This window comes from Huijunlia imazamoxiresistens, assembly GCF_037132455.1.
GTDB classification, from domain to species: Bacteria; Bacteroidota; Bacteroidia; order Chitinophagales; family Chitinophagaceae; genus Flavisolibacter; species Flavisolibacter imazamoxiresistens.
Genome location: NZ_JBBBEI010000002.1, coordinates 461,357 through 511,929 on the forward strand (window position 1 = coordinate 461,357; position 50,573 = coordinate 511,929).

37 protein-coding genes (1 of these 37 cut by a window edge) are annotated in these 50,573 nt (G+C 56.1%); 25 read left to right on the forward strand and 12 right to left on the reverse strand.

Going from position 1 to position 50,573, the window contains the following annotated elements; translation table 11 throughout:
* Positions 1 to 30 carry the end of an MBL fold metallo-hydrolase gene (locus V9K67_RS03775; protein ID WP_336720205.1) on the forward strand. 1,086 nt of this gene lie to the left of the window's left edge, so 30 of the gene's 1,116 nt are visible here — the last part of the coding sequence; the start codon falls outside the window, past its left edge; it ends in the stop codon at positions 28 to 30.
* Positions 31 to 37: 7 nt separating this feature from the next.
* On the forward strand, positions 38 to 577 hold the full coding sequence (locus V9K67_RS03780) for an NIF family HAD-type phosphatase (protein ID WP_336720207.1): 540 nt from the start codon (positions 38 to 40) through the stop codon (positions 575 to 577).
* A gap of 367 nt (positions 578 to 944) precedes the next feature.
* Here the strand turns inward: V9K67_RS03780 and V9K67_RS03785 are convergent, their stop codons facing one another.
* Complete coding sequence (locus tag V9K67_RS03785; RefSeq protein ID WP_336720208.1) at positions 945 to 1,673, reverse strand: phosphatase PAP2 family protein; 729 nt, start codon at positions 1,671 to 1,673, stop codon at positions 945 to 947.
* Positions 1,674 to 1,766: 93 nt separating this feature from the next.
* Here V9K67_RS03785 and V9K67_RS03790 point away from each other — a divergent pair, with 93 nt between their 5' ends.
* Positions 1,767 to 2,684, forward strand: a complete 918-nt coding sequence (locus tag V9K67_RS03790; protein ID WP_336720209.1) for an MBL fold metallo-hydrolase — start codon at positions 1,767 to 1,769, stop codon at positions 2,682 to 2,684.
* An 84-nt stretch (positions 2,685 to 2,768) separates the two neighbouring features.
* Here the strand turns inward: V9K67_RS03790 and V9K67_RS03795 are convergent, their stop codons facing one another.
* Positions 2,769 to 3,446: an arylesterase gene (locus tag V9K67_RS03795; RefSeq protein WP_336720211.1), complete on the reverse strand. Its 678-nt coding sequence runs from the start codon at positions 3,444 to 3,446 to the stop codon at positions 2,769 to 2,771.
* Between the two features lie 73 nt (positions 3,447 to 3,519).
* Between V9K67_RS03795 and V9K67_RS03800 the strand changes: the two genes are divergently transcribed.
* The 4 genes from V9K67_RS03800 to V9K67_RS03815 all read left to right on the forward strand — a co-directional run bounded on the left by V9K67_RS03800 (position 3,520) and on the right by V9K67_RS03815 (position 8,373).
* The gene (locus tag V9K67_RS03800) at positions 3,520 to 4,215 is read left to right on the forward strand and encodes an ABC transporter ATP-binding protein (RefSeq protein ID WP_336720213.1); all 696 of its coding nucleotides are present in this window, start codon (positions 3,520 to 3,522) and stop codon (positions 4,213 to 4,215) included.
* 142 nt (positions 4,216 to 4,357) lie between these two features.
* A complete protein-coding gene (locus V9K67_RS03805; RefSeq protein ID WP_336720214.1) occupies positions 4,358 to 6,901 on the forward strand; it encodes an ABC transporter permease in 2,544 nt (847 codons plus the stop codon).
* Between the two features lie 162 nt (positions 6,902 to 7,063).
* A complete protein-coding gene (locus tag V9K67_RS03810; RefSeq protein WP_336720215.1) occupies positions 7,064 to 8,164 on the forward strand; it encodes a zinc-binding metallopeptidase family protein in 1,101 nt (366 codons plus the stop codon).
* A complete protein-coding gene (locus V9K67_RS03815; RefSeq protein WP_336720216.1) occupies positions 8,161 to 8,373 on the forward strand; it encodes a hypothetical protein in 213 nt (70 codons plus the stop codon). Before V9K67_RS03810 ends, V9K67_RS03815 begins: the two co-directional genes overlap by 4 nt.
* A 45-nt stretch (positions 8,374 to 8,418) precedes the next feature.
* On the opposite strand, the gene V9K67_RS03820 is transcribed toward V9K67_RS03815, so the two are convergent.
* The 6 genes from V9K67_RS03820 to V9K67_RS03845 all read right to left on the reverse strand — a co-directional run bounded on the left by V9K67_RS03820 (position 8,419) and on the right by V9K67_RS03845 (position 14,455).
* Positions 8,419 to 10,158 (reverse strand): hypothetical protein, encoded by a 1,740-nt coding sequence (locus V9K67_RS03820; RefSeq protein WP_336720217.1) that lies wholly within the window; start codon positions 10,156 to 10,158, stop codon positions 8,419 to 8,421.
* An 85-nt stretch (positions 10,159 to 10,243) separates the two neighbouring features.
* A complete protein-coding gene (locus V9K67_RS03825; protein ID WP_336720218.1) occupies positions 10,244 to 11,185 on the reverse strand; it encodes an NADP-dependent oxidoreductase in 942 nt (313 codons plus the stop codon).
* A 94-nt stretch (positions 11,186 to 11,279) separates the two neighbouring features.
* Positions 11,280 to 11,480, reverse strand: a complete 201-nt coding sequence (locus V9K67_RS03830) for a hypothetical protein (protein WP_336720220.1) — start codon at positions 11,478 to 11,480, stop codon at positions 11,280 to 11,282.
* Positions 11,481 to 11,552: 72 nt separating this feature from the next.
* Positions 11,553 to 12,485, reverse strand: a complete 933-nt coding sequence (locus tag V9K67_RS03835; RefSeq protein WP_336720221.1) for an NAD(P)/FAD-dependent oxidoreductase — start codon at positions 12,483 to 12,485, stop codon at positions 11,553 to 11,555.
* 45 nt (positions 12,486 to 12,530) lie between these two features.
* The gene (locus V9K67_RS03840) at positions 12,531 to 13,961 is read right to left on the reverse strand and encodes an MBL fold metallo-hydrolase RNA specificity domain-containing protein (protein ID WP_336720222.1); all 1,431 of its coding nucleotides are present in this window, start codon (positions 13,959 to 13,961) and stop codon (positions 12,531 to 12,533) included.
* Between the two features lie 149 nt (positions 13,962 to 14,110).
* Complete coding sequence (locus tag V9K67_RS03845) at positions 14,111 to 14,455, reverse strand: c-type cytochrome (RefSeq protein WP_336720225.1); 345 nt, start codon at positions 14,453 to 14,455, stop codon at positions 14,111 to 14,113.
* A 190-nt stretch (positions 14,456 to 14,645) separates the two neighbouring features.
* Here V9K67_RS03845 and V9K67_RS03850 point away from each other — a divergent pair, with 190 nt between their 5' ends.
* A complete protein-coding gene (locus tag V9K67_RS03850; protein ID WP_336720227.1) occupies positions 14,646 to 15,326 on the forward strand; it encodes a DNA alkylation repair protein in 681 nt (226 codons plus the stop codon).
* Between the two features lie 21 nt (positions 15,327 to 15,347).
* On the opposite strand, the gene V9K67_RS03855 is transcribed toward V9K67_RS03850, so the two are convergent.
* Both V9K67_RS03855 and ahcY read right to left on the reverse strand, forming a co-directional pair.
* Positions 15,348 to 15,560 (reverse strand): hypothetical protein, encoded by a 213-nt coding sequence (locus V9K67_RS03855; RefSeq protein WP_336720229.1) that lies wholly within the window; start codon positions 15,558 to 15,560, stop codon positions 15,348 to 15,350.
* 156 nt (positions 15,561 to 15,716) lie between these two features.
* Positions 15,717 to 17,045: an adenosylhomocysteinase gene (gene ahcY / locus V9K67_RS03860; RefSeq protein WP_336720230.1), complete on the reverse strand. Its 1,329-nt coding sequence runs from the start codon at positions 17,043 to 17,045 to the stop codon at positions 15,717 to 15,719.
* A 214-nt stretch (positions 17,046 to 17,259) separates the two neighbouring features.
* Between ahcY and cysM the strand changes: the two genes are divergently transcribed.
* The gene (gene cysM, locus V9K67_RS03865; protein ID WP_336720231.1) at positions 17,260 to 18,141 is read left to right on the forward strand and encodes a cysteine synthase CysM; all 882 of its coding nucleotides are present in this window, start codon (positions 17,260 to 17,262) and stop codon (positions 18,139 to 18,141) included.
* 81 nt (positions 18,142 to 18,222) lie between these two features.
* The gene (locus V9K67_RS03870) at positions 18,223 to 18,735 is read left to right on the forward strand and encodes a GNAT family N-acetyltransferase (RefSeq protein ID WP_336720232.1); all 513 of its coding nucleotides are present in this window, start codon (positions 18,223 to 18,225) and stop codon (positions 18,733 to 18,735) included.
* Between the two features lie 66 nt (positions 18,736 to 18,801).
* Here the strand turns inward: V9K67_RS03870 and V9K67_RS03875 are convergent, their stop codons facing one another.
* Complete coding sequence (locus tag V9K67_RS03875) at positions 18,802 to 19,029, reverse strand: PLDc N-terminal domain-containing protein (RefSeq protein WP_336720233.1); 228 nt, start codon at positions 19,027 to 19,029, stop codon at positions 18,802 to 18,804.
* Positions 19,030 to 19,172: 143 nt separating this feature from the next.
* Between V9K67_RS03875 and V9K67_RS03880 the strand changes: the two genes are divergently transcribed.
* The gene (locus V9K67_RS03880; RefSeq protein WP_336720234.1) at positions 19,173 to 19,889 is read left to right on the forward strand and encodes a pyridoxine 5'-phosphate synthase; all 717 of its coding nucleotides are present in this window, start codon (positions 19,173 to 19,175) and stop codon (positions 19,887 to 19,889) included.
* Between the two features lie 81 nt (positions 19,890 to 19,970).
* On the opposite strand, the gene V9K67_RS03885 is transcribed toward V9K67_RS03880, so the two are convergent.
* Positions 19,971 to 21,035: an MBL fold metallo-hydrolase gene (locus V9K67_RS03885; RefSeq protein WP_336720236.1), complete on the reverse strand. Its 1,065-nt coding sequence runs from the start codon at positions 21,033 to 21,035 to the stop codon at positions 19,971 to 19,973.
* Between the two features lie 176 nt (positions 21,036 to 21,211).
* Between V9K67_RS03885 and V9K67_RS03890 the strand changes: the two genes are divergently transcribed.
* The 14 genes from V9K67_RS03890 (at position 21,212) to V9K67_RS03955 (ending at position 50,316) form a co-directional block, all read left to right on the forward strand.
* A complete protein-coding gene (locus tag V9K67_RS03890) occupies positions 21,212 to 21,637 on the forward strand; it encodes a DUF4258 domain-containing protein (RefSeq protein WP_336720238.1) in 426 nt (141 codons plus the stop codon).
* Positions 21,634 to 22,395 (forward strand): lysophospholipid acyltransferase family protein, encoded by a 762-nt coding sequence (locus V9K67_RS03895; protein WP_336720239.1) that lies wholly within the window; start codon positions 21,634 to 21,636, stop codon positions 22,393 to 22,395. Before V9K67_RS03890 ends, V9K67_RS03895 begins: the two co-directional genes overlap by 4 nt.
* Before the next feature lie 281 nt (positions 22,396 to 22,676).
* Positions 22,677 to 24,890, forward strand: coding sequence for a PAS domain-containing protein (locus tag V9K67_RS03900; RefSeq protein ID WP_336720240.1), 2,214 nt, complete (start codon positions 22,677 to 22,679; stop codon positions 24,888 to 24,890).
* Positions 24,891 to 25,158: 268 nt separating this feature from the next.
* Positions 25,159 to 26,568, forward strand: a complete 1,410-nt coding sequence (locus V9K67_RS03905; protein WP_336720242.1) for a hypothetical protein — start codon at positions 25,159 to 25,161, stop codon at positions 26,566 to 26,568.
* A 749-nt stretch (positions 26,569 to 27,317) separates the two neighbouring features.
* On the forward strand, positions 27,318 to 30,746 hold the full coding sequence (locus tag V9K67_RS03910) for a DUF5977 domain-containing protein (protein ID WP_336720244.1): 3,429 nt from the start codon (positions 27,318 to 27,320) through the stop codon (positions 30,744 to 30,746).
* Complete coding sequence (locus V9K67_RS03915; RefSeq protein WP_336720246.1) at positions 30,736 to 35,004, forward strand: DUF6443 domain-containing protein; 4,269 nt, start codon at positions 30,736 to 30,738, stop codon at positions 35,002 to 35,004. Before V9K67_RS03910 ends, V9K67_RS03915 begins: the two co-directional genes overlap by 11 nt.
* Positions 35,005 to 35,006: 2 nt before the next feature.
* Positions 35,007 to 35,306 (forward strand): hypothetical protein, encoded by a 300-nt coding sequence (locus tag V9K67_RS03920; RefSeq protein WP_336720247.1) that lies wholly within the window; start codon positions 35,007 to 35,009, stop codon positions 35,304 to 35,306.
* Positions 35,307 to 35,938: 632 nt separating this feature from the next.
* A complete protein-coding gene (locus tag V9K67_RS03925) occupies positions 35,939 to 36,409 on the forward strand; it encodes a hypothetical protein (protein ID WP_336720248.1) in 471 nt (156 codons plus the stop codon).
* 33 nt (positions 36,410 to 36,442) lie between these two features.
* On the forward strand, positions 36,443 to 36,760 hold the full coding sequence (locus tag V9K67_RS03930) for a hypothetical protein (protein WP_336720250.1): 318 nt from the start codon (positions 36,443 to 36,445) through the stop codon (positions 36,758 to 36,760).
* A 170-nt stretch (positions 36,761 to 36,930) separates the two neighbouring features.
* Entirely contained in the window at positions 36,931 to 39,372 is a 2,442-nt protein-coding gene (gene priA / locus V9K67_RS03935; protein WP_336720251.1) for a replication restart helicase PriA, read from the forward strand.
* Between the two features lie 238 nt (positions 39,373 to 39,610).
* Complete coding sequence (locus V9K67_RS03940; RefSeq protein WP_336720253.1) at positions 39,611 to 39,778, forward strand: hypothetical protein; 168 nt, start codon at positions 39,611 to 39,613, stop codon at positions 39,776 to 39,778.
* Positions 39,779 to 39,979: 201 nt separating this feature from the next.
* The gene (locus V9K67_RS03945; protein ID WP_336720255.1) at positions 39,980 to 40,669 is read left to right on the forward strand and encodes an SDR family NAD(P)-dependent oxidoreductase; all 690 of its coding nucleotides are present in this window, start codon (positions 39,980 to 39,982) and stop codon (positions 40,667 to 40,669) included.
* A 77-nt stretch (positions 40,670 to 40,746) separates the two neighbouring features.
* Entirely contained in the window at positions 40,747 to 40,992 is a 246-nt protein-coding gene (locus V9K67_RS03950; protein WP_336720256.1) for a hypothetical protein, read from the forward strand.
* A gap of 273 nt (positions 40,993 to 41,265) precedes the next feature.
* A complete protein-coding gene (locus V9K67_RS03955) occupies positions 41,266 to 50,316 on the forward strand; it encodes a DUF8696 domain-containing protein (RefSeq protein WP_336720257.1) in 9,051 nt (3,016 codons plus the stop codon).
* Positions 50,317 to 50,573: the final 257 nt, after the last annotated feature.

Consider the following 50,573-nt stretch of genomic DNA (forward strand, 5'->3'; position numbering starts at 1 on the left):
CCGGTGAACTGGTGGGAAAACGTAAAATAGAAAGTTTATGGAAGGAAAATCGGACAAGCTGATCGTTTTGGACCTCGACGAGACCCTGATTCATGCTACGGAGCATCAGTTGGGTGTTTCCTGTGACTTTTCCTTTGATAACTATTTCGTTTACAAACGGCCGTTATTGCAACAGTTTTTACTGGACCTGTCCCTGCATTTTACCATCGGTGTCTGGAGTTCGGCCGACGACGATTATGTAGCGGAAATCGTAAGGCACATCAAGCCGGATGCGTTGGACCTGTCCTTTGTATGGGGGCGCAGCAAATGCAGTTTAAAGCGTGATCTGGATTACGATACCTACTGCTTTGAAAAACGGTTGGACAAACTGAAGAAAAAAGGCTTCCGGCTGGAACAGATTTTAGTGGTGGACGATTCTCCCTCCAAGGCCAGGACCAATTTCGGAAATGCCATTTACATAAAGGAATTCACCGGTGATCCGCAGGGCCGTGAGCTGCATTTTCTCTATAACTACCTGTTGACCTTAAAGACAGCGGCCAATGTCCGCACCATTGAAAAGCGGGGTTGGCGGCAATAAATTATGAGCCTGAACGAACCTAATAAGGATTTTAAGGAGCAACAATTATAAGCCCGGTGACGACCTGTAGAGCTGTCGTTCCGAACGCAGATCCTGCCCCGCCTCAGCGGGGGAGGAATCCCCTCGGGGCACGAAAAGCCTATTGCAGAAACAGGAAATCCCTCCTTCGAATAGAAACATTCCTTCTTTCTGAGATTCCTCCCCCGCTGAGGCGGGGCAGGATCTGCGTTTATAATGACAGCTCTACAGGTTGTCACCAGGCTTATGATTGTTGCATTGACATAGGCCCTCAGCATGACAGTTTCACAGGCCGTAAATCTGCTTATTGTTGTTGCTCCGCAATAAGTTGCTTAAAAAGACTGATCGTCTACTTCTCTTTTTTTCTGTCACCCATCTTCCGCTCCATTTTGCGCAGGAGCCAAAAGGATAAGAATACCCATACATAACCCAGGCAAAAGCCGCAGATGACGTCAGAGGCGTAATGCACCTGTAAAATGATGCGGCTGATGCCGATCACCAGCGAGAACAGTATCAGGAAGATGGTCAGGGTCCATTTCCATCCGTCTTTCCAATGGTCCCTCCAAATCAACACAATCAGCAGCGAACAAAAGACAAACGACATCAGGGCGTGCCCGCTGGGAAAGCTGTAGCCCGGAAGGTGCTCAAAGATGGGCAGGTGCGGCCGGTCGCGGCGGAATACCTGCTTGAGCCCGAAGAGCAGGAGCGTGCTGCTGACGGCCGTGATGGCGATCTCCAGGGCAATGGCCTTTTTGCCCCGGGCCAGGTACAGCCCGATCAGCGTCATGTAGGCGGGCACCAGGAAGTGGGGCTTGCCGAAAAACGTAAAAAAACGCATCAGGTTAAAGGTGCCGTCTGAAAACCGGTCTTTCAGCCAGCGCAGCACATGGACGTCCAGCTCGTCTTCTTTTTCCAGGAAAACTTCGTGGGCGAAGGCCGCAAAAATATACAGGGCCGCCAGCAGGGAGGCCACCGACACCAGCAGCTTAAAAGTAGCCAGCGGCACCTCCTTTTTCCATCCGTCTTCTTCTTTCTTCAAACTTCCTGTTGGCGTCCTGTTCATTTCCAGTCGTTCCATTTGTTGGAGTGTTCCTGCATACCGCATGCCTTTTTACCCGGGCGGGGAACGAAAATTGCGGGTATCGAAATTCCTGAACCCAAAATGTCTCCTATGTCGCGGTACTTTTTTATTGCTTTTCTGCTGGTGGTGTTCGCCGGCTGCACCAATGAAACCGAAACACCTTCGGCCCCGGAATACAATACCGAGCTGCTGCAGCGCATCCGGGCGGCCGCCTCCATCATTCCCGGCCCTTTCCCTACCGGTATCGGCTACCTGAAGTTTTCCGAAAGCATCCGCAAATGGAGCGAGGTGATCGAGGGTGGGAGCGAAGACCCCTGCAAAATGGCCCGCACCGCCTTCCAAATACATTATCCCGACGGCTGGGTGATGGTGGATGCCGGCATGGACCGGCAGGTGCATAAATTCTTTGAAAAGGAAAAGCCGCAGCCCTTCGACGACGCCAAAGCCGACCGGGTACGGCAGGCCGTAGAGGGCGCCCGCCTGGTGCTCATCACCCACGAACACGGCGACCATGTGGCCGGCGTCATCCGCACCGCCAATACCGGCGGTGTGCCCCATAAAACGCTCCTGACCCGCGAGCAGGCCGATGCCCTGATGACCCGCCCGCAGATGCCCGAAATTAAGCTGGGCGTGCCCGAAAGCCGGCAATACCTCATCGCCTCCTTTGAATCCCTGTTGCCCGTGGCGCCGGGCCTGGTGCTCATAAAAGCGCCCGGGCATACGCCGGGCGAGCTCATGATCTATGCACGGCTGCAAAACGGAAAAGAATACCTGTTCACCGGCGATGTCAGCTGGAGCTACCAGGGCATTGCCGAGAAAAAGGGAAAACCGGAAAATGACCAGAAGCGGATCGGCGAAAACGCCAGCCTGGTCAACAGCCAGCTGGCCTGGCTCAACCAACTCCTGACCAAGGAAAAAGTGACCCTGCTGGTCAGCCACGACGACATCATGCTCCCCCAATACGCCGCGCAGGGGCTTATTGCAGACACTATCAGCGTAGGGAGATAGTTTACGAGTTTACGGGTTTACAAGTTTACGGGTTCCTGACGGGCGCCAGCAACTCGTAAACTCGTAAACCCGTAAACTTATTCCTCACAACTCCTTCTCCAACACTTTCCAAACATTCCTGGCCAGGATGGCGTGGCCTTCGGCGGTGGGGTGGATGCCGTCGGCCTGGTTGAGGCGCGATTCGCCGCCGACGCCTTCGAGCAGGAAGGGTACGAGCGTTATGTTGTTGGTGGCGGCCAGGTCCCGGAACATCGAGCGGAAGTCGCCCGCATACTTGTTGCCCATGTTGGGCGGCACCTGCATGCCGGCCAGCACCAGCCTGCAGTCGGGGTATTTTGCCCGTACCTTGTCGAGGATGTCCTGCAGGTTCTTGCGGGTTTCGGTGACGGGTATGCCCCGCAGGCCGTCGTTGGCGCCCAGTTCCAGCACAAATACGTCGATCTTTTGCTGCAGCAGCCAGTCGATCCGGGATTTGCCGCCGGCCGAGGTTTCGCCGCTCAGCCCGCCGTTGATGACCTTATAGGGCAGTCCCAGGGCCTTGAGGGTATCCTGCACCAAGGCCGGGAAGGCCTGGTCGGGGCTATCGAGACCATAGCCGGCCGTGAGGCTGTTGCCGAAAAAAAGAATGGTTTTTGCCGCTTCCGGCTCAGCCGGTGTTTTTGCTGTTTCCTTTTCGGTTACCTTGGGTTGCTCGTCGTTGCCGCCGCAGCCAGCCAGCAACAGCACCAGGCAAGAGGCAAAAAATGCTTTAGTGGAAAACATCGCCAAAAATATTTAGTTCTAAAAGTGAAAATTAACAAGATACCGGAACATCGGCCGGTAAAAACGCGAACCAATGGAAACAATCCTGATCAGTAAGAACCTTACCCGGTACTACGGCGCCCCCGAGCGGAAGCTGACGGTGCTGGACAACATTTCCTTTTCCATAACGGCGGGTTCCACGGTTTCCATCGTGGGCCCTTCGGGCAGCGGCAAAACCACCCTGCTGGGACTTTGCGCCGGCCTCGACCGCGCCAGCAGCGGCACCGTGGAGTTGAACAATATCGTGCTCGACCAGCTAGATGAAGACGAGCGGGCGAATGTGCGTAACCGTTATATCGGCTTTGTGTTCCAGAACTTCCAGCTGCTGCACACCCTTACGGCGCTGGAGAACGTGATGGTGCCCCTGGAGCTGCGGGGCGAAAAGAACGTGCGCTCCCGCGCCCTCGACCTGCTGGACAAGGTGGGCCTGTCGGCCCGCACCGATCATTACCCCTCCCAGCTTTCCGGCGGCGAGCAGCAGCGGGTGTCCATCGCCCGGGCTTTCTCCAACGATCCCAAAATACTGTTTGCGGACGAACCCACCGGTAACCTCGACGCCGAAACCAGCGATAAGATCATCCGCCTGCTGTTCGACCTGAACCGGGAAAAAGGGACCACCCTCGTCCTGGTGACCCACGACCTCGACCTGGCCGCGCAAACGGGCCGCGTGATCCGCCTGAAAGGCGGAAGGATCGTGTCGGACGAACAGGCAATAAGAAACAAGCAATAAGGAATTGGTTCATTGGTTCATTGGCAATTGGGCGGGAACAGCCTGCAAGATGGACCATTGGGGAATTGCCCGCCTCTCCTCACCCAATACCCCCAATGAACCAATGAACCAATTCCCCAATTAAGAGTAATTCCATTTACCAATGAACGCTTCAAATTTTCGGTGGCTCCTCAAGATGGCCTGGCGCGACAGCCGCCGCAACCGGTCAAGGTTGCTGCTGTTCGTTTCTTCCATCGTGCTGGGCATCGCGGCCCTGGTGGCCATTTATTCCTTCGAACAGAACCTGCGCGACGACATCCACAACCAGGCAAAGGAACTGCTGGGCGCCGACCTGGAGATCTCGGGCAACAAGGCCCCGGGCCCGCCCATCCTGCCGCTGCTCGATTCGCTGGGCGACGAGCGCTCGCAGGAGTGGCGCTTCGCCTCTATGGTCTATTTCCCAAAGGGCGGCGGCACCCGCCTGGTGCAGGTGCGGGCACTGGAAGGCGGCTACCCTTATTACGGGGCGATTGAAACCACGCCGGCAGGGGCCGGCACGTCTTTCCGCCAGGGCCGGCAGGCGGTGGTGGACAAGACCCTGCTGCTGCAGTTCGGGGCGCAGGTGGGCGACTCTGTCAAGCTGGGCGAGGTGACCTTCGCCATCCGCGGCGCCCTGGAAAAAGCTCCCGGGCAGACCGGCATTTCCTCTACCGTGGCGCCGGTGGTGTACATCCCGCTGCGCTACCTCGAAGCCACCGGCCTGTCGCAGAAGGGCAGCCGTATCCGCTATGCGTATTACTACAAATGGAACCGGCCGGCCAATATCGAACGGCTGGTGACCAGCCTGGAGCCGCGCCTGCAGCCCGAGGCCCTGTACACCGAAACCGTGGAGTCGCAAAAGCGCGAGACCGGCCGTTCTTTTGCCGACCTGACACGCTTTTTGTCGCTGGTGGGCTTTATCGCCCTGCTGTTGGGCTGTGTGGGTGTGGCCAGCGCCATCCATGTGTACATCCGCGAAAAGCTTTCCTCCATAGCCGTACTGCGCTGCCTGGGCGTGCGGTCGGGACAAGCGTTCCTGATTTACCTGTTCCAGATCGTCTGCATCGGGCTGGTGGGCTCGCTGGCCGGCGCCCTGCTCGGCGTGGGGCTTCAGCAATTGCTGCCCCTGCTGCTCCGCGACCTGCTGCCCCTGGATATTTCGGTGCGCCTTTCCTGGACGGCGGTGGGCCAGGGCATCGGCCTGGGCCTGGTGGTGTCGGTGCTCTTCGCCCTGCTGCCGCTGCTGTCGGTGCGCAATATCTCGCCCCTCAATACCCTGCGCCTCTCGTACGAGCCGCCCAAGGTGTCCCGCGATCCCCTGCGCTGGGGCGTATACCTGCTGCTGGTGCTGTTCGTGTTTGGCTTTGCCGTGATGCATATGCGCAACTGGAAAGAAGCCCTTTGGTTTACCGCCGGCCTGCTGGCCGCCCTGGGCGTGCTGTCGGGCATTGCCCTGCTGGTGGTGAAAGGCGTGCGCCGCTTCCTGCCTTCCTCCTGGAACTACCTGTGGCGCCAAGGCTTTGCCAACCTGTTCCGCCCCAACAACCAGACCCTGGTGCTGGTGGTCACCGTAGGCCTGGGCACGGCCTTTATCTGCACCCTGTACTTTATCCAGGCGCTGCTGGTGCAGCGGGTCACCCTGTCGTCGCAGGGCAGCCAGCCCAATATGGTGCTGTTCGATATCCAGCCGGCGCAGCAGGAAGCAGTGGCCGGCCTCACGCGCCGCTACCGCCTTCCGGTAATCCAGCAGGTGCCGGTGGTGACCATGCGGCTGGAGGCTATCAATGGCAAGGACCTGTCCGCAACCCTGGCCAGCGAGGATACGACGGCGGAACGCAAGCCGGGCCGGGCCTTTATGAGCGAGTACCGCGTTACCTACCGCGATTCGCTGATCGACTCCGAAAAGCTCACCGCCGGCAAATGGGTGGGCGCTGCGGCTCCCGGCGATACGGTGCCGGTGTCGGTAGACGAGAACTTCGCCCGCCGCCTGCACGTGGGCCTGGGCGACCAGCTGCTGTTCAACGTGCAGGGCGTCCTCATTCCCACCGTCGTGGGCAGCCTGCGGCAGGTGGAGTGGAACCGGGTGCAGACAAATTTCCGCGTTGTATTTCCCCGGGGCGTGCTGGAGCAGGCGCCCCAGTTTCACGTGCTGATGACCCGGGTACCGGCGGGCAGCGCCTCGGCCCGCTTCCAGCAGGCGGTGGTGCGCCAGTTTCCCAATGTGTCGCTGATCGACCTGAACCTGATCCTGAAGGTACTGGACGCGATCCTGGACAAGATCGGCTTCGTCATCCGCTTCATGGCGGGCTTCAGCATGGCCACGGGCCTGCTGGTGCTGGTGGCCTCGGTACTCACAAGCAAGTTCCAGCGCATCCAGGAAAGCGTGCTGCTGCGTACCCTGGGCGCCAGCCGCCGCCAGATCCGCACCATCACGGCCCTGGAATACCTGTTCCTGGGCGTGTTGGCGGCGGTCACCGGCATCCTGCTGTCCCTGGCCGCCAGCTGGGCGCTGGCCCGCTACACTTTTGAAACGGCCTTCCGGCCCCAGGTGCTGCCGGCCCTGCTGCTGACTGCCTTCATTCCCGTGCTGACCATGGTCATCGGCCTCCTCAACAGCCGCGACATCCTCCGCCAGCCGCCGTTGGAGGTACTCCGGAAGGAGGGCTAACTTTAGTGTTCCTAAGTTCCTGAGTTCTTAGGCTGAGGGGTGGCGTTGTGGGGTTAAAGGCACAGTTTTCGTATTTCTGTTTGCCAGTTTTTTCATCCGGAGTTACGATAACTCAGGAACCCAGAAACTCAGGAACTCAGGAACTTTTTAAAATCGTCAACCTTGAAGTTATTTCGCTGTTCCCACTGCGGTCAGTTTATTTATTTTGAAAATAACCGCTGCGTCCAGTGTGGCTATGCCCTGGGCTTTGAAACGGAGTTGTTGGAGTTGCTGCCCCTGGTGCCGGAGGGAGAGGGGGCATATGTGTTGTTCGGAGCGGGAGGGGGTGTACGGTACCGCTACTGCGCCAACGAGGTGTACGGCGTGTGCAACTGGCTGGTGCCGGCGGACAGCGGCGAGCAGTTTTGCCGGGCCTGTACCCTCAACCGGACGATCCCCAACCTGTCCGATCCCGAATACCGGGTGCGGTGGCGCAGCATCGAAACCGCCAAGCACCGGTTGGTGTATTCGCTGTTGCGGCTGGGCCTTCCCCTGGTTAGTAAAGGGGAGGACGCAGCGCAGGGCCTGTCCTTCGACTTCGTGGCCGACGGGGGCGCCGATCAGAAGGTGCTGACCGGCCACCTCAACGGCCTGATCACCATCAATATAGCCGAGGCCAATGATATCGAGCGGGAAATGGCCCGCAAAGCCATGGACGAAGTGTACCGGACCGTACTGGGGCATTTCCGGCACGAAGTGGGGCACTATTACTGGGACCGTCTCATTGCCTCTGGGCCGCAATTGGAGCCCTTCCGCCGGCTGTTCGGCGATGAACGGCAGGACTATGGCGCGGCGCTGAACCGGCACTACCAGAAAGGGCCGCAGGCGGACTGGAACCAGCAGTTCATCAGTGCCTATGCCGGCGCCCACCCCTGGGAAGACTGGGCCGAAACCTGGGCGCATTACCTGCATATTATCGATACGCTGGAAACCGCCTATTCCTTTGGCCTCAGCGTTCGTCCGGCCCTGGGCGACGAGGCCGGTGTGCTGTGCGCCGACATCAAGGCGGACCCTTACCAGGTGGAATCGTTTGCGGAGATTCTCCAACTGTGGTTACCGCTTACGTTCGCCATGAACAGCATGAACCGCAGCATGGGCCTGAACGACCTGTATCCCTTTGTCATCAGCGCCAGGGTGGTGGAGAAGCTGGCCTTTATCCACCAGGTGTGTCATGTTGCCGGAGGGGTCAACAGATTAATGGAACCTAAAACCATAAAAGCATGAGAACGTTGGGCATCATCCTGATAATTGCCGGGATACTGATGTTTGTTTTCCGGGGCATCAATTATACAAAAGAAGAAAAGGTGGTGGACCTGGGTCCGCTGGAAATCAATAAGAAAGAAAAGAAGACCATCGGCTGGCCGGTCTATGCCGGCGGCATTGCCGTGGTAGCCGGGCTGGCGCTGGTAGTAGCCGGGGGTAAAAGAAGGTAAGCCATCCCTGCCCGGGCAGGGATGGCTGTTGTTTTATTACAGCAGTTAAAGCACCGAAATTTTGCCGATCTTGAATTCCGTTTTGCCCAATGCTTTCATTTTCATGGCAGGCAGGTAAATCTCTTTTCCCACGATAAAACCAAAACGGGGCATCAGAACAGGATCGTCTTCATTGTTAAGCAGCACCTTCCGGGTAAAACGTCCGGTAATCAGGTCCAGGCTGACGGCATAGGCGGCACTGCTCCGGAAGTTGGACACCGCTTTCACCTTATCGCCCAGTTTTTCCACATGGCTGTTTTGCTGGTGGTCGTTAATCAGGAAAATCAGCTTGTTCTGGTACATCATGCTGGCAAAGGAGGAGTAAAAAGGCATGCCCCCTCCACGGGCAAACAGGCTGGTGGGGTCCGAAGAGAAGGAGATGCCCGGTCCAGCGGAGCTGCTGCTGCGAATGGTCTCCACCTGCTTTTTGGGCAGGGTGTTGATCCAGGCAATCTCGCCGTTGCCGGCGGCATTGATCACCAGCAGGTCGCTGTTGACATATTGGTAGGTAGTGGTGGTGGTGGTCCTGCCGCCGGCAAAGCCGCCGGTCGGGCTGAAGTTGCTGGTGTACGTGGTGGTGGTATACATCCGGAAGGTGGAAAGTTCGGCAATCAGCAGCAGGGACTGGTTCTGCGGATTGTATTCCACCCCGCGGATGACAAAATCCTTGGAGATCCCTTCTTCCTCGTCCTCATCCTTGTCCTTTTTTCGTTCCTTCCTTTGTTTTTTCTGGTCGTCGTCCATTTCGTTCTCGTCTTCCTGGGCTTGGTCCAGCATACCGGGGGCGATGGCTTTGTAAGAGGATTGGCGGACGGTGGCCCCGTTCAGGTCCAGGCGGTGAAAAAACACGCCGTTCACGGTTTTCTTTTTGGCATCGTCGCTGTAAAAGCCGGCAAAGCACAGCTCCCCGCCGGGCAGGAAGAGGGCCTTCCCGTTTACGGCATAATGGGCGTTGACATCCGTCGGCAGGTCGGCTTCCTTGCGGCCGTTGGCGTCGTACTTGCTAAAAACATATTTGGTGAAGGTGCGTACGGTTTTGTTCCTTTTTCCTGTAGGCACCTGCTCGAATTGCCGGCCTACCAGCAGGAACTTGTTGTCGGCCGTCAGCAGCACATCCTCGAGGGTAAACGATTTGGGCTCGTAGGAAAGGCCGATGGCGGTGGTGCCTTTCCGGGTCAGTTGCCGGTCGAGCAGGGTAATGGAAAGGGCGGCGTTTTTATCGGTGGACACATCGCCGATAAGCATCCAGGCGGTGCTGTCGGCGTTCGGGACCAGGCTGTACTCAAAGTCATCTTTTTTGGAGTCGAGCTGGAAAGACGCCAGTTCCTGCATTTTCCCGGTAGCCAGGCCGGTCATGCGGTCCAGCCGTACCCCGTAAACGATGTATTTTTTTTCTTTCTTGAGGTAATCGCTGGCAAAGAGGTACATCTCCTTCCGTAAGAACCGGATGCTGTTGAAGCTCAGGCCGTCCAGTTCCTGTTTATAATCCCTTTCGTAAACGTCCTGGTAGTTCCGGTCGAATTTGATCAGTTTATGGCTGGTGCCGAAGGTGGCGCCCACCACGAAGTAGGTTTTCATTTTCAGCTTTCCCTCCACGACATAGACGCCGGTTTCATCGGCATTAATGACGTCAAAGTCAAGCGAGCCTTTTTTGAGTTTGATCTCCTCTCCCCATTTTACGGAATAGCGTTGGGAGAAGCAGGTAGCGGATAAGAGCAGCAGGAGCAGGGCGGGAAACAGTTTCATGGGGCAAGTAGTTTTGGTTCGATATCAATATAAGCAGAATCGTCTTTTATTCAAAAGACTTCCTTCTTTTTAGTGCCCCGCCTGGCTATAGCACCACTACGATCTTTCCCCGGGTATGACCCGATTCGATCTGCCGGTGCGCTTCCCGGATCTCTTCCAGGCGGTATTGGTTGGATACATAAGGTTGTATGATGCCCAGTTGCAGCAAGCCGGCCAGGTGCTGCATGTCTTCGCCGCTGGAATGGACCATGTAGGGCCAGGCCTTTACCTCCCGGGCGGCGGCCTGCTCTTTTACCTCGTCGGTGAGGCCACCGGCTATGGTCACCATTCTTCCGCCCTTGCGCAGTATGGCCAGCGACCGTTGCGGGTTGGTGCCGCCTACCGTATCGAAGACCACGTCTATATCGTGCAGGCTGCGTTCAAAGGCTTCCTGGTGGTAGTCCAGGAATTGATCCGTTCCCAGTTCCCAGCAGAAGGTTGCGTTGGTAGCGGAGGCGGTCCCGATAACGTAGCTGCCCAGGTGTTTGGCCACCTGCACCCCGAAGTGGCCGACGCCGCCGGCGGCCGCATGCACCAGCACCCGTTCGCCCGGCTGCACCTTTGCCTCATGGGCCAGCACCTGCCAGGCCGTAAGTAGGGCCAGGGTGCTGGCGGCAGCCTGTACATGGGAGAGGGCGGTGGGTTTGCGGGCCAGGTGGGCAGCGGGTGCCGCCACGTATTCGGCGTAGGCCCTGCCATGTCCCGGGAAGTTCACCATCCCGAAAACGGCATCGCCCGCCTGGAAAGCGGTGACCCCTTCGCCCACCTCCGTTACCTCGCCGCTGATATCCCAGCCGAGGATTACGGGCGGCTCTTCTTTTAATTTGGCGTATTGGGCAGCACCCTTGCGGGTTTTCATGTCCACCGGGTTAATGCTGAGTGCCCGGACTTTTATAACAACTTCGCCCTTTTGCGGGGCAGGCAGCGGAAGGTCGGTAACTTCCAGTTTATCGATGCCGCCCGGTTCGGTCAGTACCACTGCTTTCATGTGTGTAGTTGAAAGTGAAGAAGTGTGTGGGAATGTGCTTCCAAGCAGTGTACCAAAAGAAATTTCGTCCCGCCTGGGGCGGGACGAAATCAAATCATTCTTCCGGGTTGCTTTTATGGTCGTCCTCGAAGCGGTCCTCCGAGCGCTGGGTGGGTCCTTTGCGGCCGGTTTCCAGGTTGTGGCTGAGGCGGCCATCGGATACCGTTTCCTTTTCGTGGGGCAGGGGATCGTTGCTGAGTCGGTTTTCCGTCCGGTCAAAGTGGGACGGTTCGGTTGGTTTCTGTTCGTTTTTCATAGCGGGTGATTTAAGGAGAACAAAAAGGGGAAAAGCGCAAAGACCAGGCCAGCCCGGGCTGCAGAGGGCCGGCTAACCGGCCTGTTCTTTTTGCAATAGCAGCTGGGCATTGATCTCCCGCTGCAGTTCGCGGTTGATGATGGTGCCTGCCTTGGCGCCTTCGGCCGCGGCCACCACCACGAAGTGCATGTCCTTGTCGGCATCCCCGGCTACAAACAGGCCGGCAGTGGTGGTCTGCTGAAACCGGTTGGTGCGTACTACGCCTTTTTTAGTGATCTCGCAGTTAAAGACGTCCACCAGGTCGCAATGCTGCCTGTAGCCATTGACGAAAAACAGGGCGTCGCAGGGATGTTCCCTGCCGTTTTTAAACACGATCTTTTCCAGTTGTCCCCCGGTTCCTTCCACCCGGTCGATGGGCAACGTCACCACTTCCACGCCGCAAGCTTCCAGCTCTTCGCGGATCGAAGGCTTCATCCGGCGGTTGCCGTCGGTGAACAGGGTCACGTCGGAGCTCCAGCCCTTCAGCATCTTCGACAACTCGCTGCCGTCCTTCTCCCGGGCGTATACGCCCAGCTTTTTGTCCTGCACTTCCCAGCCGTCGCAGTAGGGGCAGTGGAAGATCGACTTGCCGTACAGTTCGCGGAAACCCGTTATTTCGGGCACATTATCGGTGAGGCCGGTAGCAATCAGCAGTTTTTTGGAATAGTATAGGGTCTCATTCTCGTCCCGCACTACAAAAAGGCCGTCACTGTTCTTTTTGCCGTTCCGTACTTTCTTATGCAGCAGCTCCACGCCGTATTTCTTCAGCTCGCTTTGGCAGGTGCGGATGAATTCCAGTGGCAGGATGCCATCACGGGTCAGGTAGTTGTGCATACCCTGCGAAGCCTGGTTGCGGTACTGGCGGCTGTCGAACACCAGCACCCGCCGGCGGCAACGGCCCAGCACCACGGCCGCGTTCAGGCCGGCAGGACCGCCGCCCACGATGATTACGTCGTATACTTCCATAAGTTGTCCTTTAAAAACGGATAGCGCGAATGAATTGGTTGTTGATTAAGCCGCCTGTTCTTTTTCTTTGGTTTCGCCCAGCTCGTATTCCTGATGAAGGGAGGGGATCTCCACCTGTTTGAATTCCTTTCCTTCCAGCTTGGTGGCGAAGGCTTTCTGCACCGCGTATTCGCCATGAACGAGGAAGATGCCCTTTAACCGGGCGGGGTCCTGGCCGCTGATAAAGCGGCAGAGGTCGGTACAATCGCCATGGGCGCTCAGGCCCTGGAGCTGGTCTACCTGGGCCGCCACTTTGCAGGGGTCGCCAAAGAGCTCCACCTCTTTTTCGCCGCCCAGCAGTTGCCCGCCCAGCGACTGGGGCCCGCAGTAACCGGCCAGCAGGATGGTGTTGCGGGCATCGCCCAGGCAGCTGTTGATGTGGTGCCGTACCCGGCCAGCATCGGCGGTGCCGCTGGCCGAGATGATCACGCAGGGCTCCTTATACTCCACCAGCCGCCGGCTGTCTTCCACGCTTTCCACGTATTTCAGTCCCGGGAAGTCGAAGGGGTCGTCGTCCACCGACAGGATCTGCTGCAGGCGGTCGTTGAACTGGTCCATATAGTTTTTGATGTGCTGGGTAGCTTTCAGGCTCAGGGGGCTGTCCACAAAATAGAGCAGTTCCGGCAGCCGTTTTTCCAGGCTCAGCTGGTTCAGGGCGTAGAGCACTTCCTGGGTGCGGCCCACGCTGAAGGCGGGGATGATCAGCTTGCCGCCCTCCTGCAGGCAGGTGGTCTTGATCCAGCGCTGCAGGGTGTCGATGGTATTGAAGGTGGGGTCGTGGTGTTTGTCGCCATACGTGCTTTCCAAAATAAGGTAGTCGGCGGGTTCCGGTTCGGCCGGCGGCTGCAGCAGGGTGGAGCGGTAGCGGCCGACGTCGCCCGAAAACAGCAGCCGTGTTTCCCGGTCGTCCTCGGTTACCCGCAGGTTGATGGCGGCGCTGCCGATCAGGTGGCCGGCATTGCTGAACAGTGCCTGCACTTCCGGCGCCACGGTGATCCACTCGTTGTAGGGCACCGGCTCGAATAATTTCAGGGCTTCGGTGACGTCGTCGGGCGTATACAGGGGTTCGTAGGGCGGCAGGTTGTGGGCCGACCGCTTCCGGTTGAGCGACTCCGTTTCGTAGGTCTGGATTTCGGCGCTGTCGTAGAGCAGGATCTCCGCCAGGTCACGGGTAGCTTCCGTACAGAAAATTTTACCCGAGAAGCCCTCTTTCACCAGTTTGGGGATGAGCCCGGTATGGTCGATATGGGCATGGGAGAGGAGCAATACGTCGACCTGCTGCGGGTCGAAGCCGAAGGTCTCGTTCAGCCGGTCGGTATCGGGGCCCAGGCCTTGGAAGAGGCCGCAATCGAGCAGGATACGCTGGCCGTTGTTCAGGGTGAGGAGGTGTTTGGAGCCGGTCACGGTACGTGCCGCGCCATGGAAGGATAGTTTCATAGGCTAGCTGTAAAGCTAATTTCGTACCTGAAGCTTTTTGGGGAGCAGGCGGGACAGTACTGGCGGCCGGGCAGTAAAAAGCCGGAAGGCGAAACGGCCGGCGGCGGTTATCGGCAGGTTTCGCGTTCCGGCGGCAGAAGCGCCCGGGGTTATTTCTCCAGCAGTCCGTCTGCCTTCCACTGGGCGATCAGCTGGATGGTGGCGTCGGGAAGCTTCGCATGACGGGCGGGCATAAAGCCTCTTTCGCCGGGGTTTTTCCGAATGCGCACCAGGATCTCATCCACATCCTTTTTTACGGATGCATAGGTGTCATACGGGGTCTTATTTCCCTGGGGCGGAAAATGACAAGGGGTGCAGGTGGCCTGGAAAACAGGCTTTACCTGGGCCTCATAGGTAACCTTGGAAGTGGCCTTAGCTGCTTTTTTGGAAGAAGAGCAGAATTGCAGGGCCAGGGCTGCAGGAAAGATCAGGGCTGCGATCAGGATTTTTTTCATGAACAGGAATAATTAGCCGGTAATAAATGTTTAGGTCCGTAAGTTAAGGAGACAAGCTCATCAATAACATCCCGTCCCTTCCCGTTATGATTTTTTTTACATTTCCTTCCTTATCCCTAATGAACCAATGAACCAATTCCCCGCACCATTGCCTATTGCCTATTGCTTCTTTCTTCCTAACCTTGCGCCCATGACGGCAACCGAAATCATCGACGACCTCCGGCTACAGGCCAACCCGCGCAATAAAGAAGGCATGGGCCGGTTCGGCATCAATACCGAAACCGTGCTGGGGATCAGCATCCCCACCCTGCGCCGCTATGCGAAAGCCATTGGAACCGACCACGGGCTGGCGCAGGAACTCTGGAAAACGAACGTTCACGAAGGCCGGCTGCTGGCCGTTTTTATCGCGGATGCCAAAAAAGTGGACGAAGCCCTGATGGAGCGGTGGGTGGCGGATTTCAATTCCTGGGATATCTGCGACCAGTGTTGCAGCCTGTTCGACCGGACGCCGGAGGCCTTCCGGAAGGCAATGGAATGGAGCGGGCGCCCCGAAGAGTTTGTAAAACGGGCCGGTTTTTCGATGATGGCCACCCTGGCGGTGCACCGCAAAAAAGCGCCGGACGAAGACTTCCTGCCCTTTTTTGCCCGCATCGAACAGGAGGCGGGAGACGAGCGGAACTTCGTGAAAAAGTCCGTGAACTGGGCCTTGCGGCAAATGGGAAAAAGAAGCCCGTTTTTGAATGAGAAAGCCTGCGCGCTGGCGCGGCAGCTGCAGCTTCAGCCCGGCAGGAGCGCCCGCTGGATCGCGGCCGATGCCTTAAGGGAACTGACCAGTGAAAAACAGCTGGAGCGGCTGGCGAAGCGCCGGTAAGCCGGACAGAAGGGGAGGGGATCAGCGTTCCAGGGTCACTTTTACCTCGGTCCGGTCGCCCCCTTGTTCGTCTCTTTTTACGTCTACGATATCATAATGGTGAATGGCATATCCCTGGCGGTAATAGCGCTGGATCTGCTCGTTGTTGCGAAACAGGTCGCCCCGTTTGCAGGCGCGGGTCAGGTCTTCCTCGCCCGCGGCGTTCTGGACTACGATGGTTACTTGTTTTTCCATAAAACCCGGTGTTTAATACCTCAAATCAGCACAACTATTGTACCCGTTCCGGCCGGCGGGGGCGGCGCAGCGGGGCTTCCCGGGCCCTAGAAAAATACCCGGCTCCAGGGGAGGAGACCGGGTATTTTATGGGTAATTGCAGGGCGCAGCCCCCAATTAATAGCGGTAGTGTTCGGCTTTGAAGGGGCCTTCCTTGGGAATGCCCAGGTAGCCGGCCTGTTCGTCGGTCAGCTCGTCCAGCTCCACACCGATCTTGGACAGGTGCAGGCGGGCCACTTTCTCGTCGAGGTGCTTCGGCAGCACATACACTTTGTTTTCGTAAGCCGAGCCGTTGGTCCACAGTTCGATCTGGGCCAGGGTCTGGTTGGTGAACGAGTTGCTCATCACGAAGGAGGGGTGACCGGTAGCGCAGCCCAGGTTCACCAGGCGGCCTTCGGCCAGGATGATGATGTCTTTGCCATCCACGTTGTAAATGTCCACCTGGGGCTTGACGGTATCCTTGGTGGTGCCGTAGTTGGTGTTCAGCCAGGCCATATCGATCTCGATATCGAAGTGGCCGATGTTGCACACGATGGTCTTGTCCTTCATCAGGCGGAAATGCTTTTCGGTGATCAGGTCGCGGCAGCCCGAAGCGGTCACCACGATGTCGGCTTCCTTCACGGCATCTTCCATTTTCTTCACGGCAAAGCCGTCCATGGCAGCCTGCAGGGCGCAGATGGGGTCGATCTCGGTAACGATCACGCGGCAGCCGGCGCCGGCCAGGGAAGCGGCGGAACCTTTACCCACGTCGCCGTAACCGCCCACGACGGCCACTTTACCGGCCAGCATCACATCGGTGGCGCGGCGGATGGCGTCGACCAGGCTCTCTTTACAGCCGTATTTATTGTCGAACTTCGATTTGGTCACGGAGTCGTTCACGTTGATGGCGGGAACCGGCAGGGTGCCTTTTGCCATTCTTTCGTACAGGCGGTGTACGCCGGTAGTGGTTTCTTCCGAAATGCCGCGAACGTGCTGTACCAGCTCGGGGTATTTGTCCAGCACGATGTTGGTCAGGTCACCGCCGTCATCGAGGATCATGTTCAGGGGGCGCTCGGCGCTGCCGAAGAACAGGGTCTGCTCAATGCACCAGTCGGCTTCTTCCAGGGTCTGGCCTTTCCAGGCAAACACGCCAATGCCGGCGGCAGCAATCGCGGCGGCAGCATGGTCCTGGGTAGAGAAGATATTGCAGGAGCTCCATTTTACTTCGGCGCCCAGGGCCACCAGGGTTTCAATCAGCACGGCGGTTTGGATGGTCATGTGCAGGCAGCCGGCGATGCGGGCGTTCTTCAGGGGCTGGGAAGCACCGTACTCGGAGCGCAGCGCCATCAGGCCGGGCATCTCGGCTTCGGCCAGGCGGATTTCCTTGCGGCCCCACTCAGCCAGGCTCATATCCTTTACCTTATACTGAAGGCTAAAGTCAATGTTCGATTGGGAAATAGTTGACATTCTTTCTTTTTTAAGGCTGCAAAGGTAGGAAAAGCAAGTTAGCGATACGAGGTACGAAGTACGAAGTCGCCAGCTAAAGGAGCCGGCAGGCATAATTTAACGGTTGTTTTTAATGTGTCGGGGGAATTTCCACGCACGTCTTTACTATTCTTTTCCTTACTTCGTACCTCACTTCGTACTTCGTACCGCGTACCTCGTACTTAAATTCAGACTTATGGCAGGAATACTAGATTTGATCGGCAATACTCCCCTGGTGGAACTGAAGCATATTCCCACTAATAAAAATGTGACCATCTATGCCAAGCTGGAAGGCCATAACCCGGGCGGCAGCGTAAAGGACCGTGCCGCCTACGGCATGATCAAAGGGGCCCTGGACCGGGGCGACCTGCTCCCGGGCATGAAGCTGATCGAAGCCACCAGCGGCAATACGGGCATTGCCCTGGCCATGATCGCCAACCTGTTCGGCGTGGATATCGAGCTGGTGATGCCTGAAGACGCCACCCGCGAACGGGTGCTGACCATGCAGGCCTTTGGCGCCAAGGTGATCCTGACCCCCAAGGCCCGGGCCATGGAGGGTGCTATCGACTACGCTACCGACCAGGTGGCCAAGGGCGGCTACCTGATGCTCAACCAGTTTGCTAACCCCGACAACTGGAAAATGCACTATACCACCACCGGTCCCGAGATCTGGCGGGATACCCAGGGCGCCATTACCCACTTTGTTTCGGCCATGGGCACGACCGGCTCCATCATGGGCGTGTCGCGGTACCTGAAAGAACAAAATCCCGGCGTGCAGATCGTAGGCTGTCAGCCCGCCGAGGGCTCGCAGATCCCGGGCATTCGCAAATGGCCCGAACCCTACCTGCCCAAAATATTCGACCGCAAGCGTGTGGACCGCATCATGGAGGTGGATGCCGCCGATGCCCGTATCATGACCAAGCGCCTGGCCCGCGAAGAGGCCATCTTCGGTGGCATGAGCAGCGGCGGGGCGGTGCATGCGGCGGTGCAGCTGGCCAAGGAACTGGAATCCGGCGTGATCGTCTGCATCATCTGCGACCGCGGCGACCGCTATTTGTCGCTGGATCTTTTTAATTGATACAGGGAATTAGTTCATTGGTAAATTTGTTCATTGGGTAGGGGGGCAGAGTCCCCTCAACCCTATAAACGTATCAAGAACGTGGAAATAAAGCCGGCAACACTGGACGACGTGCCGCAACTGGTACAGCTGGTAAACAGTGCGTACCGGGGCGAGACAGCGAAACAGGGATGGACAACCGAAGCCGACCTGCTGGACGGCATCCGCACCGACGAGGAGGCACTGGCGCAACTGGTGGCGACCCCCGGCTCCGTGATCCTCAAAAGTGCCGGGGCGGCCGGTGAGCTGACGGGCTGTGTGTTCCTCAAAAAGCAGCAGGAGCAGCTCTACCTGGGCATGCTGACCGTGCAGCCAAAGCTGCAGGCCAAAGGCATCGGCAAAAAATTGCTGGCCGCCGCAGAGGCACATGGCCGGGTCGAGGGCTGCCGCCGCATCGCCATCACGGTCATTTCGGTGCGGCACGAACTCATCAGGTGGTACGAGCGCCACGGCTTTCGCAAGACCGGCGAAACCGAACCCTTTCCTTCTGACCCCCGCTTCGGCATCCCCCGGCAGCCGTTGGAGTTTGTGGTGATGGAGAAAGATATTCTTTAAGTTCCTGAGTTGTTTGAATGGATAAACGCATGGTCCACCTGAAGAACTCAGGAACTCAGGAACTTCCTAGTGTCTTCTACCCAAAAACTGGTGCTTCATATGCTTTTTGCCAATGAACAGGTACACCAGCAGGCCGGCGACGGGAGCGGCAAAGATGATCATGATCCAGATCAGCTTGCCGAGAAACGAGAGGTCCTTGCGTTTGTAAATGCCGATATAGGTGTAAATTAAGATGGCCCCCCAGATGACGGCCAGGATGCCAAAGATCAGAAAGGCGTTACCATACCTGTCCATAATGATGCGTTTTAATGGAAGATGCTGGCGAACCAGTTTGCGGGAAAAACCTATCAACAAACCTGCCAGTAGCTAAAATTTCTCTTTATCGCTTCAGGCTTCTCTTTATCTCTTTCGCCTCTTTTTTCGCTTAGCTTTGCTGCATGACGAAGCTTTCGGTGAACATTAACAAGATCGCCACCCTGCGCAATTCCAGGGGCGGCAGCAATCCCGATGTGGTTAAGGCAGCTATAGACGTGCAGCGCTTTGGCGCCGACGGGGTGACGGTGCATCCGCGGCCCGACGAGCGGCATATCCGCTACAGCGATGTGCGGGCCATTAAGCCCATCATTACCACCGAGTTCAATATCGAGGGCAATTCCCAGGAGCAAAAGTTCGTGGACCTGGTGCTGGAAGTAAAGCCCGACCAGGTGACGCTGGTCCCTGACGTGCTGGGACAGATTACCTCCAACCACGGCTGGGATACCCGGAAGCACCGCGACTACCTGCGGGAAATCATCGGCGTTTTCAAAAAGGCGGGCATCCGCGTATCCATCTTCGTGGATCCCGTGGTGGAAATGGTGGAAGGGGCGGCTGAAACCGGCACCGATCGTATCGAGCTGTACACCGAGGCTTATGCCACCCACTATGCTGCCGGCAGGGAGCAGGCTGCGGCGCCTTATGTGCAGGCGGCCAACAGGGCTACCGAACTGGGTTTGGGCCTCAATGCCGGTCACGACCTCGACCTGCACAACCTCCAGTACCTGAAGCAGCAGATTCCCGCACTGGATGAGGTAAGCATCGGCCATGCCCTTATCAGCGACGCCCTCTACTATGGACTGGAAAATACCATTCAACTCTATAAACGCCAGTTGTCGTAAAGGGATAGTTGGCGAAAGGCCATAAAAAAAAGCAGGGCTCCGGGGAGCCCTGCTTTTTTTTATGGTTGGTCCGGCGGCAGGTCAGCTGAGCCGGCGCTTAAATTTCGGAAGTTGTTTTTGCAGGCGGGACAACTGCCCCTGCAGTTTGGCCACCTGTCCCCTCCATCCGCTCAGCTGTCCCTGGCGGTACAGCACCAGTCCGGCCACTACCGCGGTGGCCGCCAGGCCGGCCAGGGCCAGCTTTTTATAGTTGATCCGCATTTTCGGTATATAGGTGGGGCCGTCCTCTCCGAACAGGGCGGGCTCCTTCACGTAACGGCCTTTTTCCGGCATGCCGGATTTCCAGAACTGCCTGGCCAGTTTGTGCAGGGATTTGCGGGCCTGGTCGCCGTAGATGGAATGACCGTGACCCGAGGCCACGATGTTGGGTTCCAGGGCGGCCAGTTCTTTTACCGAGCGGGCGGCCGCTCCCCAGTCGGGGGTAAAATACTTGGGCGGGCCGCACATCTTTTTCTTTTGCGCCATCACCGAGAACACCGATTCCTGTTGGGTAGTCACCACCGCATCGCCGGCAATGAGCACGCCGTCGCGGTCGCGGAACAGGCTGATATGGCCGGGGGAGTGGCCGGGGGTATGGATCCACCGCCATTCGGACATGCCCGGAACCTTGCCGTTCTCGGGCAGGTCCTGCATGTGATCCTGGGCGTTGATGGGGCCCCGGGGATAGGTAAACGACAGTACCGACATGGCGCCTCCGCCTACGGTGGGGTCGGGCGGCGGGTAGGAGGCCCGGCCGGTCAGGTAAGGCATTTCCAGGTGGTGGGCGTAAACCGGCACCCGCCATTCGTCGGCCAATTGCTGCAGCGAACCCCGGTGATCAAAGTGACCGTGCGTCATGATGATCGAAGAAGGGGTGGAGCCGGCAGTCAGGACGTCGGCAACCATCCGCTTGATCTTGGCGGCGGAGGATTTCAGGCCGGCGTCCACCAGGATCCAGTTCGTGCCCTCCCGGTTCTGGATGATAAACACATTGACGAACAGATCTTTCATGCGCCAGACACCCGGCGCTACCAGGAACACGTTTTCCGACAGTTCCCGTTCCTCCGTGGCGCTGACCTGCCTTTGATCGACTAAGTATTGGTTCATAAAAAAATGTTTAGAAATAATTAGGTAGCGGCACAAATAACATACCATGGCCCTGCGGTGGGAATGGGGATCTTGGTTAATTGGTTCATTAGAAATTAGGAGGAGGGGCTGCCCAATACCCAATTACCCAATTAACCAATACCCGAATTGCCTAATATTGCACCTGGAATTTTTTCATGAAATCGAAACCAACGTCTTCCCTCCTGGTGCTGCTGCTGGCCCTCGCGTCCTTTTTTGTGTACCGGTGGGACAGTTTACGGAAAAGCGGCCCCGAAGAGCAATTGCGCAGCCAGCGCTTCGACCGCCGGACCCGCACCCTGATCTACACCCGCCATGCCCTTTGCCGCATGGATTGCCGCCAGATTACCAAAACCGATATCCAGGAAATCATGCAGGCCGGCGAGATCAATTATGCCAAAAGCAATTCGGGCGACAAGCCCTGTCCCACCTACGCCCTGCAGGGCCGCACCAGCGATGGCCAGAACATCCGGGTCATCTTCGCCCAGTGCGATCAGGAGACCAAGGTGGTGACCTGCTACGAGGTGGACCGCGAGGTGGAATGCTATTGCCCCGGCGATGAAAAGAAAAAGGGAAGCCGATGAAAGTGGTGCTCAAACCCCTGCAATGGCTGTATTGCCTCTACGCCCTGCTGTGCTTCATCGTGCTGATGGTGCCGGTTTTCCTGTTTGCCGTGCCGGCCTCGTTCGCCGGCCGCATCCGGGGCGGCGACCTGATCTATAAAGCCTGCATCTTCTGGGCCGACGCCTGGTTTGCCCTGGTGTTCATCCGCCACCGCAATATTTACGAACAGCCGCTGCAGAAAGACGCCTCCTACATTTTCGTGGCCAACCATATTTCCTACCTCGATGCGGCCATTATTCCCAAGGTCGTCCGCAAGCCCCTGCGTCCGCTGGGCAAGGCCGAGCTGGGCAAGGTGCCGGTCTTCGGCTTCATTTACAAGCGGGCGATCGTCAGCGTCGACCGCAGCAGCGCCGCCAACCGGGCCAAAAGCGTGCAGGTGCTCAAGTCCATCCTGCGCAAAGGCATCTCGGTGCTGGTGTTTCCCGAAGGCACCTTCAACCTCACCCGCCAGCCCCTGAAAGATTTTTACGACGGCGCCTTCCGCATCGCCATCGAAACCGGCACCCCCATCAAGCCGGTGCTGTTCCTCGATACTTACGACCGCATGCATTACAAGAGCATTTTTTCGCTCACGCCGGGCCGCAACCGCTGCATCTTCCTGGAAGAAGTGAATACCCAGGGCTTTACCCTCAAGGACGTAGGCCTGCTGCGCGACCAGGTGTTTTGCCAGATGGAGGCCAAGCTGCAACAGTACCGGGCGTCCTGGATACAAGAATAAGTTTACGCGTTTACAAGTTTGCGCGTTCCGGGGAGCGGAAAATACCGGTAGGGGTGTTCGTAAATTTACTTGCAATTGATGAGTGATTTTACTAAATTTAATCATCTGTTTCTTCCGGCCGGCGGCCGGAAAGGAACGGGATAGCGAACGAGAAAACCGTGCGGGGTCCGGATCAGGCGGGAAGGCGCCCTGGCGGCCTTTGCTTTCTGCGCACTGATCTGGGTCCGAAAGAAACCAGTTGCCAAACTACTAACCCAAACCACCCGGTGCAGGGCCCCGCTATGAACTGGAATAAATTTATTCCCTCTAAAGTTCTCTTCTTTGCAGCTGTTCTTCTGCTGTTCGTCCTTTCTTACCTGCTGCTGTACCAGATCAAGGAACAGGCCTTGTCCGCAAGGCTGGTCAACCGCACCCATATCGTGCGCCTGCACCTCGAAGAAACCGTTTCGCACCTGAAGGAAGCCGAATCGGCCCAGCGCGGGTTTCTGCTGACAAAAGATTCCTCCTTTTATTACGCCCGTCTGCAGGATTACCACCGGGCCGACTCGGCCCTGGAACTGCTGCGTGCCCGGGTGGGGAATACCTACTGGCAGGGGCGGGTCGACAGCCTGCGGCGCCTGGTACGGCTGCGGGTGGAAAAGCTTGAAGACCTGCTGCGGCTGTTGCAGGATGCCCCGGTAAGCGGCGAAGCCCTGAAGCGGAAGATCCTGGAAGGCGGGCGCAGCATGGAAGCGGTGCAGGCCTGCGTGAACAGCCTGCTGGCGGAGCAACAGGTGTTGCTGGAGCGCCGGGAAAAACGCCACGCGCACAACCGGCTGATGGCGCCGGCATCGGCCTGGATGCTCATCAGCGTCATGCTGGGGCTGCTGGCCTTTGCCGCCAACCGCCTGGTGGGCCAGCTGTATTTGGCAGGGGCCTACCTCCGGGAAACGCATGCCGCCCACCAGGCCCTGCTGCAAACCCATGCCCTGCTGGAAAATGCCGAGCAGGCAGCCGTCATGGGGTCCTGGCAATGGAACCTGAGCAGCGGCAGCGTCAGCCTGTCGCCCAACTATTTCCGCATCTTCGGCCTGGAGCCCGCTGCCGGCGAACTGTCCCTGGATACGGTGCTGGCGCCCGTACACCCCGACGACCGCGACCTGCTGGTGCAGGGCCTGACGCAGAACGGGACCGTCGACGGCAAGATCGCCCCCGTTTATTTCCGCGTCCTCCGCCCGGACGGCGCCCTCCGGCATATGGAAGTCACCGGAAAGATCCTTCAAAACGACCAGGGAGAACGGGTATTCTTTGGCAATACCCGCGATATGACCGAGCTGATCCAGGCCATCGACCGGCTGAAGCGCAGCGAAGTGTTCAGCCGCAATATATCCGAGCTGGCGCCCAATGCCATTTACGTGGTGGATCGGGTCACCCGCAAATTCGTGTATGCCAACAAGCTGTTGCAGGAGTTTCATGGGTATTCGGAAGAAGAGCTGGCTGCTATGGGCCCTTACCTGCTGGCGACCTTGTTGCACCCGGATGACCTGGCGGAGGTGGAGCAGCATTTTCACTGGTTCGGGGCCGCGGCTGACGGTGAGGTAGTGGAGCTGCAGTTCCGCCTCCGCCACCGCAACGGCCAGTACCGGCAGATGCTGGCCCGCGAAACCGTGTTCAAACGCGACGCCAACGGTACCGTGGTGCACATCATCGGTGTGGCCACCGACCTGACCGAACTGAAAAAGGCGCAGCAAAAACTGCTCTACGTCAACCAGGTGCTGGAGGAGCGCAACGCCGAGCTGAAACACTCCAACGAGGAGCTGGCCTCCTTCAACTACATCGCCAGCCACGACCTGCAGGAGCCGCTGCGCAAGATCCAGGTGTTCAGCAACTTTATCGAGGAGCGGGAAACGGGGCTGACCGACATGGGCCGCGACCACCTGCGGCGCATGCAGGTGGCGGCTACCCGTATGCGGGCCCTCATCCACGACCTGCTGGATTTTTCCCGCGTCAGCATGGAGGAAACGCCCTGGGAACGGGTGGACCTGAACGGGGTGTTGCAACAGGCCCTGTTTTCCCTCAAAGCCGCCATGGACGAAAAGGAGGCCCTGGTGCATGCCGGTCCGCTGCCGGTGGTGCGGGGCGTGGGCTTCCAGCTGCAGCAGCTGTTCCAGAATATTATCGGCAACGCCGTCAAATACGGTAAGCCGGCTACAGGGCCCCTTATTTCCGTAACCTGCACCTACCTCGCCGACGGCCGGGGCGTGGAGGAGTTGGAAGAGGGGAGGGCCTACTACCGCATCTCTATTGTCGACAATGGTATCGGCTTCGAGCAGCAGTTCGCCCATAAGATCTTCGAGCTGTTCCAGCGCCTGCACACCCATACGAACTACCCGGGCACGGGTATCGGGCTGGCCATCTGCAAAAAGATCGCCCACAAGCACGGGGGCCACATCCAGGCCCGCTCCAAGCCGGGCGAGGGTAGTGTGTTTGAAGTGTTTTTGCCGGCGGCGATATAATGCAGTTTACGAGTTTACAAGTTCACGAGTTTATGAGTTCAGTTTAGGAGTTGGTACGTTATAATCGTAGAACGGAGTTTATAAGTTGGGGTGGAATGCGTTCTTCTGACTATATATGTTAACGTTTTTATTTCGTTTGGTTTTGTTTTACTGGTTTTTATGAATTAGGCATCTGATCAATAGAAAATTTTTTATATAGAATCTTGGCTGTCCGGAATATCCTTGTTAATCTTGTACATCTTTCTCCTGCTAATCTAATCTCACAGCCATGCGTAGCCGATTTTCCGTTTATGTATTGCTTCTTTTTTTTCTTGCTCGTTTCCAGCGGGTGGATGCACAGGGAGTAAATGAGACAGGAAGTCACATGGATATTAGGGGTGCTTTCTTTTCCGGTATTGAAAAAGAAGCGAGCAAGGCGGTAAAACAGATTGATCAGCAAACCGCGAAGTATTTGGAAAAACTCCGGCAGCAGGAAAACCGGTTGAAGAAAAAGCTCTTAAGGCGGGACTCCGCACGGGCAAATGATCTTTTTGGAGGAGTTTCGGAGGAGTATCCTTCTTTAAAGGAACAGTCGGTGCTTACTGGCGACCAATCCATTTTCTATTCCGGTCGCCTTGATTCATTGACAACCTTGCTCCTGTACCTGAAAAGTAATAGGAAAAATGGTTTTCCGGACTCCGCCGGCCTGGAACAAGCGCTGCAAAGCTTAACCGTTCTGCAGGCAAAACTCAATCAGAGTGAACAACTATCCAGCTTCCTCCGGAAGAGGTTGGCATTATTCAGTAGCATGCTGCCGCAGCCCGGAGTGCAAAGAATAATAAAGAGTTATATAAAGCAAGTATATTATTATGGGGCACAGGTGCAGGCATATAAAACATCCCTGGAGAACGCTCGTATGCCGGCAGCCGGATTAGTAAAAAACTTATTGAAGCTTCCGCAATTTCAGGATTTCTTTGCCCGCCGTTCTCAATTGGGGCAGCTGTTTCATTTGCCGGTCGCCAATAGGGGTCCTGCTGCTTTTTCAGTTGGTTTGCAAACACGGCAAACCTTGAATGATCAGCTCCTGCAGCGGGGAGGCAGCGCCGCAGAAGCCAGCCGGGTATTGCAACAGGCAGGGCGCCAGGTACAGGACTTACGGGATCAACTTAAAGCGAATGCCGGTTCGGAGCTCGTGTTGCTGCCTCGCTTCAAACCGAATAACCAGTGGACAAAAAATTTCAGGCAACGGCTGGAGTGGGGGCTGAATATGCAAACCGCCAGGGCGGGCAGTTTCTTTCCGCTTACCGCCGACATTGGCTTTTCTGCAGGTTATAATCTCAACGACAAAAGTATGCTTGGAATAGGCGCGGCCTACAAGCTGGGCTTGGGAAGGGGATGGGAGCACATCGCCCTTTCGCACCAGGGGGCTGCGTTGCGCTCCTTTGCAACCTACGAATTGAAGTGGGCTGTTTACCTGAGCGGTGGTTATGAACAAAATTACCGCAGGGTTTTTACCTCCCTGAACCAGTTGAAAGAGCGGGCTGCCTGGCAAAGTAGCGGGCTGATCGGTCTGAACAAAAAATACGGCATTTCAAAGAAAACAAAGGGTAATATACAACTGCTGTGGGATTTCCTTTCCTACCGGCAGGTGCCCAAAAGCCAGCCCATTGTGTTCCGGGTAGGTTTTAGTCGGAACTGAGTAAATGGATGGCCTTATTCGCCTTTTAATAAAAGAATCTTCCGTTTTCCTTCCATAAACTACAAGCATTCCTTCGCACATCTGAAAACATATGGGTTCCCGTGCCCGGAAACCAGGAGTGCCGGCCTGTTTGCGCCTGGAGCCTGCTCGTTGTCATTCAGGAATAAAATCGATATGCTATGAAGTGGAGGCTTGCTTTCCTATTGTCCTGTGCCTGGGCAATCTCCCGGGCACAGGAAGAGCCGCAGGGCAATTTCGGAATCATTGTGGCCAAGGGTGCCTTCCAGGCAAAGCAGGTGGTGCCGCCATCACCGGAGGCTGCGGAGTTGGGCAAATACGGCAATGTGCCGGTGAGCCTGTTTACCGGTACGCCCAATATCAGCATCCCGCTTTTTGAGCTGAAGGGCAATGTCCTGTCGCTACCGATTTCCTTAAGTTATAATGCCGCCGGCTTCAAGCCACAGGAAGAAGCTACCTGGGTAGGCAGTGGCTGGACACTCAATGCCGGGGGCGTGGTCACCAGGGCTGCGCTGGGAAACCCGGATACGGAACAAAACTATTTTTCGGCCGGGCTCAACCCGCTGCAGGCGCCTGCTCCCTCCGACATGTTTGCTTATTACAGCTTTATGAACAGGGTGCAGGACGGGACCCTGGAAACACAACCAGACCTGTATTACTTTAATTTTCCCGGGCATGCGGGAAAGTTTTTGATCCTTCCGGACCGGAGCATTTTCAAAAGGCAAAAGGATATGCTGGAGATTACGCCTTATGGTACCAGGAGCCCTGGCTTCACCATCCGGGACGAACAGGGTATAACCTACACCTTTTTCGCTGTAGAGACAACGAAGATGGTGTCCAGTGATGAAAAAGGGCAGGCAAACAACAACTGGTACCTGTTTCCTTCCAGCTGGTTTTTGAGCCGGGTAGAGTCGGCTGATGGTAAGGAAGTGATCGATTTTGATTATTGGTCCACTCGTACTGCACAACTGCAGCACCCCAATTTCCTGCAAAACGAATCGGCAAGTTGCACCTATGGCGAAAAGGGTAAGGGTTTGCATTGCTCCAAACTTGTAGCGGATTTTGCTTCATATATCTCTCCTGCTCCTTCCATCAGCATTGCCCGTAAGTTTTTAAAGAAGATCAGCCTTTTCCGGGAAGGAAAGCTCATTTCCTATGTGGAGCTGGTGTCCGGGACGGGAAGGAGTGATTCTGATTTCCCGGAGGACCGGGTGTTGCAGCAGCTGAAAATTTATAGTTCCCGGGACCATTCCGGAAGTTTGGTGCAGCAGTTTGATCTTCGTCACGGCTATTTTGGCGGCCCGCAGGATCCTGCCGGTAAAAAGCGACTGCGCCTCGAGGCGGTTCAGGAAATGGCAGTGGACGGAAAAACACCTTCAAAGCCACCTTATTCTTTTGCATACAATACCTCCTCCGGTTCTCTGCCGGACAGGGCGACTGCAGACCTCGACCATTGGGGTTTCTATAATGCCGCCGGGAATAAAAGCCTTGTTCCCAATATTTCCGTCCGGCGGCCCGGTCGGCCGGATCTTGTGGTAGGTAAGGACGCCTACCGGGAAGCCAGTTTTGAGGGGTCTTCCGCGACCATTCTTACGAAGATGACCTATCCCACAGGCGGGTATTCCACCTTCGAATACGAGTTGAACCAAGGGTGGTTTCCGGGTAATATTGTCCGTGTTGCCGGAGGATTGCGGATAAAAAGAATTGTCGACTATTCCTTTGAAAACAGGCAGGCCGTTGCGCGGAACTACACGTACACCCAGGATGATGGCGCTACCAGCGGCAGGGGTGGAATACTTCCTGTTTATTCTATTAACAGCACGTACCAGCATTACCAGGAACCTTTTTCCTATGGTCATGACACGGAATGCGAAACCCGGCTGGGGAAAGTGGCCTACGGTCTTATTACCACCACCGTTTCGGCGAATTCGATTATGGGCCTGGGTTCCTTCCAGGGAAGCCACCTGGGATACCAGCAAGTAACGGAATTTCTTACGGATGTAACGAATGGCCAGCCTTTGGGCAAAACGGTCTACCGGTACAGGACCGGGGATATGCACGAGTATGAGGAGGATATTGGGAGCGGCGATCTGACAGGCCAGTCGGTTTTTGATAATAACGGGAAACTTTTAAAGGAGATGGCCTATGAGTATAAATATAATTTCCTAAAAAGTATTTATGCCTTTACGGTGCAGGCAGATGAATTTCAGACAAATAAAAAACTCTACTGCCGGACCAGCAGCAATTATTTCCGCAACTATGGGGACTGGGAAAAGCGGAGTCAGGAATGTGTGGAAACCAGGAGGTATGCCACCCGGCTTTATCTGAATGGTTATGGCCGATCGTACAGCAGCAAGCAACTGGTGCAGCAAACAGAGAAGATTTATGACCAGTTAAGCGATGCATACCTGACCAGTACCAAAACCATGACCTATGGAAATGGGGCACATGCCTTTCCCGGAAAGATCGAACAAACCACTACCGAAGGAGAAGTAATGGTCACCGAAAGGAAATATGCCGGCGATTATGTCATGACCGCCTGGAATGATGAGGCGACAAAAGGATTACTAAACCTGGTGAGTAAAAATATCCTGGGTGCTGAAGTGGAATCCGTTCAATACCGCCAGAAAGCCGACGGGTCCCGCCGGCGCTATATCAGCGGATCGGTGACCACCTATCATTCAGCCCTGCCTTACCCTGAAAAGGTTTACCGCCTCGAAGTCGCTTCCCCATTGACTTCCCTGGAATCATCCGCTGTAAAGGAGGGCGTATTCATCCTGGCGCCGGAATACCAACTTGCAGGCTCCTTCCGCTATGACGCAGGAGGTAACTTGCTGGAACAGGCGAAAGCCCATGACCGTACTACAACCTACCTGTGGGAGGGTAACCTTGTTGCCGCTTCGGTGGAGAATGCAGCGAGCGAGGTGACCGCTTATTCCGGGTTTGAATCAAAAGTGCCGGGGAGTTCATGGGTTTACGAGGGCGCGGGGATCAATGCCAGGCTTGCCTTGACGGGCCGGTCTTCCTACGATCTTTCGGTCAACCTTTCAATAAAAAAGGAATTGCCTGCTGCAGCGCCGCCTTTGATCGTTTCGTATTGGGCCACTACGGCAGGGGTGCGAGTTACCGTTAATGACGGCCTGACCGTTCCGGCGGGCAGGCAGGGCAAAAGCATTAATGGATGGACTTTTTTTGAGCACCAGCTTCCGGCGGGTATTTCCCGGGTGGAACTGCTGGCGGAGGGCGTTACGATCGACGAGTTGCGGCTGTATCCCCGGAATGCACAAATGACCACGTATTGCTATCAGCCGCTGGTAGGGGTTACCAGCACTTGTGATGCCAATAACCGGTTCACCTTTTATGAATACGATGGCCTGGGCCGGCTGGTAGAGATAAAGGATGAGCAGGGAAACATCCTAAAGAACATTGCCTACAATTTTGGGTTGGGTGCCGCAGTGCCCTCTTCCGAACCCACGATGTTTTATAACGAGGCCGCATGGAAAGATTTTACAAAGACCGGTTGCCCCGAGGGTTCCTTTCCAACTACCCACACCTATGGCGTTCCTTATGGAAAGTATGTATCCTCGAAGAATCAGGCAGAGGCCGATGCGCAGGCAAAGGCAGAGGTAGACGCAAACGGACAGCATAGCGCCAACCGGATCGGCCAGTGCATTTACTATAGTGCTGCCCGCCAGGGACGGTATTTCAAAAATGATTGCCCCGATGGGGAACGATCGTTTTTCTATGTCTACTGGGTTCCCGCCGGCACGTATAGCTCCACTTTAAGCCAGGAGGATGCCGATACCAAAGCCCGGGCTGATATGGATGCAAACGGACAGCGGCTGACGAATCTTTACGGCTACTGTCCCTCAACGGCCGTATACCTGAATTTATCCAATACTTCCAACAGTGTTGGCTGGGCAACCTATAAAAACAGGAAGTCCGGCTATACGTATAGCTTCCGGGTGTTGCCGGGGACCGGTACGTATCCCGTCCCCCCCGGCGAATATGACATAAATATATCGGTGGCAGGGGCGGATGGTTACTGGACGTTTAGTGTCGGTTGTCAACATGCTCCCGGTACCACATCCGCTTCTTTTAAGGAAGTAGTGGTCAGTGCAGAGGGGTGCAACCAATTGATCATCAGTAATGGCAATTAATGAGCGTCTTAATAAAGATTTTCTGGTTAGCAAAATGATTTTTATGAACAGGTTTCGCATTGTCGCTGCCGTTTTTTACAGTTGTCTGCTGTCCGCTTCTGTTATTGGCCAAGTCAGTACGGACCGGAATTTCATCCAGGCAACGGTGGTCCGGCAGCCCGGGGTAATTTCCCCGGAAGCAGTGGAGGGGCTGCCTGCCAGCGGCAAAAGCCGGCAGGTTACGTATTTCGACGGCCTGGGAAGGCCGTTGCAACAAGTAATATTCCAGGCAGCTCCCTCAGGGGCCGATATCATTACGCCGGTGGAGTTTGATGGCTATGGAAGAGAGGTGAAGAAGTTTCTTCCCTATGCCGATCGTTCTCTGTCCGGTAACGGCAGCTTCCGCAGCACGGCTTGCCAGGATCAAAAAGCCTTTTACGACCCCGCCACTTCAACGATGGGCGTAGCTGCGGACATGCAGCCTTTTTCACAAACCTTTTTCGAGTTTTCCCCCTTGAACCGTTCCCGGGAAACCGGTGCCCCGGGGGCTACCTGGCAGCCGGGTAACGGCCATACCGTGAAGTCCCTGTTTTCCCTGAATACGACTGAGGATGGCGTGAAGCGGTGGCAAGTCAGCGATCAGCCGGGCGGCTTTGGCTCCTATACTTTCACCGGCGATTATTCGGAAGGAGAGCTGTTTAAGAATAGTACGGAGGATGAGCACGGCAACCTGGTAATAGAGTTCGTGGATAAGGAAGGAAAGCAGGTGCTGAAGAAAGTGCAATCGGCCGACCGGTCCGATTTCGCCCGTGCCGGGGCCAGCGCACCAGGCAACTGGCTGTGTACCTATTACATTTACGACGACCTGAACCGGTTGCGGGCCGTGCTGCAGCCCAAGGCTGTAGAACTATTATCCAGGGAAAACGCCTGGTCCGACATAAGCAACCGGCAGGACCTGTTAAGCGAACTGGCCTTCCGCTACGCCTATGATGCCAAGGGCAGGATGATCCTGAAAAAAGTGCCGGGTGCTGAAACCGTTTATATGGTATACGATGCCCGGGATCGCCTGGTCCTGATGCAGGACGCCCACCTGCGTGCGGAACAAAAATGGATGGTGACCGTTTACGAGAACGATTTCAACCGCCCGGTAGCCACCAGCCTCCTGACAGACCCGGCCCATTACAACGATGCCGCCTGGCACCGGGAGCAGGCCCGGGAAAGTATCGCCTATCCACAACTTGAAGGTTATGCATCGGAACTGCTGAGCCAAACCCATTACGATAATTATTCAGGAGTTCCGGAAGGGCTGTCCGGCACCTTAAATAACAGCGGCTATGACGCTTACCTGCAGGCTGCTTCCGCTGCCCCCGATTTTGCGGAACCCCTTGCTGCTTCCGCTGATACCAAAGGGATGGTTACCTGGACAAAGGTAAAGGTGTTGGGCACGGCCGACCGGTTTCTTTCTTCGGTAAACATTTATGATGACAAAGGAAGGCTGATCCAGGTCCAGTCCGTAAACGAAAGCGGTGGGTTGGACGTAATGACTACGCAGTTTGCTTTTTCCGGTAAGGTCCTCCGGACCCATATCCGGCACCAGTTCCAGGGAAGCCCGGGACAAACCGTTGAAGTGGCTACAATGACCAGTTATGACGACCAGGACCGGGTGACAGCCCTGGCGAAAAACGTGAACGGCGCCGGGTGGAAAACGTTGTGCCGGATGGAATATGATGCGCTGGGGCAGCTCAAAAAGAAGATATTGGCCCCGGGTGCTTCCGGTGCAGGACTGGAAACGCTTGCCTACGACTACAATATCAGGGGGTGGCTGTTGGGCGTGAACCGTCCGTATGCGCTGAGTCCCCAAAGCAGCGAAGCCTATTTCGGCTTTGACCTGGGGTACGACAAAACGCCTGTTGGGGCATTGGGCAACTATGCTGCCGCCCAGTATAACGGAAATATTGCCGGCACGGTCTGGAAAACTAAAGGGGATCCCAGGATCCGGAAGTACGATTTTTCTTATGATGCTGTCAACCGGCTCACGGCAGCCGATTTTAACCAGTACAGTGGAGGCTTTAGCAAAGACGAAGGGTTGGATTTTTCGGTTTCCAACCTGAGTTATGATGCCAACGGCAACATGGCCACCATGGACCAGAAGGGTTGGAAGGGTTCCGGTAGCGGCTATGTCGACCAGCTGCAGTACCGCTATGCGCCCAACAGCAACAAGCTCCTCCAGGTCACGGACGGTAGCAATGACCCGCAAACAAAGCTGGGCGATTTTCGGGTGTCTGCCGCTTACCTGGCAGCGCTGAGCGGTGCGAAGGATGAAGCCACTTCCGACTACAGTTACGATGTCTCCGGCAACCTTATTGCGGACCAGAACAAAGGCATCAGTGCCATAACCTATAACCACCTGAACCTGCCGCAGCTTATCACCGTCGACGGCCACGGCAGTATTGAATATGTGTACGATGCGGGTGGCAATAAGCTCAATAAAGTGGTGCGGGAAACGGGTAAGCCCGCCCGGGTTACCCAATATCTGTTTGGTACTTATGAGGACGGCGTCCTGCAATTCCTGCCGCAGGAAGAGGGCCGTATCCGGCCTTTAAGGGATGACGGCGGGAACGTCACGTCATTTACCTATGATTACTTTTTAAAAGATCACCTGGGCAATGTGCGGATAGTGCTGACTGAAGAACAGAGAACAGATTCCTATGAGCCCCTGACCTTTGAGGATTCGAATAAAGATCGTCAGAACGAGCAGTGGGACAACAGCCAGGGGCAGTCCATTGATGTGGACGCCGTACGCAGCCCGGTAACCATAGGGGAGGAGCAGACTTTTGCCTTGCCGGTCCGGAAAAGCACCGGTGCCATTGGTGCTGCAAAACTTCTGAAAGTAATGGCCGGCGACCGGCTGCATGTACGGGTAGATTATTTCTTCCATGAGGCTCCTACGGAAAATTTCGGGACCGATCTCCTGACCAGCCTGGTGCAAAGCCTGCTGTCCAGCCTGACCGCCTCCACGGCACCGGCCGCATTGTTAAAAGGAGAAGCCGAGGCTGTCACCCGCCGGCTGGAAAATGACCCGGGTTTTGCAGAGTTCATCAATTCGCCACCTGCCGGCGGCGGAGGGCAAGCGCCCAGGGCCTACCTGTCCGTGTTGTTCTTTGATGAGCAGTTCCGTTTCGATAAAGCGAGCAGCAGGGTAGAATCGGTCGATTATACCCCGGGAATACGCACCATCATCGACCGTACTTTTTCCAGGGCCGTTGCTGCAGGACGGAATGGCTATGCTTACGTGTACGTGGCCAATGAAAGCAATGAGCTGGTTTATTTCGATAACTTTATGCTGGCACATGAAAGAGGTCCAATTCTGGAAGAGACGCATTATTATCCGTACGGACTCACCATGGCTGGAATAAGCTCGAAGGCAGTCTCTTTTGGAGGAGTAGAGAATAAATATAAATTCAATGGTAAGGAAGAGCTGCGAAGAGAGTTTTCTGATGGGTCAGGTTTGGAGTGGTTAGACTTTGGGGCAAGGATGTATGATAATCAAATTGGAAGATTTTTCACTCAAGATCGTTTCTGTGAACAATACTACACCCTAACACCCTATCAGTATGGTGCAAACAATCCAATTCTGTTCATGGATGAGAACGGAGATTCTTTAATAATAACTGGAGATACAAAAGCTAAAGCTGCATTCAACAATACAGTTAATAGCGGTTTGGGCGGATTTTACACTGTAAAACAGGATAAGAATGGAAATACGACCTTGGAAGCAACAGGGAAGAAAGGGAAAATGACAAAGAAGCAACAGGAGTTTTATAATACTGTAAATGGAATAGTTAGTTTAAAGGATAATGTTAAAATAGGTGTAGTTCAAGGAAGTAAAGATATTATTGTCGGCAGTTATGCCTTGGGAATAATTGATATAAAAGATATGCAAGTTGCCGAGGGGAATGGTGTTATAACTCCACAAAGCATGCTTGGGCATGAATTACAAGAACAAAAAGCAAAACAAATTGACGGAAAGTCTTTTAATGATGCGCATGCGGAAGGAATAGCAGCAGAGAATAAAATAGGGGACTTTTCCAGGAGTGATGTAATGCTCCCTTCTTCTAGTGTCACACAGGATAAAGCGGGTAGAATAACTGGTGCTATAGATCAGAATTTTTCAAAGGCGGGGAAAATATACGTTGTAAGTGTCTTTATGAAACAGAATAATCTTACAAGTGTTAAGGCAAAACTAGCTACTCCGCCACCTGCTAAAAAGAAACCATAATTATGAAAAATATAGTAATCCTTTGTGTTGCATTAATCTGTGGCTTTTCTGCTTGTTCGCAAAACAACCAAAATAGCCAGAACCAGTTTGAATATCATTTCAAAATTTTAGACTCAATTGCGAGAGGAACATCATCAGATGTATTGTTGAATTGTCCTGAATCGGTAAAGTTTATGGAAAAAAATACAGGTATCGAGGCTACTACGGACGGTAACTACTTCGGTAGATTTAGCTGTAAAAGGAATGATTTGCAGAAATGGCACGAGTGGTATAAAAAAAACTATAGGAAAGGTAGAATTTAATTAGTCGTGTATAAGATAGAAAGGTAATGTAAGGAAGTATATTTAAGCTGTTGGGAGAGGCATAATTTTGAAAGAGGTGTATGTAGCCTCCAGCCGGGAAATTGCTGCCTAAAGGCTAAAGCGTAGGCTCCCCTGATTTAGGTTTATTGTTGGGGTAGGTTACAGCTAAAAAATGTAATTAATTGTGTTCCTTTTGATTAAATCGTTTATGTTAATATGTTTTATTCTTCTTCAAATTGAAGGGGAGTATGAATCGCATAAACAGATTTGTACAGATATAATAACTACTGAAATACGGTGGTTGTTGAGTGTGATCCAGAATAATACATTTTCGTTGGAAATTACAAAGCAAACAAACGTGCTACTAAGTAAACCTCAAATAACTACAATACCAGGTACTCGGCAGAGTTCAAATGATACATTGCAGCTTAGTTCTTGGGGAATGAAAAGTAACGTTCTGTCATTTTATTTTCATAAGGATAAGATGTATTTAAGAAAAGATAAAGAAGGATCAATTGACTCCAATTTTTTATTCTTTGAATACTTTATAAAAGGCGGCCAATTAGAAAAAGCAGAATAAACGAGCCATCAGTGGAATTGGGTAGAAATAGTTCAACCAATAAGTATTAGATATGAAGTATCTTATTTCAGTCTCAATAATTATAACTCTTGGTTCTTGCGGCAGTGCCCAAAAGCTGTTAGAGAAAAATACAGATGATGGCGGAAAGGTTGTAATAAAGAAGGAGCTATGTTGTGGTATCGATTATTTGTATTTAGAAAAAAAGAACAAAGGAAAAGTTGTTTATTCTATATTCTATAATTGCGAATGTAGTGGTAATAAAGTTATGTTAAGGAAAACTGTCGGGAATGATGAAAAAAGGACCTTATGGAATGGGGTGACCGATACAACGGTACTACCAAAGTTTTTTGATGAGCCGATAGCATCGAACAGGTTGGTAACGCCATTTGAGTTTATGCCGATTACTAAGGAGGAACAAAATTTAATTGAAGAGGGGCTTAATAAGGTCGATAAGGAATGCTGCAAGGTTCCGGACAAGCCCTTCAAAATGATTATTGGTTATGTACGGGTTAAAACGAATTAAAGCAGTTATGCCGATTTGTGAAAAGAATAATCAATGAAACAGAATATTCTATTATTTGCAATGGGTATGTTGATTGGTATCGTTCTTATGTCCTTTATGGACAGGAATCAGGGAAAGACAAAGCAAACAAAATATATTGAGTTGAAAGAAAACTTTTATCTCAGCAATGGAGGGGTTTTAAAACGGGGAACACAACTTAAGATAGATAAATCCTCAAGTGAAGGTTTTACCCGCTATATACTCTATGTAAATTATAAATCCGAAGAAGGGATAGGATTAAAGTCTTATGAGAAAATGAACCTAGTTAAGCCATATTGGATTTATCGGGATAGTGCAGCTGTAAATAATTAATTTAAGCAATGGCTTCTTCTTTAAAAAGGGTAAGGCCTCGGCTAATTAAATTCCATTAAGCCAACTCATTAATTTGTATTTTTTTTATTGTAATATATATTCTCTATTCCCAATACCCTAATTCCCAATATCCCAATTCCTCGTACATCGTACCTATATTTACACCGTCGATGTACGCTGAGATCATTATACCGCTGGCCCTCCCCAAGAATTACACCTGGGCGGTGCCTCCCGCCCTGCAGGAAAAGCTCCGGCCCGGCTGCCGCGTGGAAGTGAACCTGGGAAAAAACAAGAAATACGCAGGCCTCGTCAAAAAGGTCGTGGACCACACCCCCCCGCACCTGCAGCTGAAGGAGATCCTCAGCCTCCTCGACCCCGTGCCGGTGGTCCAGCCCTGGCAACTCGACTTCTGGGAGTGGATGGCTTCCTACTATATGTGCACCGAAGGCGACGTGATGGCCGCTGCCCTGCCGGCCCACTTCAAACTTTCCAGCGAAACGGTGCTGGTGTTCAACGAAGAATTCGGCGAAGACTTTTCGGACCTCGACGACGACGAATACCTGGTGGCGGAGGCCCTGCAAATCAAGCGGGAACTGCGCCTGACCGAAGTGCAGCAGGTGCTCGACAGCGTCCACGTGTACCCGGTGGTCAACCGCCTGATCGGCAAAAAGGTCTGCTTTGTCTGGGAATCACTCAAACAAACCTTCCAGCCTAAAAAAGAAACCTTCATCCTCCTCAACCCCATCTACGGCGACGAACAAAAGCTGGCGGAACTGATGAACAACTGGAGCCGGGCGCCCAAGCAGCTCGAGCTGCTGCTGGCCTACCTGCACCTGCAGCGCACCACCGGCGCCGTACAAAAAGCCGACCTCCTGAAAAAGTCGGGCGCCTCCGAGGCCCAGCTCAAAGGGCTGGTCGAAAAAGAAATTTTAATCAAGGAAAGACGGGCGGTGGACCGCCTGCACTATCTGCCCAAGGACGTGACCATCGATTTCCAGCTGTCGCCGGCCCAGCAACGGGCCAAGGACGCTATCGACGCCTGCTTCGAAACCAAGCCGGTCTGCTTGCTCCACGGCGTCACCTCCAGCGGCAAAACGCATGTGTACGTAAAGCTGATCGAACAGGTAATGAAAAAAGGCCAGCAGGTGCTGTACCTGCTGCCCGAGATCGCCCTGACGGCGCAGCTCATCCGCCGCCTGCAAAAACATTTCGGCGGCCATATCGGCATTTACCACTCCAAATTCAGCCAGAACGAACGGGTGGAAGTATGGAACAAGATCAAGACGGGGGAGCTGAAGATCGTGCTCGGCGCCCGCTCGGCCCTGTTCCTGCCGTTCCTGAACCTGGGAATGGTCATCTGCGACGAGGAGCACGACCCCTCCTACAAGCAGCAGGACCCGGCGCCCCGCTACCACGGTCGCGACGCCGCCATCTACCTGGCGGGACTTTCCCGCGCCAAGGTGCTGCTGGGCAGCGCCACCCCTTCGCTGGAAACCTACCACAACGCCCATAGCGGCAAGTTCGGCCTGGTGGAGCTGTCGGAGCGCTTCGGCGAGGTGAGCCTGCCCCTCATAGAAATGGTCGATACCCGCACGGTGGCCCGCAAGCCGGGTGAAAAGGTGATGCTGTCGCCCCAGCTCCTGGAAGCGGTACGCACCACGGTGGCCCGCGGCAAGCAGGCCATCCTGTTCCAGAACCGCCGCGGCTATACGCCCTACCAGGTATGCACGGTCTGCGGCTGGGTGGCGCAGTGCCGCCATTGCGACGTGTCGCTGACCTACCACAAACAATCCAACAAGCTGAAGTGCCACTACTGCGGCAACATTTATCCGACCATCCATACCTGCGGGGCCTGCGGCACCGACAAGCTGGTACACAAAAGCTTCGGCACCGAAAAGATCGAGGAGCTGCTGGATACCGAGCTGCCCGACATCAAGATCGGCCGCATGGACTTCGACACCATCCGCAACAAGAACGCCCACGATATCCTGATCCAGCAGTTCGAGCAGAAAAAGATCGACGTGCTGGTGGGGACGCAGATGGTCGTCAAGGGGCTGGACTTCGATAACGTAGACCTGGTGGGCATCCTGGACGCCGATGGGCTGCTGAGCTTTGCCGACTTCCGGGTGCACGAGCGGGCCTTCCAGCTGATGGAGCAGGTAAGCGGCCGCGCCGGCCGCAGGAACGCGGCGGGAAAGGTGCTCATCCAGACCGGCAACCCGGCGCATCCCGTGATTGAATGGGTAAGGGGCCACGACTATACCGGCCTGTACCGCGATGAGATCGAAAAGCGCCGCCTGTTCAACTATCCTCCCTGCTCGCGCCTGGTGCTCCTGACCTTCCGCCACAAGGAACGGGCAGTGGTGCAGGAAGCGGCCGTTCGTTATGCCCAGGCGCTGCAGCCGGTTTACGGCAACTACCTGGTGGGACCGGCCGAGCCGGTCATCAACCGCGTACGCAACCTGTTCTTAATGGAGCTGCTGCTCAAGCTGCCCCGCGACTCAAAATTCCTGGCCAACTGCAAAAGCGACCTGCTGCAACAGGTGGCCGTATTGCATGCCGATAAAAAGTTCCGCAACGTTGTAGTGGTGCCCAATGTGGATGCCCTCTAAAAAGGGTCCAATTTCCTCAAACCTGAACAGTCAGCCCCTTATAAAAAGCAGGCCGGGCCCGGGTCATGGGAGTGAGGAACCGGGGAAGTAATTGGCGTCCAATTGCTAGGCTTCGCCCGGAGCCCGGGAATATAACTGCCTGAAATTTAAAGGAAAATTAGGGACCCGTGGCATGGTTCCTGAACAAAATAAATGGATATTGTAGATAGGTTCCGACCCAACTAAAAGATAGCGTGTTATGAACCAGTACAATCCGTTTGTCTCTATATTAAGCACCTGCATTGCCGTCGGCACTGCCATCGGGGCCTTCCGGGGCCAGGTGGCCGCCGGTATCGCCTGGGGTGTGGTAGCGGGTATGCTGATCTGCTTTATCGTTCGCTTCCTCAAACCTCCGCATCGGAACTAACTACAAGTTCCGGAGGTCAGTTCCTCAGTTTCTGTGTTCCTGAGTTCCTAAGTTGGGCGTTCCTGCGTTTATTAGGGAGCGTTATAAGTTCATTATGGAATAGCGAATGTTTCTTGCACCTGATTCCTAATATCCCAATATCCCAATTAACCAATCCCCCAATTCCCCCACAGCCGTATCTTGTACTTCTTAACCATTACCATGAAGACAGTCCTGATTACGGGAGCCAGCGGCAATTTAGGCAGGTTCGTTACGGCCCATTTTCTGAGCAGGGGATATAAGGTAGTAGCCGTGGTATCGAAGGAAGACAGTAAAAAGAATATTCTTCCGCAGGAAGGGCTGCAGGTGGAGGCGGTGGACCTCACCGATGAAACGGCCGCTGGTGCCCTGGTGCAGCAGGCTATTGCCCGGTACGGCGCCATTGATGCCGCCCTGATGCTGGCCGGCGCATTTACCATGGGCCGCCTAGGTGAAACCGCTACCGGGGATATCCAAAAGCTGATCGCCCTGAATTTTGAAACGGCCTATAACCTTGCCCGACCGCTCTACCTTCATATGCAGGAGCGCGGCAGCGGGCGGCTGGTGTTTATCGGCGCCCGCCCCGCCCTGCAGCCTGCCGAGGGAAAGAACATGATGGCCTATGCGCTGAGCAAATCGCTGTTGTTCCGCCTGGCGGAGTACCTCAACGAGGGGGCCAGGGGAAAGAATATCGTGGCTACCGTGGTGGTGCCCAGCACCCTGGATACACCCGCCAACCGCGCCGACATGCCGGCAGCCGACCCGGGTAAATGGGTGCAGCCCGAAGAACTGGCACGGGTGCTGGAGTTCGTCTGTTCCGATGAGGCCGCCCCCCTGCGGGAAACCATTTTGAAAGTATACAACAACGCCTGATGCGGCGAACAGAGGGGTAGGGGAGGAGGCTGGCAGGTTACCAGAATTGTATTAAATTATAGTACAAATTATCCCATATGACGCACCCGACCATTCATCGGCTTCCTCACGGCCTTGCCTTTGTGCTCCTGTTTGGCTTGCTGCTCTTCCTGGCTGCCTGCGGCCCCGGTTCTTCCCCCGAAGGACGCGTCAATAAGCGCATCGATGCGCTCCAGCAGCAGGTGGATAGCCTGGCCCAACAGCATGCCGGCATCCGCGATAGTTTAGGCCGGATCGTCAAAATCGTACAGGAAATACAGGCAGGTAAGCCGGGAAAGAAGTAGTTCCGGGAAGCTTTTGCGCTTTCTTGGGAGTTTTTCCAGGTAATTTTACGTGTTCTATTTTATTGTTATTTGAGTGCTTTTCGGGTGGCCCTTTTCTAGTGTAAGGGTGCTAATTTGTTGTGCTGATTCGCATCTAGGTGCTTTTCAGTATTTGTCCCAAATACCTGAGCAATTGGAGTTTAGGCAGGTTGAATGCAGAGCAGAAAAAATACATTTGTTCTTCGTTAGTGATCTATACCTGTTTGAAAACCTTATAATCCATTGCCCATTGTTATGAGAAACCTGCTCTGCCTGGTCCTCGGGACATTTTTCATGCTGTCCGCCTATAGCCAAGCCAGCATCAAAAGAACCTTTTTCAATGAAGGGCTTACTTATATCCCCGGTGGCGGCATATCGCTGCACCTCGAGCCCGAAGGCGTGTTTCCTCTCAATACGACGTTTACCCTGCAGTTGGTGGATGAAAGCGGTGCCGTGATCAACGGCAACATCGGTTCGGTACAGGAATTCTTTGTTCCCGTGCTGAACGGAACCCTGCCTTCCCCGCTGCCGGCAGGCAACTACCGCCTGCAGGTGGTAGCCCAATCCGGTGGTAGCCCCATCGCCACCTCCGCGCCCTCGCCGGTCTTTAAAGTGCAGGAGCCGCCCGCCCGCATCGGGATCCCCGTGGCCGGCAATCCTTCGGGAACGACCCTGAAGGTGAACTGCCTGGCAGGCAGCAACTATTTCGGCTTCCTCGATAAGAACTCCAGGGACCTCAGCCCCGAGATCAGCCTGGAACTGCTGGATTATTCCCCCGAATTTACCTATACCGTCAACCTCGTCAACCACACCACCGGGGCGCTGACCAACCTGCCGGTAAACATCACCTCCTGGGCACCGCCTGCCTTTACCCTTCCGGCCGGCCTGCCTACGGATTATTATACCATCGAGGTCGTTAAAAGCAAGGGCGGGTTCTCCTCCACCTTTTCGTACATCTTCCAGTTCAATACCGGCAACACCAGCCTGGGAAACCTCAGCAGTGAGAACGTGTGTATGTTCTCCGAGGTGTTGTTTTCGATCGATCGCGACGTGCTGGCCCACAACTACCCCGGCTCGAAATATACCATCAACTTCGGTGACGGCACCGGGGAGCGTACCCTGACCCATGCCGAACTCATGCAGGAAGTGCTGTTGAAACACGAGTTCAAAGTGGCTACCTGCCGTTCGAACCTGGGCGTGAACGGGCAGTTCAAGGTAGAGCTGTACCTGTATAATAAAGGTATGGCCGGCGCCTGCAACACCTATGGCAAAAACGGGAACGGTACCTCCAAGTTTGTCAACACCAGCATTGCCCCGCTGGCCGATGCCAGCGGACCTGCCAAAAGTTGTATCAACAAAAGCGCCACCTTCCTCAACAACACCATTGCCGGCGTCTACGGCACCACGAACGGCTGCCTGTCCGAATACCGGGTGAACTGGTATATCAAAGCTCCCGGCGCCACCACTTTTTCACTGGCTCCCGCGGCCTGGTACAACAACCCCTCCAGGAACCTGGTGGTGCCCCCGAACGTTTTTAACGTGGCCGGCACCTGGGAATTAAAACTTATGGCCCAAAACCCGGAGGGCTGTATGAACGTTACCGAAGCGCCCCTGAAAATCTGCATCGAGCCGGTGCTGGTGCCCGAATTCAAAATGAACGGGGCCGACGAACTGACCGGCTGCCTGCCGTTGGACGTGCAGGTTTCCAACCTCACCAACGAAAGCACCTGCCCGCCGGTAATTTATAAATGGGAGGTGCTGGACGAAAACGGTGCCGTCCTGCCGGAGGGTTCCGGCTACGAGTTCCTGAACGGCAGCGGGGCCCAGCACCCCCAGCTCCGCTTTACGAAGGAAGGTTCCTTCCGCCTGCGGCTGAGCGTGGAAAACACCTGCGGCGCCTTCTCCAAAGAAAGAACCATCAAGGTGCTGGGCACCACCAGCGTGACCTTCCCGGCCAACGCCCGCATCTGTGGCGCCGGCAGGATCATCGATTTCGCCACCGATGCCGCCCACATGCCGCAATACAACCTGTCGTATGCGGCCACGGATGTGTACCAATGGCAGATCACCGGCGGCGCTTTCGAATTTGCGAACGGAACCTCGGCCGCCGACCGCTACCCCCAGGTATTGTTCAAAGAGCACAAGGAATACACCGTAGAGGTTACCTATATGAATAATTGCGGCACCCGCCAGGCAACGCAAATCCTCACGTTTACCGAGCCGGTGACGGCCGATGCCGGGCCAGCGACCGCTACTCTTTGCTTTAACGACAACGTGCTGCCGCTCACCGGCGCCGCTACCGGCCCCGTACAACGGGTGCTCTGGACCACCAACGGCAGCGGCCAGTTCAGCGACCCCAACAGCCTGACTTCCTTGTATACCCCCAGCGCCCAGGACAAGACCAACGGCACCGTCACCCTGACGCTGACGGCCTTTAAGCCGGAAACCTCTGCCTGTGCCGATGCTTCCGACGTCCTGACCCTGGCCATCAAGCCCCGACTGACGGCGACCAATGCGGCCCGCACCATTTGCTCGGGCGCCGCCCTCCGGTATACGCCTACCGGCAACCAGCCCGGCGCTACTTACTCCTGGACGGCCACCGCTTCTTCGCCCGCCCTCACCGGCTTTTCCGCTTCCGGCTCGGGTCCCATCAACGAGGTGCTTGCCAACAGCGGCCTTGTGAATGCAACGGTCACCTACACCCTCGTGCCGCAGTACGACGGCTGTACCGGCGACCCCGCCCAGCTGGTAGTGACGGTACGGCCGGTGGCTTCCCTGGAAGCCATAGCCGCCAAAAACGTCCTCTGCTCCGGCGAGTCGGCCAGCATCCAGCTTTCCTCTGCCTTCCCCGGCGCTACTTATTCCTGGACGGCCGCCGCCACCGGCAACGTATCGGGCTATGCCAATGGCAGCCAGGGTTCCCTCATCAGCCACAAGCTGGTAAATACCGGGGCCAACGTGGAAACCGTTACCTATACCATCACCGCCAAAAACAGCAGCTGTGCCGGGGAAACCAAGGTGGTGACCCTCACCGTCAACCCGGCACCGACCGCGGCCAATGCCAGCGTCGACCAGGTGCTGTGCCAGCAACCCGAAGTGACCCTCAACGGCAATACCATCACCAATGGCACCGGCAACTGGGAGTTGGTCAGCGGTCCTGCCGGCGCCCAAATCACCAACCCGGCAGCTCCCACTACCACCGTTACCGGCCTTACCGCCGGCAACTATACCTTCCGCTACGTGGTCACCAGCACCCTGGGGTGCGGCGGCTCTTCGGACGAGGTAACCATCACCCTATCCCAGCCTTCCGCCGGCGGCACTACAACGGGCGAAGCCGCCTGGTGCCAGGGCGGCGCCAACGGCTCGGTGACCCTCAGCGGCCACCGCGGCAACGTGCTGCGCTGGGAGGCTTCGACAAACGAGGGCGCTTCCTGGCAAACCGTGGCCGGCGCTTCCGGCACCACCTTAAATTACACCGCCCTCAACCTGCAAACGACCACCCGGTTCCGGGCCGTGGTGCAGAACGGCGGCTGCGACCCCGAAAATTCTTCGGTGACCACTATTAGCGTAAAACCCGCGCTGGCCCCGGCCAATGCCGGCGCCGACCGGTACCTCTGTGCGGAAACCTCCGTGCAGCTGACCGGCAACGACCAGCCGGGCGCCACCCTGCTGTGGGAGCAGGTAGGAGGGAAGCCCCTTACCCTGTCCGATCCCGCCCGGCCGGTCCTGGACGTTACCGGCCTGCAGCCCGGTGAAGCCTACAGGTTTACATTTACCGTTTCCAACGGTGCCTGCCCTTCCTCCTCGGACGAGGTAGAGGTGTTCAACCGTACGGCCGTTACCGCCGCCAATGCCGGCAGCGACCTGCAAATTTGCGATTACAACGGAACGGCCCGCACCCAGGCGCTCCAGGCCAATGCGCCGGCGCATGCCTGGGAAAAGGGTGCCTGGACCATTTTGGAAAATACCACCGGCCTTACCCCTGTGTTTACCAATGCGGCCGATCCGCAAACGGTCCTGAAGAATATCGGCCTCGCCACTGGCCGGGCCTCCGGCCTGGTGAAGCTGAAATGGACCCTTTCCAATGACGGGGGCTGTACGCCTTCTTCCGACGAGCTTATTCTGAAAATATTCCGCGCCCCCGTGGCGGGCACCCTGTCACCCAACAGCCCGGTCTGCCGCAACAGCGATGTGACGCTGAACCTGTCCGGCTATAGCGGGGAGATCCTTAAATGGCAGGTGAATACGGCGCCGCTGGAAGACGGCCTGTTCGCCGATGTCAGCCAAACGGATGCCCAGTTGAAGCTGGAGCACCTGCTGGACGACGTGGAAGTGCGGGCTATTGTCGGCTCAGCCGGCAGGGCCGACGGCTGCCCGCTGGAGGCGACCGCCTCGGTAGTCATCCGGGTATCCCAGCCCAGCGTGGGCGGTACCCTAGCGCAGCCGGCTCCTTTCTGCCAGGGCGGCGCTACCGGCACCCTCACCCTCAGCGGCCAGCAGGGCAACGTGCTGTACTGGGAGCGCTCGACCAACGGCGGCACCTCCTGGACGAAGATCAACAATACCACTGCTTCGCTGGCGTATACCAACCTGCAGGTTACCACCCAGTACCGGGCCGTGGTACAAAACGGCGTTTGTGCCTCCGAAGCTTCGGCCGTAGCCACGGTTTCCGTCATGCCCAAAACCGGCGGGGCCCAGGCTGGACCGGACCGCAACCTGTGTAACGAATCGTCGGTGCGGCTGACCGGCAACGAAGCCCCCGGCCTCACCTACCTGTGGAAGCAGCTGGAAGGCCCGGCCGTGACCCTGTCGGATCCTACAAAATCCTTCGTGGACGTGACCGGCCTGCTGCCGGGGAACACCTATAAATTTGAATATGCCCTGTCCAACGGCGTCTGTGCCCCGGCTACGGATGTGGTTGTTGTAGCCAACAGCAACCCGCTGGTCAACAGTATCAACGGCAAAACCGAGACGGTTTGTAACGGAACGCCTTTCCTGGTGGACGCTCCCGCCGCTACCGGCGGCAATGGCTCTGCCCCGGTTTACCAGTGGCAGGTCAGCACCAACGGGGTGGACTTTACCGACATCCCCGGTGCGCAGCAACAAACCTTCCGCCTGAACAGCGTCGTGGCCGATACCTGGCTGCGCCGCCAGGCTACCATCGGCGCCTGTTCGTTGCCGAGCGATATTATGGTACTGCGCCAAGTGGCCAGCCCCGCCCCGGCCAATGCCGGTGCCGACCAGTTCCTCTGCGCTTCCGATGGAGCGACCCTCAAAGGCAACGCCCCCACTACCGGTGAGGTGCTGTGGCGCAATATCGGCCCGGGTGCGCCCGTGTTCGCCAACGCTTCCGCGGCGGAAACCACCGTTTCCGGCCTGCTGCCCGGCACTACGCCCATTACCTATGAATTCGAATATTCCATTAATAACGGCGTTTGTCCCGTCACCAAAGACCAGGTGAAGGTGACCGTTTACCCCGGCCTGGTGAACCGCATCAGCCCCTTGACAAGCACCCTGTGCTCCGGCCAGCCGGCCCAGCTGTCTTCCGAGGCCCTGTCCGGCGGTAACGGTATCTACGAGATCCATTGGCAATCGTCCGCCAACGGGCAGGACTGGACCGATATGCCGAACGCCACGGCCGCTTCGCTGACCGTAACGCCTTCGGCTTCGCTGTACTACCGCCGGGTGGTTACCTCCGGTCCCTGTGCCGGCAGCTACAGCCAGCCGGCCCATATCGAGGTGCAGGCCCCCATCGCCGGCAACAGCATTGCCCAGGACCGGGACCTGTGTATCAATACCGCTGCACCCACCATCACGGGCAGCCAGCCCACCGGCGGCAACGGCGTCTTCCGCTACCTGTGGGAACAAAGCGCCAACGGCACCGACTGGACCGTTATCCCGGGTGCGGACCGGGTGGATTATGCGCCCGGTGTGCTGACCCAAACGACCTGGTACCGCCGCCGCGTGGAAACCGACCTCTGTGCCGGCCCGCAGGCCCATACCAGCAACCCCGTGAAGCTGACCGTACGGCTCAACGCCAAAGCGGAATTCAATCCTGCCGTTACCGCCAGCTGCGCACCCTTTGAGCTGAAACCCGAAGTGGTGAACCTGCAGCCCTATGCGGACCGCAACGGCACCTACCAGTGGTTTGCCAACGGCAATCCCATCGGTACGGGCGCTGCCTTGCCGGGCTACACCCTCCGCAACGAAAACGAGGAGGTGCAGCTGACCCTGAAAGTGCTCAGCCCTTACGGCTGTACCGCCGACGAAGTGACGCATACCTTCAAAACCTTCCGTACGCCCCAGCCGGCCTTTACCCTGGGCGCCGCCGAAGGCTGCGGACCGCTGACCGTGCTGGTGAAGAACACCACGCCGGGAGCGGAGGACTTTGCCTACCGCTGGGATTTCGGCAACGGGCAAACCTCCACGGCCGTTCAGCCCGGCGAGGTGATCTTTAACCCCGACCCCGCCCACGACGACGCTGTTTATACCGTGAAGCTGCAGGTGTTTTCAAACTGTATCAATATCGTACCGGTCGAGCACACGGTAACGGTGAAAGCAACGCCCAAGGCTTCTTTCGCCCCCAGCAAAACCGTGGGCTGCACCCCCATGGAAGTGACCTTCAACAATACCTCCCTGGGCCGGGGCAATACCTACACCTGGGATTTCGGTGACGGCAGCCCCGTGAAGACCTCCTCCACCAATGCTCCGGTGCAGCATACGTATTATGCGGAGGTGCAAACGACTCATAAAGTAACATTAGTGGCCACCAACGGCTGCGGATCCGACCAGAGCACGTTTGACATCGTGGTGGCTCCCAGCACCGTCAAGGTAGATTTCGCTGTCAGCGGTACCCAGAAAAGAGGGTGCGCCCCGCTGGCCGTGAACTTCGTCAACAACTCCTCCGGGGCTGCGACCTTCACCTGGACGTTTGAAGAAGGCGTTACCCTGCACACGACCAAAAACAGCGAAACGGTGCCATATACCTTCAAAAAGCCGGGAACCTACAAGGTGACCCTGGTGGCCACCAACGGTTGCTCTACCTGGACCGACGAGGAAGTGATCGAGGTGTACGGAACGCCTGCTGCGGCCTTTACGCCCGGCACCCTGGAGGCCTGCATCGACGAACAGGTGCAGTTTACCAACAACTCTACCGGCGGCGCTACTTCCTACCAATGGAATTTCGCGGACGGCGTGACGGACATCAACCCGAACCCCTCCCATGCGTTTACGGCACCCGGCAACTATGGCGTCGTGCTGAAGGCGATCCGCCAGAACCCCGACGGCAGCTCCTGCTCCAACACCACCCAGCCGGTGCTGATCAAAGTGGGCGCTACCAAAACAGGAGCGTTCGATATCACCGCTTCCGGCACTTGTGCGCCGGCCCTGGTTACCTTTACCAACCGCAGCACACCGGCCGCCAGCGTGCGCTGGGATTTCGGCGACAATACGTCCGCTACCGGCAGCCAGCAGCAGCATTCCTATGCAAATCCCGGCCGGTACACGGTGACGATGACGGCCGTAGCCCCGGGCGGGTGTACCTATACCAAACCGGAAACCGTGGTGGTGAACGGTCCCCAGGGAAGCGTGGCCAATGCCGCCAGCCTGTGTAACGGCGAGCCGGCCCGCTTCGAAGTGACTATGACCGGAACCAGCAAGCTGCTGTGGGAGTTTGGTGACGGCACCACCCAGGAAACCACCGGCCAGGTAGTGAGCCACCCTTACGCCCATGCCGGCACCTACCGCCCGAAGGTGACCCTGGTCAGCAATGATGGCTGTACCCGTGCGCTGGAAGCAACGCCCATCGTCGTGGATAAAGTGGAAAGCAGCTTTACGTATACCCAGCAACTGAAGTGCGGCACCACTACCGTGACGTTTACCGAAACCTCCCGTGCCACCTCGGGCAAACAGCAGCTGCTGTGGGAATTCGGCGATAGCAAGACCGGCACCGGTAGCACCGTACCGCACGAGTATTCGCTGGAAAAACCGTACGAGGTGGTCCTGACCACCATAGGGCAAAGCGGCTGCCGCAGCGTCTCCAAACAAACCATCCCGGTGCAGGTAAACAATATCCCCGCGGTAGCGATCGCCTCCGGCACCGAGTTCTGTGCCAATGCGCCCGTTCGCCTGAGTGCCGTGCTGCAGTCCGAAGATTCCATCAGCTCCCTGAAGTGGACCGTGAACGGGGCTACCGCCACCACCACTACCTACGACCTGAACCTGGTGCCCGGCACCTATCCCGTAAAAGTGGAGGCCATGACCGTGAATGGCTGTAAGGATGAAAAGGCAGCTACGATCCGCGTGAACCCGGCTCCCGTAGTGACCACCGGCCGCGACGAGACGATCTGCCGCGACAAGAGCATCCAGCTGACCGCCACTGGCGGGGACCGCTACAGCTGGTCGCCCCTGCAGGGCCTGAGCTGCGCCAACTGCGCCAACCCCGTGGCTACCCCCACGGAAACCACTTCCTACGTGGTAACGGGCACCAATGCGTTTGGCTGTACGGCCACCGATACGGTGCTGGCCACCGTAGTGCAGCGCTTCCGCCTGGACGTGAAGAGCCGCGACAGCATCTGCATCGGCCAGTCGTCGCAGCTGATGGCCAAGGGCGGCGCCACCTACAGCTGGACGCCGGCCACCGGCCTGAGCGCTACCAATATTTCGAACCCGGTCGCCCGGCCCATGGCAACGACCACCTACACCGTGCTGGTGCGGGATTCGCTGAACTGTTTTTCCGAAACGGCTTCCGTGGAGGTGGCGGTTGGCCAGGTGCCGACCCTCAACCTCGGTCCCGACCAGGTGTTGTCCACCGGTGCCAAGTTCCGCTTCCAGCCCGAGGTGGTGAACGGCCCGGGCAAGACCTGGAGCTGGAGCCCGGCCACCGACCTGGATTGTGCTACCTGCGCCACGCCGGAAGCCACCATAAAACGCAATGTGACCTATACCGTGAAGATGACCACGCCCTATGGCTGTACGGCATCGGATACCATCAGCTTCAAGGCTTTTTGCCAGAATACGCAGGTGTTTATCCCCAATGCCTTTACCCCCGATGGCGACGGCATCAACGATGTGCTGATGGTGCGGGCTTCCGGTGTCGCCCAGGTGAAAACCTTCCGCATCTTCAACCGCTGGGGCGACCTGGTGTTCGAGCGGACCGCCTTCGCGCCGAACAGCCCGGCCTTCGGCTGGGACGGCAGGGTCAAAGGGATCCCCGGCGCAGCGGATGTGTACGTGTACACCTGCGAAGTGATCTGCGAGAACAACGTGCCGTATACGTATAAAGGAAACATATCGCTGTTGAAATAAGGATATTAGTTAATTGGTTAATTGGGTATTAGGAACGGGAAGAACTCTTCGACTGTCACGGCCCAATTAACCAATTGACCAATGAACCAATAACCACTTACTAATATCTTCTCCATGAAAAAAACCATCTTTACCCTTTTGCTTTCCTCCCTGGTGTGCCTGCTGCATGCCCAGGACATCAACTTTTCGCAGTTCTATGAGCTGCCGCTGCTGCGCAACCCCGCCCTGGCCGGCATCTACAACGGCGATGTGCGCCT

Excerpts from the sequence above, each read along its gene's own strand:
- V9K67_RS03835 (WP_336720221.1), bottom strand. The coding sequence starts at position 12,485 with ATGGAAGTATACGACGTAATCATCGTGGGCGGCGGTCCTGCCGGCCTG.
- ahcY (WP_336720230.1), bottom strand. The coding sequence starts at position 17,045 with ATGTCAACTATTTCCCAATCGAACATTGACTTTAGCCTTCAGTATAAG.
- cysM (WP_336720231.1), top strand. The coding sequence starts at position 17,260 with ATGGCAGGAATACTAGATTTGATCGGCAATACTCCCCTGGTGGAACTG.
- V9K67_RS03875 (WP_336720233.1), bottom strand. The coding sequence starts at position 19,029 with ATGGACAGGTATGGTAACGCCTTTCTGATCTTTGGCATCCTGGCCGTC.
- V9K67_RS03920 (WP_336720247.1), top strand. The coding sequence starts at position 35,007 with ATGAAAAATATAGTAATCCTTTGTGTTGCATTAATCTGTGGCTTTTCT.
- V9K67_RS03950 (WP_336720256.1), top strand. The coding sequence starts at position 40,747 with ATGACGCACCCGACCATTCATCGGCTTCCTCACGGCCTTGCCTTTGTG.
- V9K67_RS03845 (WP_336720225.1), bottom strand. The coding sequence starts at position 14,455 with ATGAAAAAAATCCTGATCGCAGCCCTGATCTTTCCTGCAGCCCTGGCC.
- V9K67_RS03820 (WP_336720217.1), bottom strand. The coding sequence starts at position 10,158 with ATGAAACTGTTTCCCGCCCTGCTCCTGCTGCTCTTATCCGCTACCTGC.
- V9K67_RS03940 (WP_336720253.1), top strand. The coding sequence starts at position 39,611 with ATGAACCAGTACAATCCGTTTGTCTCTATATTAAGCACCTGCATTGCC.
- V9K67_RS03890 (WP_336720238.1), top strand. The coding sequence starts at position 21,212 with ATGAAATCGAAACCAACGTCTTCCCTCCTGGTGCTGCTGCTGGCCCTC.
- V9K67_RS03945 (WP_336720255.1), top strand. The coding sequence starts at position 39,980 with ATGAAGACAGTCCTGATTACGGGAGCCAGCGGCAATTTAGGCAGGTTC.
- V9K67_RS03790 (WP_336720209.1), top strand. The coding sequence starts at position 1,767 with ATGTCGCGGTACTTTTTTATTGCTTTTCTGCTGGTGGTGTTCGCCGGC.
- V9K67_RS03855 (WP_336720229.1), bottom strand. The coding sequence starts at position 15,560 with ATGGAAAAACAAGTAACCATCGTAGTCCAGAACGCCGCGGGCGAGGAA.
- V9K67_RS03930 (WP_336720250.1), top strand. The coding sequence starts at position 36,443 with ATGAAACAGAATATTCTATTATTTGCAATGGGTATGTTGATTGGTATC.
- V9K67_RS03805 (WP_336720214.1), top strand. The coding sequence starts at position 4,358 with ATGAACGCTTCAAATTTTCGGTGGCTCCTCAAGATGGCCTGGCGCGAC.
- V9K67_RS03795 (WP_336720211.1), bottom strand. The coding sequence starts at position 3,446 with ATGTTTTCCACTAAAGCATTTTTTGCCTCTTGCCTGGTGCTGTTGCTG.
- V9K67_RS03885 (WP_336720236.1), bottom strand. The coding sequence starts at position 21,035 with ATGAACCAATACTTAGTCGATCAAAGGCAGGTCAGCGCCACGGAGGAA.
- V9K67_RS03905 (WP_336720242.1), top strand. The coding sequence starts at position 25,159 with ATGCGTAGCCGATTTTCCGTTTATGTATTGCTTCTTTTTTTTCTTGCT.
- V9K67_RS03910 (WP_336720244.1), top strand. The coding sequence starts at position 27,318 with ATGCTGGAGATTACGCCTTATGGTACCAGGAGCCCTGGCTTCACCATC.
- V9K67_RS03900 (WP_336720240.1), top strand. The coding sequence starts at position 22,677 with ATGAACTGGAATAAATTTATTCCCTCTAAAGTTCTCTTCTTTGCAGCT.
- V9K67_RS03825 (WP_336720218.1), bottom strand. The coding sequence starts at position 11,185 with ATGAAAGCAGTGGTACTGACCGAACCGGGCGGCATCGATAAACTGGAA.
- V9K67_RS03785 (WP_336720208.1), bottom strand. The coding sequence starts at position 1,673 with ATGGAACGACTGGAAATGAACAGGACGCCAACAGGAAGTTTGAAGAAA.
- V9K67_RS03955 (WP_336720257.1), top strand. The coding sequence starts at position 41,266 with ATGAGAAACCTGCTCTGCCTGGTCCTCGGGACATTTTTCATGCTGTCC.
- V9K67_RS03815 (WP_336720216.1), top strand. The coding sequence starts at position 8,161 with ATGAGAACGTTGGGCATCATCCTGATAATTGCCGGGATACTGATGTTT.
- V9K67_RS03895 (WP_336720239.1), top strand. The coding sequence starts at position 21,634 with ATGAAAGTGGTGCTCAAACCCCTGCAATGGCTGTATTGCCTCTACGCC.
- V9K67_RS03800 (WP_336720213.1), top strand. The coding sequence starts at position 3,520 with ATGGAAACAATCCTGATCAGTAAGAACCTTACCCGGTACTACGGCGCC.
- V9K67_RS03925 (WP_336720248.1), top strand. The coding sequence starts at position 35,939 with ATGAAGTATCTTATTTCAGTCTCAATAATTATAACTCTTGGTTCTTGC.
- V9K67_RS03830 (WP_336720220.1), bottom strand. The coding sequence starts at position 11,480 with ATGAAAAACGAACAGAAACCAACCGAACCGTCCCACTTTGACCGGACG.
- V9K67_RS03840 (WP_336720222.1), bottom strand. The coding sequence starts at position 13,961 with ATGAAACTATCCTTCCATGGCGCGGCACGTACCGTGACCGGCTCCAAA.
- V9K67_RS03780 (WP_336720207.1), top strand. The coding sequence starts at position 38 with ATGGAAGGAAAATCGGACAAGCTGATCGTTTTGGACCTCGACGAGACC.
- priA (WP_336720251.1), top strand. The coding sequence starts at position 36,931 with ATGTACGCTGAGATCATTATACCGCTGGCCCTCCCCAAGAATTACACC.
- V9K67_RS03880 (WP_336720234.1), top strand. The coding sequence starts at position 19,173 with ATGACGAAGCTTTCGGTGAACATTAACAAGATCGCCACCCTGCGCAAT.
- V9K67_RS03915 (WP_336720246.1), top strand. The coding sequence starts at position 30,736 with ATGGCAATTAATGAGCGTCTTAATAAAGATTTTCTGGTTAGCAAAATG.
- V9K67_RS03850 (WP_336720227.1), top strand. The coding sequence starts at position 14,646 with ATGACGGCAACCGAAATCATCGACGACCTCCGGCTACAGGCCAACCCG.